46 protein-coding genes and 1 pseudogene are annotated in these 53,770 nt (G+C 55.9%); 35 read left to right on the top strand and 12 right to left on the bottom strand.

The features are described 5' to 3' along the window. The first annotated feature begins 189 nt into the window (after nucleotides 1-189). The 4 genes from metA (at nucleotide 190) to aceK (ending at nucleotide 6,130) form a co-directional block, all read left to right on the top strand. Nucleotides 190-1,119 carry a homoserine O-succinyltransferase gene (metA, locus tag INF61_RS16045; RefSeq protein ID WP_017382604.1) on the top strand — a complete coding sequence of 310 codons (930 nt, stop codon included), beginning with the start codon at nucleotides 190-192 and terminating at the stop codon, nucleotides 1,117-1,119. Between the two features lie 270 nt (nucleotides 1,120-1,389). Further along, nucleotides 1,390-2,991, top strand: coding sequence for a malate synthase A (gene aceB, locus INF61_RS16040; RefSeq protein ID WP_193547908.1), 1,602 nt, complete (start codon nucleotides 1,390-1,392; stop codon nucleotides 2,989-2,991). 31 nt (nucleotides 2,992-3,022) lie between these two features. Continuing rightward, the gene (gene aceA, locus INF61_RS16035; protein WP_023295753.1) at nucleotides 3,023-4,327 is read left to right on the top strand and encodes an isocitrate lyase; all 1,305 of its coding nucleotides are present in this window, start codon (nucleotides 3,023-3,025) and stop codon (nucleotides 4,325-4,327) included. Between the two features lie 51 nt (nucleotides 4,328-4,378). After that, a complete protein-coding gene (gene aceK / locus INF61_RS16030) occupies nucleotides 4,379-6,130 on the top strand; it encodes a bifunctional isocitrate dehydrogenase kinase/phosphatase (RefSeq protein ID WP_193547907.1) in 1,752 nt (583 codons plus the stop codon). A gap of 23 nt (nucleotides 6,131-6,153) precedes the next feature. Here aceK and iclR read toward each other — a convergent pair whose 3' ends face one another. Continuing rightward, the gene (iclR, locus tag INF61_RS16025; protein WP_022646720.1) at nucleotides 6,154-6,981 is read right to left on the bottom strand and encodes a glyoxylate bypass operon transcriptional repressor IclR; all 828 of its coding nucleotides are present in this window, start codon (nucleotides 6,979-6,981) and stop codon (nucleotides 6,154-6,156) included. A gap of 193 nt (nucleotides 6,982-7,174) precedes the next feature. On the opposite strand from iclR, the gene metH reads away from it, so the two are divergent. From metH to rluF, 5 genes and pseudogenes are all read left to right on the top strand, one after another. Then, nucleotides 7,175-10,858 carry a methionine synthase gene (gene metH, locus INF61_RS16020; protein ID WP_193547906.1) on the top strand — a complete coding sequence of 1,228 codons (3,684 nt, stop codon included), beginning with the start codon at nucleotides 7,175-7,177 and terminating at the stop codon, nucleotides 10,856-10,858. Between the two features lie 116 nt (nucleotides 10,859-10,974). Further along, complete coding sequence (locus INF61_RS16015; RefSeq protein ID WP_003860350.1) at nucleotides 10,975-12,606, top strand: Na/Pi cotransporter family protein; 1,632 nt, start codon at nucleotides 10,975-10,977, stop codon at nucleotides 12,604-12,606. 95 nt (nucleotides 12,607-12,701) lie between these two features. Beyond that, nucleotides 12,702-12,996, top strand: a pseudogene (locus INF61_RS16010) (type II toxin-antitoxin system CcdA family antitoxin). Then, on the top strand, nucleotides 12,996-13,313 hold the full coding sequence (locus tag INF61_RS16005; RefSeq protein ID WP_017382610.1) for a CcdB family protein: 318 nt from the start codon (nucleotides 12,996-12,998) through the stop codon (nucleotides 13,311-13,313). Before INF61_RS16010 ends, INF61_RS16005 begins: the two are co-directional and overlap by 1 nt. A gap of 54 nt (nucleotides 13,314-13,367) precedes the next feature. Next, a complete protein-coding gene (gene rluF, locus INF61_RS16000) occupies nucleotides 13,368-14,240 on the top strand; it encodes a 23S rRNA pseudouridine(2604) synthase RluF (protein ID WP_003860347.1) in 873 nt (290 codons plus the stop codon). Here the strand turns inward: rluF and INF61_RS15995 are convergent, their stop codons facing one another. The 3 genes from INF61_RS15995 to lysC all read right to left on the bottom strand — a co-directional run bounded on the left by INF61_RS15995 (nucleotide 14,241) and on the right by lysC (nucleotide 16,951). Next, a complete protein-coding gene (locus INF61_RS15995) occupies nucleotides 14,241-14,513 on the bottom strand; it encodes a DUF3811 domain-containing protein (RefSeq protein WP_017382612.1) in 273 nt (90 codons plus the stop codon). 50 nt (nucleotides 14,514-14,563) lie between these two features. After that, nucleotides 14,564-15,508 carry a ketopantoate/pantoate/pantothenate transporter PanS gene (panS, locus tag INF61_RS15990; RefSeq protein WP_015570166.1) on the bottom strand — a complete coding sequence of 315 codons (945 nt, stop codon included), beginning with the start codon at nucleotides 15,506-15,508 and terminating at the stop codon, nucleotides 14,564-14,566. 93 nt (nucleotides 15,509-15,601) lie between these two features. Further along, nucleotides 15,602-16,951: a lysine-sensitive aspartokinase 3 gene (gene lysC / locus INF61_RS15985; RefSeq protein WP_006810501.1), complete on the bottom strand. Its 1,350-nt coding sequence runs from the start codon at nucleotides 16,949-16,951 to the stop codon at nucleotides 15,602-15,604. A 374-nt stretch (nucleotides 16,952-17,325) separates the two neighbouring features. Here lysC and pgi point away from each other — a divergent pair, with 374 nt between their 5' ends. The 6 genes from pgi to psiE all read left to right on the top strand — a co-directional run bounded on the left by pgi (nucleotide 17,326) and on the right by psiE (nucleotide 23,705). Continuing rightward, a complete protein-coding gene (gene pgi, locus INF61_RS15980; RefSeq protein ID WP_003860343.1) occupies nucleotides 17,326-18,975 on the top strand; it encodes a glucose-6-phosphate isomerase in 1,650 nt (549 codons plus the stop codon). Between the two features lie 366 nt (nucleotides 18,976-19,341). Beyond that, complete coding sequence (gene yjbE, locus INF61_RS15975; RefSeq protein ID WP_003860341.1) at nucleotides 19,342-19,584, top strand: exopolysaccharide production protein YjbE; 243 nt, start codon at nucleotides 19,342-19,344, stop codon at nucleotides 19,582-19,584. 63 nt (nucleotides 19,585-19,647) lie between these two features. After that, entirely contained in the window at nucleotides 19,648-20,286 is a 639-nt protein-coding gene (locus tag INF61_RS15970) for a YjbF family lipoprotein (protein WP_064489317.1), read from the top strand. Beyond that, nucleotides 20,283-21,020: a capsule biosynthesis GfcC D2 domain-containing protein gene (locus INF61_RS15965; protein ID WP_015570167.1), complete on the top strand. Its 738-nt coding sequence runs from the start codon at nucleotides 20,283-20,285 to the stop codon at nucleotides 21,018-21,020. The genes INF61_RS15970 and INF61_RS15965 overlap by 4 nt, the downstream gene beginning before the upstream one ends. Then, nucleotides 21,020-23,116: a YjbH domain-containing protein gene (locus INF61_RS15960; protein ID WP_015570168.1), complete on the top strand. Its 2,097-nt coding sequence runs from the start codon at nucleotides 21,020-21,022 to the stop codon at nucleotides 23,114-23,116. The genes INF61_RS15965 and INF61_RS15960 overlap by 1 nt, the downstream gene beginning before the upstream one ends. A gap of 178 nt (nucleotides 23,117-23,294) precedes the next feature. Next, a complete protein-coding gene (gene psiE, locus INF61_RS15955) occupies nucleotides 23,295-23,705 on the top strand; it encodes a phosphate-starvation-inducible protein PsiE (protein WP_000202963.1) in 411 nt (136 codons plus the stop codon). Between the two features lie 98 nt (nucleotides 23,706-23,803). Here psiE and malG read toward each other — a convergent pair whose 3' ends face one another. The 3 genes from malG to malE form a co-directional block, all read right to left on the bottom strand. Beyond that, nucleotides 23,804-24,694, bottom strand: a complete 891-nt coding sequence (gene malG, locus INF61_RS15950; protein ID WP_003860332.1) for a maltose ABC transporter permease MalG — start codon at nucleotides 24,692-24,694, stop codon at nucleotides 23,804-23,806. A gap of 14 nt (nucleotides 24,695-24,708) precedes the next feature. Then, complete coding sequence (gene malF / locus INF61_RS15945; protein WP_015570169.1) at nucleotides 24,709-26,253, bottom strand: maltose ABC transporter permease MalF; 1,545 nt, start codon at nucleotides 26,251-26,253, stop codon at nucleotides 24,709-24,711. Nucleotides 26,254-26,374: 121 nt separating this feature from the next. Continuing rightward, nucleotides 26,375-27,565 (bottom strand): maltose/maltodextrin ABC transporter substrate-binding protein MalE, encoded by a 1,191-nt coding sequence (gene malE, locus INF61_RS15940; RefSeq protein WP_017382618.1) that lies wholly within the window; start codon nucleotides 27,563-27,565, stop codon nucleotides 26,375-26,377. Nucleotides 27,566-27,936: 371 nt separating this feature from the next. Here malE and malK point away from each other — a divergent pair, with 371 nt between their 5' ends. The 5 genes from malK (at nucleotide 27,937) to ubiA (ending at nucleotide 32,998) form a co-directional block, all read left to right on the top strand. Continuing rightward, nucleotides 27,937-29,046 carry a maltose/maltodextrin ABC transporter ATP-binding protein MalK gene (gene malK / locus INF61_RS15935; protein ID WP_003860329.1) on the top strand — a complete coding sequence of 370 codons (1,110 nt, stop codon included), beginning with the start codon at nucleotides 27,937-27,939 and terminating at the stop codon, nucleotides 29,044-29,046. 42 nt (nucleotides 29,047-29,088) lie between these two features. Beyond that, entirely contained in the window at nucleotides 29,089-30,396 is a 1,308-nt protein-coding gene (locus INF61_RS15930) for a maltoporin (RefSeq protein WP_026094413.1), read from the top strand. Nucleotides 30,397-30,510: 114 nt separating this feature from the next. Then, the gene (gene malM / locus INF61_RS15925) at nucleotides 30,511-31,449 is read left to right on the top strand and encodes a maltose operon protein MalM (RefSeq protein WP_015570172.1); all 939 of its coding nucleotides are present in this window, start codon (nucleotides 30,511-30,513) and stop codon (nucleotides 31,447-31,449) included. A 172-nt stretch (nucleotides 31,450-31,621) separates the two neighbouring features. After that, nucleotides 31,622-32,119, top strand: coding sequence for a chorismate lyase (gene ubiC, locus INF61_RS15920; protein WP_015570175.1), 498 nt, complete (start codon nucleotides 31,622-31,624; stop codon nucleotides 32,117-32,119). A 12-nt stretch (nucleotides 32,120-32,131) separates the two neighbouring features. Then, nucleotides 32,132-32,998 carry a 4-hydroxybenzoate octaprenyltransferase gene (gene ubiA / locus INF61_RS15915; RefSeq protein ID WP_015570176.1) on the top strand — a complete coding sequence of 289 codons (867 nt, stop codon included), beginning with the start codon at nucleotides 32,132-32,134 and terminating at the stop codon, nucleotides 32,996-32,998. 92 nt (nucleotides 32,999-33,090) lie between these two features. Here the strand turns inward: ubiA and plsB are convergent, their stop codons facing one another. Beyond that, nucleotides 33,091-35,511 carry a glycerol-3-phosphate 1-O-acyltransferase PlsB gene (gene plsB / locus INF61_RS15910; RefSeq protein ID WP_003860322.1) on the bottom strand — a complete coding sequence of 807 codons (2,421 nt, stop codon included), beginning with the start codon at nucleotides 35,509-35,511 and terminating at the stop codon, nucleotides 33,091-33,093. Between the two features lie 154 nt (nucleotides 35,512-35,665). On the opposite strand from plsB, the gene INF61_RS15905 reads away from it, so the two are divergent. The 4 genes from INF61_RS15905 (at nucleotide 35,666) to INF61_RS15890 (ending at nucleotide 38,481) form a co-directional block, all read left to right on the top strand. Beyond that, on the top strand, nucleotides 35,666-36,034 hold the full coding sequence (locus tag INF61_RS15905; RefSeq protein ID WP_017382619.1) for a diacylglycerol kinase: 369 nt from the start codon (nucleotides 35,666-35,668) through the stop codon (nucleotides 36,032-36,034). A 108-nt stretch (nucleotides 36,035-36,142) separates the two neighbouring features. Continuing rightward, a complete protein-coding gene (gene lexA / locus INF61_RS15900; RefSeq protein ID WP_003860318.1) occupies nucleotides 36,143-36,751 on the top strand; it encodes a transcriptional repressor LexA in 609 nt (202 codons plus the stop codon). A 63-nt stretch (nucleotides 36,752-36,814) separates the two neighbouring features. Next, nucleotides 36,815-38,152 (top strand): MATE family efflux transporter DinF, encoded by a 1,338-nt coding sequence (gene dinF / locus INF61_RS15895; protein ID WP_032668818.1) that lies wholly within the window; start codon nucleotides 36,815-36,817, stop codon nucleotides 38,150-38,152. A gap of 119 nt (nucleotides 38,153-38,271) precedes the next feature. Next, entirely contained in the window at nucleotides 38,272-38,481 is a 210-nt protein-coding gene (locus tag INF61_RS15890) for a CsbD family protein (RefSeq protein WP_003860314.1), read from the top strand. A 47-nt stretch (nucleotides 38,482-38,528) separates the two neighbouring features. Here INF61_RS15890 and zur read toward each other — a convergent pair whose 3' ends face one another. Beyond that, nucleotides 38,529-39,041, bottom strand: a complete 513-nt coding sequence (gene zur, locus INF61_RS15885) for a zinc uptake transcriptional repressor Zur (protein WP_006810484.1) — start codon at nucleotides 39,039-39,041, stop codon at nucleotides 38,529-38,531. 117 nt (nucleotides 39,042-39,158) lie between these two features. Here zur and INF61_RS15880 point away from each other — a divergent pair, with 117 nt between their 5' ends. The 4 genes from INF61_RS15880 to pspG all read left to right on the top strand — a co-directional run bounded on the left by INF61_RS15880 (nucleotide 39,159) and on the right by pspG (nucleotide 42,583). Further along, nucleotides 39,159-39,647, top strand: a complete 489-nt coding sequence (locus tag INF61_RS15880; RefSeq protein WP_017382621.1) for a cupin domain-containing protein — start codon at nucleotides 39,159-39,161, stop codon at nucleotides 39,645-39,647. Nucleotides 39,648-39,839: 192 nt separating this feature from the next. Continuing rightward, a complete protein-coding gene (traF, locus tag INF61_RS15875; RefSeq protein ID WP_176601513.1) occupies nucleotides 39,840-41,126 on the top strand; it encodes a conjugal transfer protein TraF in 1,287 nt (428 codons plus the stop codon). Nucleotides 41,127-41,208: 82 nt separating this feature from the next. Then, nucleotides 41,209-42,204 carry a tRNA dihydrouridine(20/20a) synthase DusA gene (gene dusA / locus INF61_RS15870; RefSeq protein ID WP_193547905.1) on the top strand — a complete coding sequence of 332 codons (996 nt, stop codon included), beginning with the start codon at nucleotides 41,209-41,211 and terminating at the stop codon, nucleotides 42,202-42,204. Between the two features lie 136 nt (nucleotides 42,205-42,340). Continuing rightward, nucleotides 42,341-42,583, top strand: a complete 243-nt coding sequence (gene pspG, locus INF61_RS15865; RefSeq protein ID WP_017382623.1) for an envelope stress response protein PspG — start codon at nucleotides 42,341-42,343, stop codon at nucleotides 42,581-42,583. A 185-nt stretch (nucleotides 42,584-42,768) separates the two neighbouring features. On the opposite strand, the gene INF61_RS15860 is transcribed toward pspG, so the two are convergent. Beyond that, nucleotides 42,769-43,752 (bottom strand): quinone oxidoreductase, encoded by a 984-nt coding sequence (locus INF61_RS15860; RefSeq protein ID WP_003860300.1) that lies wholly within the window; start codon nucleotides 43,750-43,752, stop codon nucleotides 42,769-42,771. A gap of 60 nt (nucleotides 43,753-43,812) precedes the next feature. On the opposite strand from INF61_RS15860, the gene dnaB reads away from it, so the two are divergent. The 6 genes from dnaB to INF61_RS15830 all read left to right on the top strand — a co-directional run bounded on the left by dnaB (nucleotide 43,813) and on the right by INF61_RS15830 (nucleotide 49,491). Beyond that, entirely contained in the window at nucleotides 43,813-45,225 is a 1,413-nt protein-coding gene (gene dnaB / locus INF61_RS15855; RefSeq protein WP_003860298.1) for a replicative DNA helicase, read from the top strand. A 16-nt stretch (nucleotides 45,226-45,241) separates the two neighbouring features. Then, nucleotides 45,242-46,321 carry an alanine racemase gene (gene alr / locus INF61_RS15850; protein ID WP_023295763.1) on the top strand — a complete coding sequence of 360 codons (1,080 nt, stop codon included), beginning with the start codon at nucleotides 45,242-45,244 and terminating at the stop codon, nucleotides 46,319-46,321. Nucleotides 46,322-46,430: 109 nt separating this feature from the next. Next, a complete protein-coding gene (gene tyrB, locus INF61_RS15845) occupies nucleotides 46,431-47,624 on the top strand; it encodes an aromatic amino acid transaminase (RefSeq protein ID WP_193547904.1) in 1,194 nt (397 codons plus the stop codon). A 268-nt stretch (nucleotides 47,625-47,892) separates the two neighbouring features. Further along, entirely contained in the window at nucleotides 47,893-48,606 is a 714-nt protein-coding gene (aphA, locus tag INF61_RS15840) for an acid phosphatase AphA (protein WP_017382626.1), read from the top strand. 112 nt (nucleotides 48,607-48,718) lie between these two features. Next, nucleotides 48,719-49,135 carry a secondary thiamine-phosphate synthase enzyme YjbQ gene (locus INF61_RS15835; RefSeq protein WP_163294013.1) on the top strand — a complete coding sequence of 139 codons (417 nt, stop codon included), beginning with the start codon at nucleotides 48,719-48,721 and terminating at the stop codon, nucleotides 49,133-49,135. 2 nt (nucleotides 49,136-49,137) lie between these two features. Then, the gene (locus INF61_RS15830) at nucleotides 49,138-49,491 is read left to right on the top strand and encodes an MmcQ/YjbR family DNA-binding protein (RefSeq protein WP_017382628.1); all 354 of its coding nucleotides are present in this window, start codon (nucleotides 49,138-49,140) and stop codon (nucleotides 49,489-49,491) included. A 3-nt stretch (nucleotides 49,492-49,494) separates the two neighbouring features. Here INF61_RS15830 and uvrA read toward each other — a convergent pair whose 3' ends face one another. Continuing rightward, entirely contained in the window at nucleotides 49,495-52,317 is a 2,823-nt protein-coding gene (gene uvrA, locus INF61_RS15825) for an excinuclease ABC subunit UvrA (RefSeq protein ID WP_015570187.1), read from the bottom strand. A 251-nt stretch (nucleotides 52,318-52,568) separates the two neighbouring features. Between uvrA and ssb1 the strand changes: the two genes are divergently transcribed. Beyond that, nucleotides 52,569-53,099: a single-stranded DNA-binding protein SSB1 gene (gene ssb1, locus INF61_RS15820; protein ID WP_193547903.1), complete on the top strand. Its 531-nt coding sequence runs from the start codon at nucleotides 52,569-52,571 to the stop codon at nucleotides 53,097-53,099. Nucleotides 53,100-53,160: 61 nt separating this feature from the next. Here the strand turns inward: ssb1 and INF61_RS15815 are convergent, their stop codons facing one another. Next, entirely contained in the window at nucleotides 53,161-53,442 is a 282-nt protein-coding gene (locus INF61_RS15815) for a YjcB family protein (RefSeq protein ID WP_003860282.1), read from the bottom strand. Nucleotides 53,443-53,770: the final 328 nt, after the last annotated feature.

Here is a 53,770-nt window from a genome sequence, read left to right as displayed (position 1 = left end):
GTGCGGGGTTTTTTGCTTTGCACGTTCTGAAAAGTTGGGTGGTGGCCCAGCCTTACCCGCCCTACATGCTTTTCCTCCTTGAAACTTTCTCACCTTTCGTTTGCAGACTCGACATTAACCCCGTTTCTGGGTATCGTTAGCTGTCTGGATGTCTAAACGTTTATACGTATGCTGTGAGGATTTAAGGTTATGCCGATTCGGGTGCAGGACGAGCTACCAGCCGTCAATTTCTTGCGTGAAGAGAATGTCTTCGTAATGACAACTTCGCGTGCTTCTGGTCAGGAAATTCGCCCGCTGAAGGTGCTGATCCTTAATCTGATGCCAAAGAAGATCGAAACGGAGAACCAGTTCCTGCGTTTGCTCTCCAACTCTCCGCTTCAGGTTGATATCCAGCTGCTGCGCATTGACGCGCGTGAGTCACGCAACACGCCTGCTGAGCATCTGAATAACTTCTACTGTAATTTTGAAGATATTCGCGATGAGAATTTCGATGGACTGATCGTCACCGGCGCCCCGCTGGGTCTGGTGGAATTTAATGACGTTGCCTACTGGCCACAGATCAGGCAGGTGCTGGAGTGGGCAAAAGATCACGTCACGTCCACCTTGTTTGTCTGTTGGGCGGTACAGGCCGCGCTGAATATCCTCTATGGCATTCCCAAGCAAACCCGCAGCGACAAACTTTCTGGCGTATACGAACACCACATTCTTCATCCGCATGCGCTGCTGACGCGTGGTTTCGATGACACTTTCCTGGCCCCGCATTCTCGCTACGCCGATTTTCCGGCACAGCTGATCCGCGATTACACCGACCTGGAAATCCTGGCCGAAACGGAAGACGGCGATGCCTACCTGTTCGCCAGTAAAGACAAACGCATCGCGTTCGTTACCGGCCATCCTGAGTACGATCCGCATACCCTCGCGTCAGAGTATTTTCGTGACGTTGAAGCGGGTCTGAATCCGGATGTCCCGTACAACTATTTCCCGAAAAATGATCCGCAAAACACGCCTCGGGCAACCTGGCGTAGCCACGGAAATTTGCTGTTTACCAACTGGCTCAACTATTACGTCTACCAGATTACGCCGTACGATCTGCGACACATGAATCCGACGCTGGAGTAATCGTCTGCATTAAACGATCCTAAAGCGTTTCAGCTATTCAGATCAGGCACCTTCGGGTGCCTTTTTTATTTCCGAAATCCAACTCAACCTCGAAGAAAACTTTAATTCCATATTAATCATGCAGTTGCAATCAGATATAAATTAAAATGGAAATAGTTTTTGATTTTGGAAAAATTATAGATAGTCTTAATTCTGCTGAGCGAAAACTACACAACGATCTTTCGCTCGCATCGGGGGCGTGATTTTGGATCTTTGATGAGGAGCAGAACGATGACTCAACAGGCGACAACGGTCGATGAACTGACCTTTACCCAGCCGAATGGTGAGCAAGAACAGCAAGTTTTGACGGCAGAAGCGGTAGAGTTTCTGACTGAACTGGTGACGCGCTTTACGCCACAGCGTAATAAACTGCTGGCGGCAAGCATTCATCAACAGCAGGAGATCGATAACGGCACGTTGCCAGGATTTATTTCGGAAACCGCTTCCATTCGTCATGGTGAATGGAAAATTCGCGGAATCCCTGAAGATTTACAGGATCGTCGCGTAGAGATCACCGGTCCGGTAGAGCGCAAAATGGTGATCAACGCCATGAATGCCAACGTCAAAGTATTTATGGCGGACTTTGAAGATTCCCTCGCGCCGGACTGGCAGAAAGTTATCGACGGGCAGATCAACCTGCGCGACGCCGTCAACGGCACCATCAGCTATACCAACGAAGCCGGTAAAATTTACCAGCTCAAACCGAATCCGGCGGTGCTGATCTGTCGCGTACGCGGTCTGCATTTGCCAGAAAAACACGTTACCTGGCGCGGAGAAGCGATTCCGGGCAGCCTGTTCGACTTTGCGCTGTACTTCTTCCACAACCATAAAAACCTGCTGGCGAAAGGCAGCGGCCCCTATTTCTATCTGCCGAAAACCCAGTCCTGGCAGGAAGCGGCGTGGTGGAGTGAAGTTTTCAGCTACGCAGAAGACCGCTTTGGCCTGCCGCGCGGCACCATTAAGGCCACGCTGCTGATTGAAACCCTGCCTGCCGTATTCCAGATGCATGAGATCCTCCATGCGCTGCGTGACCATATTGTGGGCCTGAACTGCGGACGCTGGGATTACATCTTCAGCTATATCAAGACGCTGAAAAACCATGCCGACCGGGTATTGCCGGATCGTCAGGTTGTCACCATGGATAAACCGTTCCTCAGCGCCTACTCGCGCCTGCTGATTAAGACCTGCCACAAACGCGGCGCCTTTGCGATGGGAGGTATGGCGGCGTTTATCCCGAGCAAAGATGCAGAGCGTAACAATCAGGTGCTCAACAAGGTGAAAGCCGATAAAGAGCTGGAAGCCCGTAATGGCCACGACGGGACGTGGATTGCCCACCCTGGTCTGGCCGATACGGCGATGGAGGTCTTTAACCGCGTACTCGGCGACAACAAAAACCAGCTGTTTGTCACCCGTGAAGACGATGCGCCAATCGCAGAAGAACAATTGCTGGCGCCGTGTGCGGGCGAACGCACGGAAGAGGGGATGCGCGCCAACATTCGCGTCGCCGTGCAGTACATAGAGGCATGGATCTCAGGCAATGGCTGCGTGCCGATCTACGGCCTGATGGAAGATGCCGCCACGGCGGAAATTTCACGTACCTCCATCTGGCAGTGGATCCATCATCAAAAAACGCTCAGCAACGGCAAACCGGTAACCAAAGCCCTGTTTCGTCAGATGCTGGCCGAAGAGATGCGGGTCATCCAGGACGAACTGGGCGAACACCGCTTCAGCAGCGGGCGTTTTGACGATGCAGCACGTCTGATGGAGCAAATCACCACCTCTGATGACTTAATCGACTTCCTGACCCTGCCGGGCTACCGCTTCCTGGCGTAATTCACCACATAACAATATGGAGCATCTGCACATGAAAACCCGTACCCAACAGATCGAAGAGTTACAAAAAGAGTGGACCCAACCGCGCTGGGAAGGCATTCGCCGTCCGTACAGCGCAGAGGAAGTGGTGAAGTTACGCGGCTCGGTTAACCCGGAATGTACGCTGGCGCAGAACGGCGCGGCGAAAATGTGGGATCTGCTGCATGGGGGGTCCAAAAAAGGCTATATCAACAGCCTCGGCGCACTGACTGGCGGTCAGGCATTGCAGCAGGCGAAGGCTGGCATTGAGGCTATCTATCTTTCCGGCTGGCAGGTCGCGGCGGATGCTAACCTTGCCTCCAGCATGTATCCGGATCAATCTCTTTATCCGGCGAACTCGGTGCCGTCAGTAGTAGATCGGATCAACAATACCTTCCGCCGTGCGGATCAGATCCAGTGGGCTGCGGGTATCGAACCCCACGATCCGCGTTTTATCGACTATTTCCTGCCGATCGTCGCCGATGCGGAAGCCGGTTTCGGCGGCGTGCTGAACGCCTTTGAGCTGATGAAATCCATGATTGAGGCCGGTGCAGCGGCCGTTCACTTTGAAGATCAGCTGGCGTCGGTGAAGAAGTGCGGGCATATGGGCGGGAAAGTGCTGGTGCCAACCCAGGAAGCGATCCAGAAGCTGGTTGCCGCGCGTCTGGCTGCTGACGTGCTCGGCGTGCCGACGCTGGTGATTGCCCGTACCGATGCTGACGCGGCGGACCTGATCACCTCTGACTGCGACCCGTATGACAGCGAATTCATTACCGGCGAACGTACCAGCGAAGGGTTCTATCGCACACATGCCGGTATTGAACAGGCGATCAGCCGCGGCCTGGCGTATGCCCCTTACGCCGACCTGGTCTGGTGTGAAACCTCCACGCCGGATCTGGCGCTGGCGAAGCGCTTTGCCGATGCGATTCATGCGAAGTATCCGGGCAAGCTGCTGGCCTATAACTGTTCGCCGTCCTTCAACTGGCAAAAGAATCTGGACGATACGACCATCGCCAGCTTCCAGCAGCAATTGTCAGATATGGGCTACAAGTACCAGTTCATCACTCTGGCGGGTATCCACAGCATGTGGTTCAACATGTTCGACCTGGCGCACGCCTACGCGCAGGGCGAAGGCATGAAACACTATGTTGAGAAGGTACAGCAGCCAGAATTTGCGGCGGGCAAAGAAGGATATACCTTCGTTTCGCACCAGCAGGAAGTGGGAACCGGCTACTTCGATAATGTGACCACGATTATTCAGGGCGGGGCCTCCTCCGTCACGGCATTAACGGGCTCGACGGAAGAAGCACAGTTCTAATCTTTTCCCCCTCTCCCCCCTCGGGGAGAGGGTTGGGGTGAGGGGGAATATATGTCGCGTGGTCTGGAATTACTGATTGCCCAAACTATTTTGCAGGGCTTCGATGCCCAGTATGGCCGCTTTCTGGAAGTCACCTCCGGCGCGCAACAGCGTTTCGAACACGCCGACTGGCATGCGGTTCAGCAGGCCATGAAGCAGCGTATCCATCTTTATGATCACCACGTAGGTCTGGTGGTGGAACAGCTGCGCTGTATTACCGACGGTAAAAACCCGGATGCGGAATTTTTACTGCGCGTGAAAGAGCACTACACCCATCTGTTACCCGACTACCCGCGCTTCGAGATTGCGGAGAGCTTTTTTAACTCCGTCTATTGCCGGTTATTTGACCACCGCTCATTATCTCCTGAGCGGTTATTTATCTTCAGCTCCCAGCCGGAGCGCCGCTTCCGTACCATTCCGCGTCCGCTGGCGAAAGACTTCTTTCCCGATCGCGGCTGGGAAAAGCTCCTGCACCGCGTCTTAACGGATTTGCCGCTGCGCCTGCCGTGGGAGAATAAACCCCGGGATATCGGCTATATCCACGCATATCTCAGTGAAACCTTCGGCGAGGAGGTGCTCAGCCGCAGCCATTTGCAGGTTGCCAACGAGCTTTTCTACCGGAATAAGGCCGCCTGGCTGGTGGGCAAACTGGTTACGCCGACAGCCATCGTGCCGTTTCTGCTGCCCATTCACCGTACCGACGACGGCGAACTGTTTGTCGATACCTGCCTGACTACCAGCGCTGAGGCCAGTATCGTATTTGGCTTCGCCCGCTCCTATTTCATGGTCTATGCCCCACTGCCTGCCGCCCTGGTGGAGTGGCTGCGCGAGATCCTGCCGGGCAAAACCACCGCCGAGCTGTATATGGCGATTGGCTGTCAGAAGCATGCCAAAACGGAAAGCTATCGGGAATATCTGCGTTATGTCACCACGGCTGATGAGCAGTTTATCGAAGCGCCAGGCATTCGCGGCATGGTGATGCTGGTTTTCACACTGCCGGGCTTCGACCGCGTGTTTAAGGTGATTAAGGATAAATTCGCCCCGCAGAAGGAGATGAGCGCCGCGCACGTTCGTGCCTGCTATCAGCTGGTTAAAGAGCACGATCGCGTCGGGCGCATGGCGGATACCCAGGAATTTGAAAACTTTGTGCTGGATAAGCAGCAGATCGATCCGGCGCTGATGTCACTGCTAATGCAGGAAGCGCCGACGAAAATTACCGATCTTGGCGATAAGATTGCGATTAGCCATCTCTATATCGAGCGCCGGATGGTGCCGCTAAATATCTGGCTGGAGCAGTCCGAAGGCCAGGCTTTACGAGACGCCATTGAAGAGTACGGCAATGCGATTCGCCAGCTCGCCGCCGCCAATATTTTCCCCGGCGACATGCTGTTTAAAAACTTCGGCGTCACCCGTCACGGGCGGGTGGTGTTCTACGATTACGATGAAATTTGCTACATGACCGAGGTGAACTTCCGCGATATCCCGCCGCCGCGCTACCCGGAAGATGAACTGTCCAGCGAGCCGTGGTACAGCGTATCGCCGGGCGATGTGTTTCCGGAGGAGTTTCGCCACTGGCTTTGTGCTGACCCGCGTATCGGGCCGTTATTTGAAGAGATGCATGCCGATCTGTTCCGCGCCAGCTACTGGCGCGGGCTGCAAACGCGGATCAAAAATGGGCACGTGGAAGATGTCTACGCTTACCGCCGTAAGCAGCGGTTTTGCATCCGCTTTTCTCCCTCTCCCTGTGGGAGTGGGCCGGGGTGAGGGCATCAGGCGGCAATGCACGTTTAACGAATCCCACCATACGCCAGCGTGACCTCTTTCGCGGCCTTAATCACCAGCGCGCCCAGCTCGGTGACGCGATCGTCGGTCATGCGTGAAATAGGCCCGGAAATGGAAATGGCCGCAAACGGCTCGCGATGCTCGTCGAATATACAGGACGCGAGGCAGCGCAGGCCCAGGGCATGTTCTTCGTCATCAAACGAATAGCCGCGCTTGCGGGTCAGGGCCAGATCTTCTTTCAGATGCACCGGCGACACCAGCGTGGCGTGGGTGTAGGCGTGCAGACCTTTACGGTGCAGCAGACCCGTTACCTGCTCTTCGCTCAGCTGCGAGAGAAACGCTTTCCCTGCGCCAGAGGCGTGCATCGGCAGCTTGCCGCCAATCGGCGCGGACATGCGCATCAGCTGCGTGCACTGCACCTGGTCGATGATAATCGCCTGGTGATCGCTCTGATCCAGCACGGCCAGGTTTACCGTCTCGCCGGACTCCTCCATCAGTTTGCGCAAAATCGGGTGGACAATCGCCAGCAGGTTACGGCTTTGCAGGAAGCTGCTGCCGACAATAAACGCATGCGCCCCCACCGCCCAGTGTCCCAGCTCGCCCACCTGACGCACGAAGCCCAGCTGCTGCATGGTGGTCAGCAGACGGTGCGTGGTGGAGTTCGGCAGGCCAGCCTGCTGCGCCAGCTCCGTCAGGGCCACGCTACCATGCGATTCGGCTATCCATTCCAGCAGCTTCAGGCCGCGCGTCAGGGATTGAACCTGTCCGCCAGGTTGTGCAGCGGTGGTTGCAGCAGGTTTTCTGCCGCGTTTAGCGGGAACGGTCGTAACCATGACGAACTCCTTTTTCTGTATCGTGGAAATCATTTTCGTTTTATTTGGTGGTTTTGCAACCGCTTTCCTGACTGATCGGAGGAGTGATAGTGAACATGTCTCATGTTACCGCTGTGTGACTTTTCGACCCTGCGAGATTATGCCAGTATGGAACGCAGCCTTTTGGCCTTGTTGAGCGTTGTCGGGAGCAAGTGTGAGCAGCAAAGTAGAGCAACTGCGTGCGCAGTTAAATGAACGAATTCTGGTGCTGGACGGCGGCATGGGCACCATGATCCAGGGCTATCGTCTGAGTGAAGACGATTTCCGCGGCGAGCGCTTTGCCGACTGGCCTTGTGACCTGAAAGGGAACAATGACCTGCTGGTGTTAAGCAAACCGTCTGTTATCAGGGATATCCACAACGCTTACTTCGAAGCGGGTGCGGATATTGTTGAAACCAACACCTTCAACTCGACAACCATCGCCATGGCGGATTACCAGATGGAATCCCTGTCGGCGGAGATCAACTTTGAAGCGGCGAAGCTGGCGCGCGCCTGCGCCGACGAATGGACGGCCCGTACGCCGGACAAGCCGCGCTACGTAGCCGGGGTGCTGGGCCCAACCAACCGCACCGCGTCGATTTCTCCGGACGTCAACGACCCGGCGTTTCGGAACATCACCTTTGACCAGCTGGTGGCCGCGTATCGTGAGTCCACTAAAGCGCTGGTGGAAGGCGGCTCCGACCTGATCCTGATTGAAACCGTATTCGACACCCTCAACGCCAAAGCGGCAATTTACGCGGTGAAAGAGGAGTTCGAGGCGCTGGGCGTCGACCTGCCGATCATGATTTCCGGCACCATCACCGACGCCTCGGGGCGCACGCTTTCCGGCCAGACAACCGAAGCGTTTTATAACTCCCTGCGCCACGCCGAAGCGCTCTCCTTCGGCCTGAACTGCGCGCTGGGGCCGGACGAGCTACGCCAGTACGTGCAGGAGCTTTCGCGCATCGCAGAGTGCTACGTCACCGCCCACCCGAACGCCGGTCTGCCGAACGCGTTTGGTGAGTACGATCTGGATGCCGACACCATGGCGGCGCAAATCCGCGAATGGGCCGAATCTGGTTTCCTCAACATCGTCGGCGGCTGCTGCGGCACCACGCCTGAGCATATCGCCGCCATGAGCCGCGCCGTCGCCGGGCTTCCACCGCGCAAGCTACCCGAGCTTCCGGTAGCCTGTCGTCTGTCCGGCCTGGAGCCGTTGACCATCGGCGACGACAGCCTGTTTGTGAACGTGGGTGAACGTACTAACGTTACCGGTTCTGCGAAGTTCAAGCGCCTGATCAAAGAAGAGAAGTACAGCGAAGCGCTGGACGTTGCTCGCCAGCAGGTGGAAAGCGGCGCGCAGATTATCGATATCAACATGGACGAGGGGATGCTTGATGCCGAAGCGGCAATGGTGCGTTTCCTCAACCTGATTGCCGGTGAGCCGGATATCGCCCGCGTGCCGATCATGATTGACTCTTCCAAATGGGAAGTCATCGAAAAAGGGCTGAAGTGCATTCAGGGCAAAGGCATCGTTAACTCCATCTCGATGAAAGAGGGCGTCGATACCTTTATCCACCACGCGAAGCTGGTCCGTCGCTACGGAGCCGCCGTGGTGGTGATGGCCTTCGATGAAGTGGGCCAGGCCGATACCCACGAGCGCAAGATTGAGATTTGCCGCCGCGCGTACAAAATTTTGACCGAAGAGGTGGGCTTCCCGCCGGAAGACATCATCTTCGACCCGAACATCTTCGCCGTCGCGACCGGCATCGAAGAGCACAACAACTACGCCCAGGACTTTATCGGCGCGTGTGAAGACATTAAACGCGAGCTACCGCATGCGCTGATCTCCGGCGGCGTGTCAAACGTGTCGTTCTCGTTCCGCGGCAACGACCCGGTGCGTGAGGCGATCCACGCCGTATTCCTCTACTACGCCATCCGCAACGGGATGGACATGGGGATCGTCAACGCCGGCCAGCTGGCAATTTACGACGATCTGCCAGCCGAGCTGCGCGACGCCGTAGAAGACGTGATCCTCAATCGTCGTGACGACGCCACCGAACGCATGCTGGATCTGGCGGAAAAATACCGCGGCAGTAAATCTGACGAATCAGCCAACGTTCAACAGGCCGAATGGCGCTCCTGGGATGTGAATAAGCGTCTGGAATACTCGCTGGTAAAAGGCATTACCGAGTTTATCGAGCAGGATACCGAGGAAGCGCGTCAGCAGGCCGCCCGTCCGATTGAAGTGATCGAAGGGCCGCTGATGGACGGCATGAACGTGGTCGGCGATCTGTTCGGCGAGGGCAAAATGTTCCTGCCGCAGGTGGTGAAATCCGCCCGCGTCATGAAGCAGGCAGTGGCGTATCTGGAACCCTTTATCGAAGCCAGCAAAGAGAAGGGCTCCAGTAACGGTAAAATGGTCATCGCCACCGTGAAGGGCGACGTACACGACATCGGCAAAAACATCGTTGGCGTGGTGTTGCAGTGTAATAACTACGAAATTATCGATCTTGGCGTGATGGTCCCGGCGGATAAAATCCTCAGGACCGCGCGTGAGGTGAATGCGGATCTGATTGGTCTTTCCGGGCTGATTACGCCTTCGCTGGACGAAATGGTCAACGTGGCAAAAGAGATGGAGCGCCAGGGCTTTACCATTCCGCTGCTGATTGGCGGGGCAACCACCTCGAAAGCCCACACGGCGGTGAAAATCGAGCAGAACTACAGTGGGCCGACGGTGTATGTCCAAAACGCCTCGCGCACCGTGGGCGTGGTCTCCGCGCTGCTGTCCGACACCCAGCGCGATGACTTTGTCGCCCGCACCCGCAAAGAGTATGAAACCGTCCGCATTCAGCATGGACGTAAGAAACCGCGCACGCCGCCGGTTTCGCTTCAGGCGGCGCGCGATAACGATCTGGCGTTCGACTGGTCCAGCTATACGCCGCCGGTCGCACACCGTCTGGGCGTGCAGGACGTGACGGCCAGCATCGAAACGCTGCGTAACTACATCGACTGGACGCCGTTCTTCATGACCTGGTCGCTGGCGGGCAAATATCCGCGCATTCTTGAAGATGAGGTGGTGGGCGAAGAGGCGAAGCGCCTGTTTAAAGATGCTAACGACATGCTCGACAGGCTGAGCGCAGAGAAAGCCCTCAACCCGCGCGGCGTGGTGGGGCTGTTCCCGGCGAACCGCGTGGGCGACGACGTGGAAATCTACCGCGATGAAACCCGCACCCACGTGCTGGCCGTGAGCCACCACCTGCGCCAGCAAACCGAGAAAGTGGGCTTTGCCAACTACTGCCTGGCGGATTTCGTCGCACCGAAACTCTCCGGTAAAGCCGACTATATCGGCGCCTTTGCCGTAACCGGTGGTCTGGAAGAAGACGCGCTGGCGGATGCGTACGACGCGCAGCACGATGATTACAACAAAATCATGGTGAAAGCGATCGCCGACCGTCTGGCGGAAGCCTTCGCTGAATATCTGCATGAACGCGTACGTAAGGTGCACTGGGGCTACGCGGCGAATGAGAACCTCAGCAACGAGGAGCTAATCCGCGAAAACTACCAGGGCATTCGTCCGGCGCCGGGGTATCCGGCCTGCCCGGAACACACCGAGAAGGGCACTATCTGGAAGTTGCTGGACGTCGAAGCGCATACCGGCATGAAGCTCACCGAGTCGTTCGCCATGTGGCCGGGCGCGTCCGTTTCTGGCTGGTACTTCAGCCATCCGGACAGCAAGTACTTCGCCGTGGCACAGCTTCAGCGCGATCAGATTGAGGATTACGCCCTGCGTAAAGGCATGAGCGTGTCAGAGGTGGAACGCTGGCTGGCGCCGAATTTGGGCTACGACGCAGACTAACGTCACTTTTCCTTACAACAAACAGGGCACCGCTATGGTGCCTTGTCTCTTTCTTACGTTTAAACCCTTATACTGAACCTCAGGAAAACGAATAACGATAAGGAGGAATGCCTACCGTGTTGACGTTGTTACACCTGCTCTCCGCAGTCGCACTGCTGGTATGGGGCACCCATATCGTTCGTACCGGCGTGATGCGTGTGTTTGGCGCACGTTTACGTACCGTTCTCAGCGGCAGCGTTGAGAAGAAGCCGCTCGCCTTCTGCGCGGGTATTGGCGTCACGGCGCTGGTGCAAAGCAGCAACGCCACCACCATGCTCGTCACCTCGTTCGTGGCGCAGGATCTGGTGGCGCTCGCCCCGGCGCTGGTGATTGTCCTTGGCGCCGACGTCGGTACCGCGCTGATGGCGCGTATCCTGACGTTCGATCTCTCCTGGCTGTCGCCACTGCTGATTTTTATCGGCGTCATTTTTTTCCTCGGCCGTAAGCAAAGCCGTGCCGGGCAGCTTGGCCGCGTCGGTATTGGCCTCGGGCTGATCCTGCTGGCACTGGAGCTGATTGTGCAGGCTGTCACGCCGATCACCCAGGCCAACGGTGTGCAGGTTATCTTCGCCTCGTTAACCGGCGACATTATGCTGGATGCGCTGATCGGCGCGGTATTTGCCATCGTCAGCTACTCCAGCCTGGCAGCGGTCCTCCTGACGGCGACCTTAACCGCCGCAGGGGTAATTTCCTTCCCGGTGGCGCTGTGCCTGGTGATCGGTGCCAACCTCGGCTCTGGCCTGCTGGCGATGCTCAACAACAGCGCCGCCAACGCTGCCGCCCGCCGGGTGGCGCTGGGGAGTTTACTGTTTAAGCTGGTGGGTAGCCTGATCATTCTGCCGTTTGTGCACCCGCTGGCGAACCTGATGGATAATCTCTCTCTGCCGAAAGCGGAGCTGGTGATCTACTTCCACGTCTTCTACAACCTGGTGCGCTGTCTGGCGATGGTGCCGTTTGCCGCGCCGATGGCCCGCTTCTGCGAGCGGCTTATTCGTGATGAACCGGAGCTGGACGCGCGCCTTAAACCGAAGCATCTGGACACCTCGGTGCTGGATACTCCTGCGCTGGCAATCGCCAATGCCGCCCGCGAAACGCTGCGCATGGGCGACGCGATGGAAACCATGCTGGAAGGGCTGCAAAAGGTGATGCACGGCGAGCCGCGCGAAGAGAAAGAGCTGCGCAGGCTGGCGGACGATATCAACGTGCTCTATACCGCCATCAAGCTCTATCTGGCGAGGATCCCCCAGGACGAGCTGGCGGAAGAGGAGTCGCGCCGCTGGGCGGAAATCATCGAGATGTCGCTTAACCTGGAGCAGGCTTCGGATATTGTCGAGCGTATGGGCAGTGAAATCGCAGACAAATCCCTGGCCGCACGCCGGGCGTTTTCTGTTGAAGGGCTGAAAGAGCTGGAAGCGCTGCACGAACAGCTGGTCAGCAACCTGAAGTTGGCGATGTCGGTCTTCTTCTCCAGCGACGTGCCGAGCGCGCGCCGCCTGCGCCGCAATAAGCATCGTTTCCGCATCCTTAATCGCCGCTACTCACACGCCCACGTTGAGCGTCTGCACCAGCAGAACGTGCAGAGTATCGAGACCAGCTCCCTGCACCTGGGGCTGCTGGGGGATATGAAGCGCCTCAACTCGTTGTTCTGTGCGGTGGCGTACAGCGTGATGGAGCAGCCGGATGAAGACGATGAGCGGGATGAGTATTAATATCTGAAAGCGCCTCGCAAAACCCTTTTGTGAGGCGTGACACCTTCTAAAGAGCAATTCATTCTTAAGGCCTTACATTTTTAAGGGAATAGAAAATGCTCGTTTATTACGCTACACTTCGCCAATTCATGCGCATTCCAATGGGGGGGTATCATGCGCACTACTAATGGCATTAAAAAATCAGTCAATGTTTCGTTAGCACCAGAAATTCTTGAAGAAGCGCGACGTCTTAAGCTCAATCTCTCTGCTGTACTCACGGCCGCTCTACAGGAGCAGTTTCGTGCGCATCAGCGCGCAGAGTGGTTAGCAGAAAATAAAGCGTCTATAGAGGCCATTAACCAGTGGGTTGATGAAAACGGCTCCTTTAGTGACTTTCAGAGGTCATTCTGATGGAGCAATATTTTGCTTATGCGAATGAAGGTAATGGGAAAAAAGCATATCCATGGCTTATTAATATGCAGCACCCTGTTGCTAATGTGATGAAACATGTACTGGTTGCTCCCGCCGTTGAATTAAGCCAGTTGGGCGGCATTCGTCCGCCTGCGAAAGTGTGCCCTGTCGTTGAAATCGCGGGTAAGTCCTGCGTTGTCATGATGCATATGCTGTCAGGCATCTCTTCAAAAGAGTTAGGTGAACGCGTTGCCGATCTTACTAACAGCAGTGCTTCATTGCGGGATGCACTCGATTTTCTGATCAGCGGTTACTAGGACTTTTTTGTCAGGCGCAAGGTAAGGTATATTTCGCCCTTCACAGGAGAAACTATGCTGCCAACTCAATCAACCCGATTAAACAAATACATTAGCGAGAGCGGGATCTGCTCACGTCGCGAGGCTGACCGTTACATTGAACAAGGTAACGTGTTTCTTAACGGCAAGCGCGCCACCATCGGTGACCAGGTGGTGCCTGGCGATGTGGTGAAAGTGAATGGTCAGGTCATCGAACCGCGTGATGCTGAAGACCTGGTGTTTATCGCGTTGAATAAACCGGTTGGGATTGTCAGCACCACGGAAGACGGTGAACGGGACAACATCGTTGATTTCGTGAACCACAGCAGCCGTATTTTCCCGATTGGTCGCCTGGATAAGGACTCTCAGGGGTTAATTTTCCTGACTAATCACGGCGATCTGGTGAACAAAATTCTGCGTGCCGGTAACGACCACGAGAAAGAGTACATTGTTACGGTGAACAAGCCGGTCACGGACGAGTTCATCCGGGGAATGGGCGCAGGCGTGCCGATTCTGGGCACCGTGACGAAGAAGTGTAAAGTCAGAAAAGAGGCGCCGTTTGCGTTTCGTATCACGCTGGTGCAGGGCCTGAACCGCCAGATCCGCCGCATGTGCGAGTACTTCGGTTATGAAGTGACGAAGCTGGAACGCACGCGCATCATGAACGTCAGCCTGTCCGGGATCCCGCTGGGCGAGTGGCGTGACTTAACGGATGACGAGCTGATCGAGCTGTTCAAACTTATCGAGAACTCCTCGTCCGAAGCGAAGCCGAAAGCTAAAGCCAAACCGAAAACGCAGGCGATTAAGCGTCCGGTGGTGAAGGCACCGCAGGCGGAAGAGAAAGGGCGGGGCAAGCCGGGCAACGGAAAACGCTTTACCCAGCCGGGGCGCAAAAAGAAAGGGCGCTGATTAGCGCCTTCCACGGGTTGATGTGCTGGCGGACCAGGAAAAAGTCGCCTCTGCATCGGGTTTATAAGCCTGCTCTTTTTTCAGCTTGCGGGCTTTTTTCGCCGCGGCATCACGTTGCGCCATCAGTTTATCGATGTACTCTTTTTTAACCTGATTGGTTTCGGCGTTCGTCAGCGTGCGGCCATGCGCGATACGGGCGCGGTCGAGTAGCGTTTTCAGTTCGCGCTGCTCGGCTTCGGTCATGTCTTTCTGGGTCAAACGTGGTGTAGCCATTGCTGAAGCCTCCTGATGGGGAGGCTTCAGTGTAAAGCAAGCCGGGTCAATTAACCCTGTTTCACCGCATCTTTTTTCGGTTGGTCATCAATCGGCTTACCGGACCAGTATCCAGCTAACAGCGAACCGGACAGGTTGTGCCAGACAGAGAACAGCGCCCCCGGTAGCGCTGCCAGCGGTGAGAAGTAAATTTTACCCAGCGCCGCTGCCAGGCCGGAGTTCTGCATCCCCACTTCGATCGCCAGCGTGCGGCAGGTGGATTCGTCAAAGCCAAACAGCTTTCCGCCCCAGTAACCGCCCAGCAGACCAATAGTGTTATGCAGCACAACCGCGACGATCACCACAAAGCCCACCGAAGCAATGTGCGATGCGGAACCGGCTACCACGGCGCTGATAATGGCCAGAATGCAGACCATCGAAAACGCGGGCAGATACGGCTCAACCGCTTTCACCACCCGCGGGAAGAGATGGTGGATCACCAGCCCCAGCGCAATCGGGATCACCACGATTTGCAGGATGCTGAGCAGCATGCCCATCACGTCCACCTGGATATGCGCGTCGACGTACAGGCGGGTTAACAGAGGCGTGGCAATCACGCCCACCAGCGTGGAAACGGACGAGATGGTGACGGAAAGCGCCACGTCGCCTTTCGCCAGATAGATCATGACGTTAGATGCCGTACCGCTGGCGACGCTCCCCACCAGCACCATCCCGGCGGAAAGGTCGGGCGGCATCTTAAAGGCCATCGCCAGCAGCCATGCCGCGAGCGGCATCACCAGGTAGTGCAGGAAAATCCCTGCGGCAACCGGCGCCGGGCGAGACAGCACGCGTTTGAAATCGTCAATTTTCAGATGCACGCCCATGCCGAACATAATCAGCATCAGCAGCGTGGTGACCCACGGACCAATGCCCGTGAACGTGGCAGGAGTGTAATACGCGAGTACAGAGAGCAGCAGCGCCCATAACGGGAACAGCCGGGTGATAGCGGAGAGCATAGTGAATTCCTTGCAGTATTGTCGTGTTGTTTTGTTATAAAAAAGCCGGGTCTGTGCCCGGCTTATTGATATTGTTTATCGTGCTAACGAATTTTATTCAAACAAATTCTGATGAAGTTTCTGCACGACCTGCTCGGCCTGATCGGCAGGGACCAGGAAGCAGAGGTTGTAGCTGGACGCGCCGTAGCAAATCATGCGGATATTGAACGGGTCGAGCACGCCGAACACCTCTTTGCCCACGCCACAGGCGCGCGACAGCTTATTACCGATGATGGCAACCAGCGCCAGATCTTCTTCCACCTCCACGCGGCACAACTCGGAAAGCTCAATCAGCAGCGACTGCGTCAGCAGGGTGTCGCCGGTAGAGGTGGAGCCGGTGGTGTCGAGCGTCAGCGCGATGCTGACTTCTGACGTGGTGATCAGGTCCACGGAGATATTGTGGCGCGCCAGGATGCCAAACACTTCCGCCAGAAATCCACGGGAGTGCAGCATATTATGGCTGTGCAGGGTAACCAGCGTCTGCTTACGACGCAGGGCCAGCGCGCGGAACAGCGGTGGGTTCTCGGTTTTCTTGCAGACCAGCGTCCCGCCCGCCTTTGGATCTTTACTGGAGCCAACGAAGACCGGAATGTCGCTGCGCACGGCGGGCAGCAGCGTGGCCGGGTGCAGCACTTTCGCGCCGAAAGTCGCCATTTCAGCCGCTTCTTCAAAGGCGATCACGTCAATACGTTTTGCCGCAGAGACCACGCGCGGGTCGGTGGTGTAGATACCCGGCACGTCCGTCCAGATATCCACGCGGGTGGCGTGCAGGGCTTCACCCAGCAGGGCGGCGGTGTAGTCGCTACCGCCACGGCCCAGCGTGGTTGTGCGCCCTTTGGCTTCGCTGCCGATAAAGCCCTGGGTGATCACTATGCCTTCATCCAGGCGCGGGGCAAGCTGCTGGTTAGTCAGCTCAGCCAGGGCTTCCACGTCCGGCTCGGCGCGGCCAAAGCGGTCGCTGGTGCGCATCACTTTACGCACGTCGAACCACTGCGCCTGAATATTGCGCTCGCGCATGATCTCAACGAACAGCAGGGTGGACATCAGTTCGCCGTGGCTGACCAGTTCATCGGTCAGTGCGCTGGAGGTGGCCAGCGACGCGGCTTCAGCCAGGGTGGTGATATTTTCCAGCAGGCGTTCCACTTCCTCACGAATGACGTTCGGGTTTTGCAGACGCTCGAGAATGTCGAACTGAATTTTGCGCAGTGCATCCAGCTTCACGAAACGCTCGGTCGCTTCCAGTCCTTCAGACAGGGAAACCAGCAGGTTCGTCACGCCGGCTGAGGCGGAAAGTACCACCAGGCGGGTATTCGGATCGGCCAGCACCACATCGGCGCTGCGGTTCATGGCATCGTAGTCTGCCACACTGGTGCCGCCAAACTTGGCGACCACAAAACTCGTCATAACAACCTCGTGTCAGGGAATGAATAGAGCGACCTTGGCACAAGAATGAAGCGAGAACAGGTGCAGGCGCAAAATACGGCCCTATAAATAAAATGCGGGGGAGGTCCTGTCAATGCTGGGATTATGCGGATTTTTCATGGGGGGGTACCCCTCAGAAACAGGACTTATAACAGGCCCATATTTTATGCTCCTTTTTCCCCCTTTTTGACCAACATTTCGCCACGCCGGAAGGGCGCGACAGCAGCTATACTTTTCGGGTCTTTTCACCTGCGTTTGATGCAGACCAGGGCAATGGCATAAAAACCATCACAATTTTTATTTGCAGGCGCTACAATCGACCGCAGTCACAATTCTCAAATCAGAAGAGTATTGCTATGAAAAACATCAACCCAACGCAGACCGCTGCATGGCAGGCACTACAGAAACATTTTGATGAAATGAAAGACGTCACTATCGCGGATCTGTTCGCGAAAGATGCCGATCGTTTCAGCAAGTTTTCCGCCACCTTCGATGACCTGATGCTGGTGGATTTCTCCAAGAACCGTATCACCGAAGAGACGCTGGCGAAGCTGCAAGATCTGGCGAAAGAGACTGAGCTGGCAGATGCCATCAAATCCATGTTCTCTGGTGAGAAAATCAACCGCACCGAAGACCGTGCCGTCCTGCACGTGGCCCTGCGTAACCGTAGCAATACGCCAATTATCGTTGACGGCAAAGATGTGATGCCGGAAGTGAACGCGGTGCTGGAAAAGATGAAAACCTTCTCTGAAGCGATCATCTCAGGTAGCTGGAAAGGCTACACCGGCAAAGCGATCACCGACGTCGTAAACATCGGTATCGGCGGCTCTGACCTCGGCCCGTTCATGGTGACCGAGGCGCTGCGCCCGTACAAAAACCACCTCAACATGCACTTCGTGTCCAACGTCGATGGGACTCACATCGCTGAAGTGCTGAAAAAGGTGAACCCGGAAACCACGCTGTTCCTGGTGGCGTCTAAAACCTTCACCACTCAGGAAACCATGACCAACGCCCACAGCGCGCGCGACTGGTTCCTGAAAACCGCGGGCGACGAAAAGCACGTGGCGAAACACTTTGCGGCGCTGTCCACCAACGGTAAAGCGGTGGGTGAGTTCGGTATTGATACCGCGAACATGTTTGAGTTCTGGGACTGGGTGGGCGGCCGCTACTCACTGTGGTCTGCGATCGGTCTGTCCATCATCCTGTCCGTGGGCTTTGACAACTTCGTTGAACTGCTCTCCGGCGCGCACGCGATGGACAAACACTTCTCCACCACCGCGCCTGAGAAAAACCTGCCGGTGCTGCTGGCGCTGATCGGGATCTGGTACAACAACTTCTTCGGCGCTGAAACCGAAGCGATTCTGCCGTACGACCAGTACATGCACCGCTTTGCGGCCTACTTCCAGCAGGGCAACATGGAATCCAACGGCAAGTACGTTGACCGTAACGGCAACGCGGTGGATTACCAGACTGGCCCAATCATCTGGGGCGAGCCGGGCACCAACGGTCAGCACGCGTTCTACCAGCTGATCCACCAGGGCACCAAAATGGTACCGTGCGATTTCATCGCCCCGGCGATCACGCACAACCCGCTGTCCGACCACCATCCGAAGCTGCTGTCTAACTTCTTCGCCCAGACCGAAGCGCTGGCGTTCGGTAAATCCCGCGAGGTGGTTGAGCAGGAATACCGTGACCAGGGTAAAGATCCGGCTACGCTGGAGCACGTTGTGCCGTTTAAAGTGTTCGAAGGCAACCGTCCAACTAACTCCATTCTGCTGCGCGAAATCACGCCGTTCAGCCTGGGTGCGCTGATTGCCCTCTACGAGCACAAAATCTTCACTCAGGGCGCTATTCTGAACATCTTCACCTTTGACCAGTGGGGCGTTGAGCTGGGCAAACAGCTGGCAAACCGCATTCTGCCAGAGCTGGGTGACGATAAAGCGATCGACAGCCACGACAGCTCCACCAATGGTCTGATTAACCGTTATAAAGCCTGGCGTGCGTAATAAATATGTCATGAACAATGCCGGCGATATGCCGGCATTTTTTTATCGGATAATTCCTGATGTCTGTTAGTTATCTCAAATTCTGAAGCTGAGTTTAATCCGAAAAAGACGGTAACCCCGTTAATTGCTGAGGTTTATTTTAAGAAAATACGGAGTGATATTTTAATGTTCTTATATTATAACTTGTTGATTTATAGTGATTATATATTTCCTTTATTCTTTTTTTCTTCCATTTTTAACCATTAGTCTGAAAACCTCATCCCTATTTACCCCCACGGTAAACCCACTGCTTTAGTTGTGTATACTCGAATCCGCCTGAATTTCTTTTCGGGCAAATCTCCATTCATTCATTGAAGGGAAATTGTTATGAAGAAAGTACTGTATGGCATTTTTGCCATATCTGCGCTTGCGGCGACGTCTGTCTATGCAGCTCCGGTCCAGGTCGGGGAAGCAGCAGGGTCGGCAGCGACGTCTGCGTCTGCGGGGAGTTCTACCGCAGCCAGCACCAGCGCCGTAAGTTCAGCCGTGGGTGTCGCGCTGGCGGCAACCGGTGGCGGTGATGGCTCCAATACCGGAACCACGACCACTACGACGACCAGCACCCAGTAATAACGGGTGTTTTAATCATAACCACACTTCGGTGTGGTTATTTCGCCCCTTCGGAGAAGAGTCGTGAAGCGACCTGCAATCATCCTGATTTGCCTGCTGTTGCAGGCGTGCTCAGCTACCACCAAAGGGCTGGGCCACTCACTGTGGGACAGCATGTTCGGCACGCCGGGCGTGCATCTGACCGATGACGAACTTCAGAACATGCCGTATGCCAGCCAGTACATGCAGCTAAACGATGGTCCGCAACTGTTTGTGGTGCTCGCTTTCGATGAAAACGGGCAGCAGAAATGGGTGACGCAGGATCAGGCCACCATCGTGACGCAGCATTCCCGCATCGTGAAAACGTTGCTCGGCGGCGACAACCTGCTTGAGGTGAACAACCTGGCTGAAGATCCGCTCATCAAGCCGAATCAGATCGTCGATGGCGCAAGCTGGACGCGCACGATGGGCTGGACCGAGCATAAACAGGTGCGCTACGCCACGGCCCGTTCCACCTTCCGCTGGGACGGTACGGACAGTATCAAAGTGGGCAGCGACGAAACGCAGGTGCGCGTGCTGGATGAAGAAGTGACAACCGATCAGGCCACCTGGCATAACCGCTTCTGGGTGGACGAAGAGGGGCAAATCCGCCAGTCCTTACAGTATCTCGGTGCCGGTTTCTTCCCGGTGAAGGCCACCCTGATCAAGGCGGCGAAATCATGAAAATGTTCATCCACATTGCGCTTCTCGCCAGCCTGACCTCGCCGCTGGCGTGGTCTGCGGGAACGGTACAGGTCTACACCCCGGACAGCGAAAAACCTAAAACCTTAACCAATGCCGGGCATCTGCTCGATCTGGTGGGGCAGCCGAGGCTGGCGAAAAGCTGGTGGACCGGGGCGGTGATCAGCGAGCGTCAGGCGACGATCGTAGCGGAACAAAAACATCAGGCGCTGCTCGCCCGACTGAGCGGGCTGGCACAACAGGAAGATACCGACGATGCCGCGGCCATTACTAGCCTGCGTCAACAGCTTCAGGCGGTTAAGGTGACGGGGCGCCAGAAGGTGAATCTGGATCCGGATGAGGTGCGCGTTGCGGAAAACGGCAATCCGTCGCTGGAAGGGGACTATACCCTGTGGCTTCCGGCTCAGCCTTCCACCGTCACCGTGATGGGGCTTCTCAGCAGCCCTGGCAAAAAGCCGTTTACGCCGGGCCGGGACGTGGCGAGCTATCTCGACGAGCAAAGTCTGCTCAGCGGAGCGGATAACAGCTATGCCTGGGTGGTCTATCCGGACGGGCATACGCAGAAAGCGCCGGTGGCTTACTGGAATAAACGCCATATCGAACCTATGCCAGGCAGCATCATTTTTGTCGGTTTTGCCGACCATTTCTGGACGAAAGCGTATGACGGGCTTAATGCCGATATCCTTCGCTCCCTGATACAGCGGATACCGGAATAATGAAAAAAACCTATCTCTACAGCATGCTTGCACTGTGCGTGAGTGCCGCCTGTCATGCAGAAACGTATCCGGCACCCATCGGCCCGTCGCAGTCCGATTTTGGCGGCGTGGGCTTACTGCAAACCCCAACCGCGCGTATGGCCCGCGAGGGGGAAATCAGCCTTAACTATCGTGATAACGATCAGTACCGTTACTACTCTGCGTCCGTGCAGCTGTTCCCCTGGCTGGAGACCACGCTGCGCTACACCGACGTGCGTACAAAACAGTACAGCAGCGTGGATGCCTTCTCCGGCGACCAGACTTATAAAGACAAAGCTTTCGACGTGAAGCTGCGCCTGTGGGAAGAGAGCTACTGGATGCCGCAGGTCTCCGTTGGTGCGAAGGATATCGGCGGGACCGGCCTGTTTGACGCGGAATACATCGTGGCCAGCAAAGCCTGGGGACCGTTTGATTTCTCACTCGGTCTGGGATGGGGCTATCTCGGCACCAGCGGCAACGTCAAAAATCCGTTCTGTACCTACAGCGATAAATACTGCTACCGCGATAACAGCTACCAGAAAGCGGGCTCCATCAACGGGGACCAGATGTTCCACGGCCCGGCCTCGCTGTTTGGCGGCGTGGAGTATCAAACACCGTGGCAGCCGTTACGTCTGAAGCTGGAGTACGAAGGAAACGACTACTCGCAGGACTTCGCCGGGAAAATTGAGCAAAAGAGCAAGTTTAACGTCGGCGCCATTTACCGCGTCACCGACTGGGCCGACGTTAACCTCAGCTATGAGCGCGGTAATACCCTAATGTTTGGCTTTACCCTGCGCACTAACTTTAACGACATGCGGCCGCACTACAATGACAACCCGCGGCCAAAATATCAGCCGGAGCCGCAGGATGCGATCATTCAGCACTCCGTGGTAGCGAATCAGCTGACGCTGCTGAAATATAACGCGGGCCTGGCGGATCCAAAGATCCAGACCAAAGGCGATACGCTGTACGTCACCGGCGAGCAGGTAAAATACCGCGACTCCCGCGAAGGGATCGAGCGCGCCAACCGGATCGTCATGAACGATCTGCCGGAGGGGATCCGCACGATCCGCGTGACGGAGAACCGCCTCAACCTGCCGCAGGTCACAACCGAAACCGATGTTGCCAGCCTTAAGCGTCATCTTGAAGGCGAACCGCTGGGACATGAAACCGAGCTGGTACAAAAACGCGTTGAGCCGGTGGTGCCAGAGAGCACCGAGCAGGGCTGGTATATCGATAAATCCCGCTTCGATTTCCATATCGATCCGGTGCTGAACCAGTCCGTGGGTGGGCCGGAAAACTTCTACATGTATCAGCTGGGGGCGATGGCGACGGCGGATCTGTGGGTGACCGACCACCTGTTGACCACCGGTAGTCTGTTCGGCAACATTGCTAACAACTACGACAAATTTAACTACACCAACCCGCCGAACGATTCAAAACTGCCGCGCGTGCGTACCCGCGTTCGCGAATATGTGCAGAACGATATCTACGTGAATAACCTCCAGGCCAACTACTTCCAGTACTTCGGCAACGGCTTCTACGGCCAGGTTTACGGTGGCTATCTGGAAACCATGTTCGGCGGCGCCGGGGCAGAAGTGCTTTATCGTCCTGTCGACAGCAACTGGGCGTTTGGGGTTGATGCCAACTACGTGAAACAGCGTGACTGGCGCAGCGCGCAGGACATGATGAAGTTCACCGACTACAGCGTCAAAACCGGCCACCTGACCGCCTACTGGACGCCGTCGTTCGCGCAGGACGTGCTGGTGAAAGCCAGCGTCGGCCAGTATCTGGCGGGTGATAAGGGCGGCACGCTGGATATCTCCAGACACTTCGACAGCGGCGTGGTGGTGGGCGGCTATGCCACCATCACCAACGTTTCGCCAGACGAGTACGGGGAAGGGGACTTCACCAAAGGGGTGTACGTGTCGATTCCGCTGGATCTGTTCTCATCAGGCCCAACCCGCAGCCGTGCGGCAGTGGGCTGGACGCCGCTGACGCGCGACGGCGGTCAGCAGCTTGGACGTAAATTCCAGCTGTATGATATGACCAGCGATAAGAACATTAACTTCCGCTGATGCTTATTTGCCCGGTGGCGCTGCGCTTACCGGGCCTACGAGAGTGTTTTTGTAGGCCGGGCAAATGCAGTGCCGCCCGGCAAGAATGTTCATCTGGACAAAACATAAACAAAAAATATAGATCCCCGTCACATTTTTGCGTTATACAGGAACCTCGCCCTGGAGAATGAGGTGCTGTATGACATCCCTGACTCGTCCGCGCGTTGAGTTTATCTCAACGATACTCCAGACCGTGCTGAACCTCGGTCTGCTGAGCCTTGGCCTGATCCTGGTCGTTTTTCTGGGTAAAGAGACGGTGCATCTGGCGGATGTGCTGTTCGCCCCTGAGCAAACCAGCAAATACGCGCTGGTGGAAGGCCTGGTGGTCTACTTTCTCTACTTTGAATTTATCGCCCTGATTGTGAAGTACTTTCAGTCCGGCTTTCACTTCCCGCTGCGCTATTTTGTCTACATTGGCATCACCGCCATTGTGCGGCTGATCATCGTCGATCATAAATCCCCGCTCGACGTGCTGATCTACTCGGCGGCGATCCTGCTGCTGGTGATCACCCTCTGGCTGTGCAACTCGAAGCGGCTGAAACGCGAATAAAAAAAAATGGCGGCCCGGAGGCCGCCGAATAACAGTCACAAGTTGGTTCAATACAATACGTCTAAAGTTGAGGGTTGCAGTGGCATAACAAATGAAACTTAACCTTTCACACCGCCCGCCGTCAGGCCGTTGACCAGCCAGCGCTGGGCCAGCAGGAACACCACGGTAATCGGGATGGCAGAGAGGACGGCCGCCGCGGCAAAGTCGCCCCACAGGTAGTTTTGCGGGTTGAGGTACTGCTGCATACCGACGGCAAGGGTGTAGCTGTTCACATCGCGCAGTAGCAGTGAGGCGACCGGGACTTCGGTGATGGCGGCGATAAACGACAGGATAAACACCACCGCCAGAATCGGCACCGACAGCGGCAGCAGCACCAGACGGAACGCCTGCCACGGTGTCGCCCCATCCAGCGCCGCCGCTTCTTCCAGCGAACCGTCGATGGTTTCGAAATAGCCTTTGATGGTCCACACGTGCAGGGCGATGCCGCCAAGATAGGCGAAGATCACGCCGCCGTGAGTGTTCAGGCCGATGAACGGCACGTACTGGCCCAGGCGGTCAAACAGGGCATACAACGCCACCAGCGACAGTACGGCCGGGAACATCTGGAAAATCAGCATCCCTTTCAGCAGCGTCGCTTTGCCCGGGAAGCGCATGCGGGCGAATGCGTAAGCGCAGGTGGTGGAGAGCGTCACGATGCCGATCGCAGTGATGGTCGCCACCTTCACCGAGTTCCACAGCCAGAGCAGCACCGGGAACGGCGGCGGCGTGACGCGGCCATCCGCATGTTCCACGCTGAAGCCCAGCGCGAGCTTCCAGTGCTCCCAGGAGATTTCGTCCGGGATCAGGCTCCCGGTGGCGAAGTTCCCCGAACGCAGGGAGATGGCGATAACCATCAGCAGCGGGAACATGATCGCCGCGATGAAAATCAGCAGGCCTAAGTGCGTCGCGAGGAGGCGCAGTTTCTGAGATTTGGGTTGTACCATTGCCATGTTCAGTGCCCTCCTTAGTCAAATTTCATACGTGTGGCTTTCAGGTTCACAATCGCCAGGGCGCCCACCAGCAGGAAGATCAGGGTGGCAATCGCCGCCGCCAGGCCGAAGTCCTGACCGCCGCCGCCCTCGAAGGCGATGCGGTAGGTGTAGCTCACGAGCAGGTCGGTATAGCCTGCCGGCGTGGTGGTGCCGAGACGGTCCGGGCCACCGTTGGTCAACAGCTGAATCAGCACAAAGTTGTTAAAGTTAAAGGCGAAGCTGGCGATCATCAGCGGCGTCAGCGGCTTAATGAGCAGCGGCAGGGTAATTTTGAAGAAGTTCTGGAACGGACCCGCGCCGTCCATCGCCGAGGCTTCGTACAGATCGTCCGGGATAGCCTTCAGCAGCCCCATGCACAGGATCATCATGTACGGATAACCGAGCCAGGTGTTCACGATGATAATCATCGAGCGAGCGGTGGTTGGGTCGCTGAACCAGGCCGGTTTGATACCGAACAGCGCGCTCAGCATCATGTTGATTTCACCGAAGCTCTGGTTAAATAGCCCTTTGAAAATCAGAATCGAGATAAACGACGGCACGGCGTAGGGCAGAATCAGCAGCACGCGGTAAATCGCTTTGCCTTTCAGGGACTCCCACTGCACGAGGCAGGCCAGCACCATGCCCACGGCCACGGTCAGGATCACGGTTAGCACCGAGAAGACCACCGTCCAGACGAAGATGGCGAAGAACGGTTTCTGGATGCCTTCGTCGGTAAATACGCGGGTGAAGTTGTCCCAGCCGATGGTGACGGTATAGCCCGGGCTGAGTTTGTCGTCGCCCCAGCTGCCGTCGGCATTCACCGACTGATAGAAACCGATATCGTTGTTCGGACGGTACTTCACGCCGCTCTGGTTGTTGGTCAGCGTGCCGTCATCCGCCAGAGTATAAAGCGGCTGCGTGCCGGAGAACTGGCGCAGCGAGCTCATGGTTACTTTGCTGTCATCGGGCAGCACGGCGGTGAGCTGGGTCAGCGCCTGACGATTCTGGGTAATGATACGCAGGTTCGCACGTTCACCTTCCGGCAGGGCCGCAGCCTCTTTTAAGGCCAGCTTCTGCTCGCCGCCAAATTTGAACGCGTCGGAAAGATAGGTTTTGCCGCTCTCACCGTCAGTGAGCGCTAACTTCCACTCGTCACCCGTGGGATACAGGCCGAAGTTAAAGGTTTTACCCGCCTGGTAAGAACGATCCAGAAGCACCTGGGTGGCACGCTCCTGCGCGAGCTGGTTGGTGCTGCTGTAGTTGGTAAAGGCAATCGCGATGGTGCAGATCAGCGGAAAGAGGACAAACAGCCCCATCCCGGCAACGCCCGGGTAGACATAGCGCCAGGCGTACGCTTTACGGTTGGCGAAAATATACAGGCCAACCGAGCTTAAAATCAGCGTCATGATGGCAAACAGGTATTCCCCTTGCACGTACATTAAAACAACAAGGTAACCCACCAGCAGACACAGCAGACCTATCACTGACCACTTCAGTGCGTCGCTTTGCCACCAGTGTTTCTTTTTAATGACATCCATGGGGTTCTTCCTCTACAACGGTGGAAACTTATCGTCAGGTGGCGCTGCGCTTACCTGACCTACGGATCGTGCCGTAGTCGTAGGGCGGGTAAGCGCACGCGCCACCCGCCGTTTTTCAGACTTACTTAGTAATACGACCCTGAGCATCTTTCAGTGCGGCATCGACAGTCTGGCGACCGCTTGCAGCGTTGATGACCGCGGTACGGGTGGCGTACCAGAACGCAGCCATCTGTGGGATGTTCGGCATGATTTCGCCTTTCTGGGCGTTATCCATGGTGGCCGCAATACGCGGATCTTTCGCCAGCTGATCCTGGAAGGATTTCAGCGCAACGGCGCCCAGCGGCTTGTCCTTGTTCACTTCATCCAGACCCTGATCGGTCAGCAGGTAGTTTTCGAGGAACTCTTTCGCCAGCTCTTTGTTCGGGCTGGCGGCGTTGATGCCTGCGCTCAGCACGCCCACGAACGGTTTAGACGGTTTGCCGTTGAAGGTTGGTAGCAGGGTCACGCCGTAGTTGATTTTGCTCTTGTCGATGTTGGTCCAGGCCCACGGACCGTTGATAGTCATCGCGGTTTCGCCTTTGTTGAACGCCGCTTCCGCGATGGAGTAGTCAGTATCCGCGTTCATGTGTTTGTTCTTGATGAGGTCAACCAGGAAGGTCAGACCCGCTTTCGCACCTGCGTTGTCCACGCCCACGTCTTTCACGTCATATTTGCCGTTTTCAAACTTGAACGCGTAACCGCCGTCGGCAGCAATCAGCGGCCAGGTGAAGTACGGCTCTTGCAGGTTGAACATCAGAGCGGATTTACCTTTCGCCTTCAGCTCTTTATCCAGAGCAGGGATCTCTTCCCAGGTCTTCGGCGGGTTTGGCACCAGGTCTTTGTTGTAAATCAGTGACAGCGCTTCAACCGCGATTGGGTAAGCGATCAGCTTGCCGTTATAGCGAACGGCGTCCCAGGTGAACGGGAACAGTTTGTCCTGGAAGGCTTTGTCTGGCGTAACTTCTGCCAGCAGGCCAGACTGCGCGTAGCCCCCGAAACGGTCATGCGCCCAGAAGATAATGTCCGGACCATCGCCAGTTGCCGCAACCTGCGGGAACTTCTCTTCCAGTTTGTCCGGGTGTTCTACGGTGACTTTGATACCGGTGTCTTTCTCGAATTTTTTGCCCACTTCGGCCAGACCGTTATAGCCCTTGTCGCCGTTAATCCAGATAACCAGCTTACCTTCTTCAATTTTGGCGAGAGCCGGTGCGGAAATCATCATTGCTGCGAGGGCGGACAATGCGAAAACGCGTGCGCCAGTCTTGATCTTCATATCTGCCATCCTTTATTGGTGATGTGCTCGTGGATACATAAGGTGGTTCAACGTGACTCAGTCTCCTTATTTGACATCCTCTTTCCATCCTCCCAGTCCCTACGCCCCACCCCCTGTTTGTGTGATCCCTGTAACATAAATTTAAGTTATGAGTGCTGGCGCACATAAAAACCCACTGAATTTTGCAGGCCGCTTCACGATTTTCGCCTCAGCCCCTCCGCTGCGGTCGCAGAGCCTGCTCTCTCATCCTCCCGCCTCCTCCCCCATAAAAAAGCCGGGGGGTGGAGGATTCACGAAAGTAATGGAACACGCATAGTGAACTTATCTTGAATGTTTCTGTCGGTGACAGGTTGTAACGAAGGGAGAAGGGCATGGCGAGCGTACAGCTGCGTAATGTAACGAAAGCCTGGGGCGACGTAGTGGTGTCAAAAGACATCAATCTGGACATCCACGAAGGTGAGTTTGTGGTGTTCGTGGGTCCATCAGGCTGTGGTAAATCGACTCTGCTGCGTATGATTGCCGGTCTTGAAACCATCACCAGTGGCGATTTATTTATTGGTGATACCCGAATGAACGACATCCCGCCAGCCGAACGCGGCGTGGGCATGGTGTTCCAGTCTTATGCCCTTTATCCGCATCTTTCCGTTGCCGAGAACATGTCCTTTGGCCTGAAGCTGGCCGGCGCGAAAAAAGAGACCATTAACCAGCGCGTCACCCAGGTGGCGGAAGTGCTCCAGCTGGCACATCTGCTGGAGCGTAAACCGAAGGCGCTCTCCGGTGGTCAGCGTCAGCGTGTGGCGATCGGCCGTACGCTGGTGGCCGAGCCGCGCGTGTTCCTGCTCGATGAACCGCTTTCTAACCTGGATGCCGCCCTGCGCGTCCAGATGCGTATCGAAATCTCCCGTCTGCACAAACGCCTTGGACGCACGATGATTTACGTCACCCACGATCAGGTCGAAGCGATGACGCTGGCCGACAAAATCGTGGTGCTGGACGCCGGTCGCGTGGCGCAGGTGGGCAAACCGCTGGAGCTGTATCACTACCCGGCAGACCGCTTTGTTGCGGGCTTCATTGGCTCGCCAAAGATGAACTTCCTGCCCGTAAAAGTGACCGCGACGGCAATCGAACAGGTACAGGTGGAGCTGCCAAACCGTCAGCAAGTCTGGCTGCCGGTCGACAGCGCCAACGTACAGGTGGGGGCCAATATGTCCCTCGGTATCCGCCCTGAGCATTTACTGCCGAGCCACATCGCTGATGTGACGCTGGAAGGTGAAGTTCAGGTCGTCGAACAGCTTGGTCACGAAACACAGATTCATATCCAGATCCCCGCCATCCGTCAGAACCTGGTCTACCGCCAGAATGACGTGGTGTTGGTAGAAGAGGGTGCCACATTCGCTATCGGTTTGCCGCCAGAGCGTTGCCATCTGTTCCGTGAGGATGGCACTGCATGTCGTCGGTTGCACAAAGAGCCAGGCGTTTAAGCATTCCAATTACAAAGAAAAGCAATGATCTCAGGAGATAGAATAATGATTACTCTGCGCAAAGTCCCTCTGGCTGTCGCCATTGCGGCAGGCATCCTGTCTGCCCAGGCGGGCGCCGTAGACTTTAAAGGTTATGCTCGTTCCGGCATTGGCTGGACCGGAAGTGGCGGTGAACAACAATGTTTCCAGGCAACAGGCGCACAAAGTAAATACCGTCTCGGTAACGAATGTGAAACCTACGCCGAACTGAAACTGGGCCAGGAAGTGTGGAAAGAAGGCGACAAGAGCTTCTATTTCGACACCAACGTAGCGTACTCCGTTTCTCAACAGAATGACTGGGAATCCACCAGCCCGGCCTTCCGTGAAGCTAACGTGCAGGGTAAAAACCTGATTGAATGGCTGCCAGGCTCTACCATCTGGGCCGGTAAGCGCTTCTATCAGCGTCATGACGTACACATGATCGACTTCTACTACTGGGATATCTCTGGTCCTGGTGCCGGTATTGAAAACATCGATCTGGGCTTTGGTAAACTCTCTCTGGCAGCGACCCGTTCTTCTGAGTCCGGCGGTTCTGCAACCTTCGCCGATCGTGATGCGAACGGCGACCGTATTTATGACAACGTGGTACCAAACGATGTCTTCGACGTCCGTTTAGCCGGTCTGGAAACCAACCCGGGCGGTACGCTGGAGCTGGGCGTTGACTACGGTCATACCAACATTCCTGACGACTACTACCTGCAACCTGGCGCCTCTAAAGATGGCTGGCTGTTCACCGCTGAACACACCCAGAGCATGATGAAAGGCTTCAACAAGTTCGTACTGCAATACGGTACGGATTCCATGACCTCTAACGGTAAAGGTATTCCACAGGGCGGCAGCATCGATAACGACGGCTCTATGTGGCGCGTGCTGGATCACGGTGCAATCACCCTGGCAGACCGTTGGGACCTGATGTACGTCGGTATGTACCAGAACATCGATCGTGACAACAACAACGGTACCGAGTGGTGGACCGTGGGTGTTCGTCCAATGTTCAAATGGACGCCGATCATGAGCACCTTGCTGGAAGTGGGCTACGACAACGTCAAATCTCAGAAAACTGACGACAAAAACAGCCAGTACAAAATCACTCTGGCACAGCAATGGCAGGCAGGCGACAGCATCTGGTCCCGTCCGGCTATCCGCGTCTTCGCAACCTACGCGAAGTGGGATGAGAAATGGGGCTACGCGAACAACGGCGATACGGGCTACACCTCTGGCGTAGCGTATAGCGACACCTCCGCGAAAACCTTCAGCCGTGGCGACAACGATGAGTGGACCTTCGGCGCCCAGATGGAAATCTGGTGGTAATTCGTCAAGCCTGACGTAATGACCTGAAAAGAGGGGCGCAAGCCCCTCTCTCCTTAGGGTGCTGCGCGCTATTGCCTGGCCACCGCAGTGCTCACGCTATCAGAGGTAATAACAATGAAAATGAAGAAAAGTCTCGTCGCGCTGTGCCTCTCTGCGGGGCTGTTGGCCTGTGCGCCTGCGGTCACCTTTGCAGATGTGAATTTTGTTCCTCAAAATACCAGCGCTGCGCCAGCTATTCCGGCTGCGGCACTACAGCAACTGGTGTGGACGCCAGTTGATCAATCGAAAACACAAACTACCCAGCTTTCAGCGGGGGGCCAGTCACTGAACGTGCCGGGTATCAGCGGTCCGGTCGCGGCTTTCAGCGTGCCGGCGAATATCGGCGAGCTGACCCTGACGTTGACCAGTGAAGTCAATAAACAGACCAGCGTCTTCGCGCCTAACGTGCTGATCCTCGATCAGAACATGACGCCATCCGCGTTCTTCCCAAGTGACTATTTCAGCTATCAGGAGCCTGGCGTCATGAGTGCCGATCGGCTGGAAGGCGTTATGCGCCTGACGCCAGCCCTGGGTCAGCAGAAGATTTATGTCCTGGTGTTCACGACTGAAAAAGATCTGCAACAGACAACGAAGCTTGTTGACCCGGCAAAAGCCTATGCGAAAGGCACGGGGAACTCTGTCCCGGATATTCCGGACCCGCTTGCCCGTCATACCACCGATGGTCTGATCAAGCTGAAAGTCTCCACCAACAGTGCCTCCAGCGTACTCGTAGGCCCGCTGTTTGGCTCATCTGGCCCGGGTCCGGTAACGGTGGGTAATACTGCCGCGCCTGTATATGCCGCGCCTGCCGCAGCACCAGCCGCAGCCCCGGCCCCGGCGAAAAAAGCCGAGCCGGTGCTTAACGATACTGAAACTTACTTTAACAACGCCATCAAGCAGGCGGTTAAAAACGGCGATGTCGATAAAGCGCTGAAACTGCTTGATGAAGCCGAGCGTTTAGGTTCCACCACTGCCCGTTCCACCTTTATCAGCAGTGTAAAAGGCAAGGGGTAACCGTCTCCCCACAGTGCTGATTTTGTTAGTCGTTTAGTGCGCCTTCACGGGCGCACTTTTTTTGGCTAAGTTGCACCATTGTTGCGATAGTGATCGCTAAATTTGGTTTGTCCGTCCTCATTTTGCCAATCTGCGATACAATGCCTTTACGTTATGTATCGGAGAGTCTGGCATGTCACACCCCGCGCTCACGCAGCTGCGTGCGCTACGCTATTTCGACCAAATACCCGCGCTTGACCCGGAGCAACTGGACTGGCTGCTGCTGGAAGATTCCATGACAAAACGTTTTGAGCAACAGGGTAAAACGGTCACGGTGACGATGATTCAGGAAGGGTTTGTCTCGCCTGCGGAGATTGCCAGCGAGCTGCCGCTGCTGCCGCAGGAAGAACGCTACTGGCTGCGTGAAATTTTACTGTGTGCCGATGGCGAGCCGTGGCTTGCCGGGCGGACGGTGGTTCCTGAGTCTACACTTTCCGGGCCGGAGCTGGCATTGCAACGCCTCGGCAAAACGCCCCTGGGGCGCTATCTGTTCACCTCGTCTGAACTGACCCGTGATTTTATTGAAATTGGTTGCGATGCCGATTTGTGGGGGCGCCGTTCCCGCCTTCGTTTGAGTGGCAAGCCGTTAATACTGACGGAACTCTTTTTGCCTGCATCGCCGTTGTACTAAGAGGGAGAAAAAATGGAGTGGAGTCTGACGCAGAATAAGCTGCTGGCCTATCACCGCCTGATGCGTACTGATAAACCCATTGGCGCGCTGCTGCTGCTGTGGCCGACCTTATGGGCGCTGTGGGTTGCCACGCCGGGCGTGCCGCCGCTGTGGATCCTGGCGGTGTTTGTGGCGGGCGTCTGGCTGATGCGCGCTGCGGGCTGTGTGGTTAACGACTATGCTGACCGGAAATTTGATGGACATGTTAAGCGCACCGCGAATCGTCCTCTGCCGAGCGGTCAGGTGACCGGGAAAGAGGCGCGCATTCTGTTTGTGGTGCTGGTGCTTCTCTCTTTTATGCTGGTGTTAACCCTTAACACCATGACCATTCTGCTGTCCGTTGCTGCTCTGGCGCTGGCCTGGGTTTACCCGTTCATGAAGCGATACACCCATCTGCCGCAGGTGGTATTGGGTGCGGCATTTGGCTGGTCGATTCCCATGGCGTTTGCCGCGGTCAGCGAGTCCGTTCCGCTCAGCTGCTGGCTGATGTTCCTGGCGAATATTCTCTGGGCCGTTGCGTACGATACCCAATACGCGATGGTCGATCGCGATGACGATCTCAAGATTGGCATCAAATCGACGGCGATCCTGTTTGGTCGTCACGACAAACTTATCATCGGCATATTGCAGGTGGCGGTGCTGGCGCTGATGGTGGCGATTGGTCGCCTGAACGGGCTGAACTGGGAGTTTTACTGGTCCGTACTGGTGGCGGGGCTGCTGTTTGCGTATCAGCAGAAGCTGATCGCGAAGCGCGAGCGTGAAGCCTGCTTTAAAGCGTTTCTGAATAATAACTACGTCGGGCTGGTGCTGTTTCTGGGCCTGGCGATGAGTTACTGGTGATAAAAAAGCCGGGTGGCGGCTTCGCCTTACCCGGCCTACGATTTAGCGGAACATATAGGCCGGGTAAGCGTTAGCGCCACCCGGCTTTAGCATCATTCGCCCTGCGTCGAACTCTCAATCGTCAAACGCACATCCGCGGTAATCAGCTCTGCCAGCATCTGGTAAACCTTCATCGTCTCTTCCGGCTCGGCATCGCCCGTATCGCTAATGTACCCTTCGTCGCGCAGCGTCAGCACCAGGGAGCTGAATACCGCTTTGTCGAAGAATTCCGGGGCGTTAATGCCATGCAGAACGGAAAGGCGCTGGGCCAGCGTCCGGCTCTCTTTTTCCAGCGTACCGCGGTTGATGGACGGATTTGCACTCAGCAACCAGAAGGTAATGGCGTAGCGCTGCAACGTCTCACGCGCACCGGAAGCCAGAAGCTGCAAGGTACGGGAACGTGACGGATTGATATGCAGTTCATCATCACTGATGGTAATCAGCCCCTGACGATGCATCTCTGCCGTCATTTTATCGAGCTCTGCCGCCAGTTCATCCTTACTCCAGCGCAGGAACAGCTCCGCTTTCAGCATTGGGTAGATGGCCTGAATATGGCGCAGCAGCTCCTGACGCGAAATACGGCGGTGCTGGGTAATAATGGCCGCCATCAGCGACGGCAGCATCAGCATGTGCGTGATGTTATTGCGGTAGTAGGTCATCAGCACGGCCTGCTCGCGCGGCAGAATGATGATGTCACCAATCGTATCTTTCTCGACTTCGAACTTGTTCATCTGCAACGCGTGATCGATCAGCTCGCTGGCGGTGGCAGACGGCACGGTCGAATCAACGGAATACGGCACGTTGCGCATGATATCCAGGTAGCAGTCAATCTGCTCGGTCAGCTGTTCGCGGGTCAGTGAACGCTGGCGGGAGGCCAGAAGCGCAGTACAACACAGGTTCATGGCGTTTGCCGCACCAGCATTGTTGATGCGTACCATCAGCTCGGATGCAATGCCGTTGACCGTTGGCGTCAGCCAGGCCGGACGTACCGCTTCGATAGGATCGATAGACTCGCGCCACTCCGGAACATGATGGTTCAGATATGTCATCAGCGGCAGGGGCTCACCAAAGTTCACGTAGCCCTGGCCGAGGTTGCGCAGTTTACTCAGCCCACGCAGCATCTGCGGCAGACTCTCTTTCTCTTTGGTCGCACCGCGCAGCTCTTTCGCGTAGGTGCCCACTTCCATCACGTGTTCATAACCGATGTAAATAGGCACCAGCGTGATAGGACGCGTACCGCCACGCAGCATGGCCTGAATGGTCATCGACAGCGTGCCGGTCTTCGGATCGAGCAGACGACCGGTACGCGAGCGACCGCCTTCAACAAAGTACTCCACGGAATAACCGCGGCTGAACAGCTCGCCCAGATACTCCCTGAAGACGGTGGAGTAAAGCTTGTTACCCTTGAAGGTACGACGAATAAAGAACGCACCCAGACGGCGGAAAATCGGGCCTGCTGGCCAGAAGTTCAGGTTGATACCGGCAGCAATATGCGGCGGCACCAGACCCTGGTGATAGAGCACGTAAGAGAGCAACAGATAGTCCATGTGGCTGCGGTGGCAGGGCACATAGACAATCTCGTGGCCGTCGTGCGCTAACTGACGTACGCGCTCGGCGTTGTGGACGTTAATCCCCTGATAGAGGCGGTTCCACGTGAAGCCAAGGATACGGTCAGAGAGGCGAATCATCTCGTAGGAGAAATTCGCGGCGATCTCTTCCATCAGCGCTATCGCGTTCTGCTGCGCTTTCTCGTGCGAAATTTTCTTGCTGCGCGCTTCGTCTTCTACGGCACGGGCAATCGCTTTGGAAGCCAGCAGCTTGTTGAACAGATCCTGACGTGCCGGGAGACGTGGTCCAACGGCCGCCAGACGCTGACGTGCAAAGTGCATACGCGCAACGCGCGCCAGCTTTTGCGCAATGATTTTGTCAGTGCCGTGTTCATCCGCCATGCGGCGCAGTGAAACGGAAGGTGAGAAGCGGACAAAGCTGTCGCGTCCCAGCCAGGAGACGGCGAAGAACTTCTGAATGCCGTTGAGCATACGCAGCGGCGGGTTCTCTTCCCCTTTTTCGCGCCCCGGACGACGGCCAAACATCACCGACACCGGCACCATCTGCACGTCCAGATCGGGGTTGCTGCGGTGCAGATCGAGGTAATCATGGAACAGCTTAATGGACTCTTCTTTCGGCGTGTAATAGGTGAACACGCGCGGCCCGCCATGGATGAACACGTAGCGCGGCAGCAGCGTACCGTCGACTTCCAGCGGTTCAAGCGGGTCAGGTAAATCGTGCGCCAGACATTGAGCGCGAAGCGTCAGCAGGTCTGCCTTCGAGTTATAAGGCAAAACGTACATAATAGGGCGCGACGTATCGAGCCCTAATTCCAGCGCAGGTTCTGCTGGGATAGACTTACTTTTTACCAGTACGCTTAATGGTAAATTAAGTAATTTGTAGTAAATTCGTGGCCAGCCGGACATAAACGATGTAAAGCCTCTGGTTAATAATGCAATTGCGGCGCAAGGATAACAGAAAGCGCGCAAAATTTCTGTTGTTACCCGTCATACTTCAGGTTGCAGCAAAACGCGCTGCGGCTTTAGTTACAGACGCTATTTATCATAAAAGGTTCTTTTAATGGCCAATAATACCACTGGGTTAACTCGAATCATTAAAGCTGCCGGTTATTCATGGAAAGGTTTCCGCGCGGCATGGGTTAATGAAGCCGCTTTCCGCCAGGAAGCGGTTGCCGCAATCGTTGCCGTTGTCATCGCCTGCTTCCTTGATGTTGATGCTATCACCCGCGTACTGCTCATCGGATCTGTCCTTCTGGTGATGATAGTGGAAATTCTGAATAGCGCTATTGAGGCCGTTGTTGACCGAATCGGGTCGGAATTCCATGAACTGTCTGGCCGGGCGAAAGACATGGGTTCCGCTGCCGTACTGCTGGCGATTATCACTGCGGCGATCACCTGGGTCACGCTGCTTTGGTCGCATTTCCGATGAGCCTCGAGGAATAATTAAGTCCCTGGTTTTTTGTGCAGTTTTTGGTTCCAAAATCGCCTTTGACTGTATATACTCACAGCATAACTGTATATACACCCAGGGGGCGGTATGAAAGCGTTAACGACCAGGCAGCAAGAGGTGTTTGATCTCATTCGGGATCATATCGGCCAGACGGGTATGCCACCCACGCGTGCAGAAATTGCGCAGCGTCTGGGCTTCCGTTCTCCTAATGCTGCCGAAGAGCACCTTAAAGCGCTGGCGCGTAAGGGCGTGATTGAGATTGTTTCCGGCGCCTCACGCGGCATTCGTCTGCTTGTGGAAGAAGAGAGCGGTATTCCACTGGTGGGCCGCGTTGCCGCAGGTGAACCTCTGCTGGCGCAGCAGCACATCGAAGGGCACTATCAGGTTGACCCAGGCATGTTCAAGCCGAGCGCCGATTTCCTGCTGCGCGTTAGCGGAATGTCCATGAAAGATATCGGTATTCTGGATGGCGATCTGCTGGCGGTACACAAAACGCAGGATGTGCGTAACGGGCAAGTCGTGGTGGCGCGCATTGATGATGAAGTGACGGTTAAGCGCCTGAAAAAACAAGGCAATACCGTGCAGCTTCTGCCTGAAAATAATGAATTCTCCCCGATTGTGGTGGATCTCCGCGAGCAGAGCTTCTCTATTGAAGGACTGGCGGTCGGCGTTATCCGCAACGGTGAATGGCTGTAATCTCTTCCTGACAGGCTGTAGTTCCTCTACAGCCTGGCCTGTTTTCTGATTCCGGTAATTTCCATGGCATTGCTAACTTCTGCCGATAAGGCGTTGTGGCGTCTTGCGCTACCAATGATTTTTTCCAATATTACCGTTCCTCTGCTGGGGCTGGTGGATACGGCGGTTATCGGGCATCTCGATTCGCCGATTTATCTCGGCGGCGTCGCGATCGGCGCAACGGCGACCAGCTTCCTCTTTATGCTGCTGCTTTTTCTGCGCATGAGTACGACAGGCCTGACGGCCCAGGCGTATGGTGCAAAAGATCCCCTGCGTCTGGCGCGTGCGCTGGTTCAGCCGCTCATTCTGGCATTCGGTGCCGGCGCGTTAATCGTTCTGTTGCGTACGCCGCTGATTGATCTTGCGCTCCATATTGTAGGCGGCAGCGATGCCGTACTGGAACAGGCCCGGCGGTTCCTCGAAATTCGCTGGCTCAGCGCGCCCGCTTCACTGGCAAACCTGGTCCTGCTGGGCTGGCTGCTGGGCGTGCAGTACGCCCGCGCGCCGGTGATCCTGCTGGTGGTGGGCAACCTGCTTAACATTGTGCTCGATCTCTGGCTGGTGATGGGGCTGCACATGAACGTCCGGGGCGCGGCGCTGGCCACGGCGATTGCCGAGTACGGTACGCTGCTGATCGGTTTGGGGATGGTCTGGCGCGTGCTGGCGATGCGCGGTATCACCCTGGTTCTGCTGAAATCGGCCTGGCGCGGCAACATTCGTAAGCTGCTGGCGCTTAATCGCGACATCATGCTCCGTTCGCTTCTGCTGCAACTCTGCTTTGGTGCATTAACCGTTTTTGGTGCGCGTCTTGGGCCTGAGATCGTTGCCGTCAACGCAGTGCTTATGACATTACTGACCTTTACCGCTTACGCGCTGGATGGTTTTGCTTACGCCGTGGAGGCGCATTCAGGGCAGGCCTATGGCGCGCGTGAAAGCGGCCAGTTACGCGAAGTCTGGCGTGCTGCCTGTCGTCAGGCGGGCCTGGTGGCGCTGGTCTTTGCTCTGGTATACGCCTGTTTTGGTGGGCATATTGTCGCGTTACTCACCTCGTTGCCCGCGCTACGTGAGCTGGCCGATCGCTACATCCTCTGGCAGGTAGTATTACCGGTGGTGGGCGTGTGGTGCTATTTGCTGGACGGCATGTTTATTGGTGCGACGCGAGGGGCGGAGATGCGCAACAGCATGGCCGTCGCGGCGGCGGGGTTCGGCCTGACGCTGCTAACCCTGCCGTATCTCGGCAATCATGGTCTGTGGCTGGCGCTGGCGGTGTTTCTCTCACTGCGTGGCCTTTCGCTGGCCGTTATCTGGCATCGTCACTGGCGAAACAATACCTGGTTTCCAGCCCCGCACGATATATCGTAACGGTTAAAGATTCCGAATATAAAAACAACTGCCGAATCCTTAACTACAATAATAATCACGTCCAGCAGAAAAGAACGAAGCGGACGATACTCATAGACGCTTAACACGAGGACACGATTATGAATAAAGACGAAATCGGCGGCAACTGGAAGCAATTCAAAGGTAAAGCGAAAGAACAGTGGGGTAAGCTGACAGATGACGATATGACCGTCATTGAAGGTAAGCGCGATCAGCTGGTAGGTAAAATCCAGGAGCGCTACGGTTACGAAAAAGATCAGGCGGAAAACGAAGTCAAAGACTGGGAAACCCGTAACGACTACCGCTGGTAACCGGCACTATCCCCAAGGGCGGCCCTGAGCCGCCTTTTTCTTTGGCTTTAACGCGGCTTTTTCTTCACCAGGATAGAGTGATCGTGCTGACAGGCATCCTGATGGCGGCATGACTCCACCTCCACGCAGGCAGAACATAAGCCGTGGGCTTCAATCACATTATGGCGCAGCGCAAAGCCCATTCTGGCTGCCAGCGTATGCATAATATCTTCCACACCTTCCGCACACTCTTCCTTCACCACACCACAGCGATCGCAGATAAACATGGCGGACGTGTGAGTTGGCTGGTCAAAAAGATGGCACAGCACATAGCTGTTTGTTGATTCCACTTTATGCACAAACCCTTGCTCCAGCAGAAAATCCAGCGCCCGATAAACGGTCGGCGGTTTTGCCTGCGGCTCGCTTTCACGCAGCAGATCGAGCAGATCGTAGGCGCTGATGGCGCCCTGTTGCAGGCTCATCAGACGCAGTACCTCAAGGCGCTGCGGGGTCAGGCGCACATTGCGTTGCGCGCACAGCTTTTCAGCTTGCGCTAACAGCTCTTTTGTGGACTTGTCCATCGGGCACCTCGGATATGGTAAGGGGTGAAAACATTCACTTTATCATGTTCTGCTAAAAACACCGAGATCCGCCAGGCTGTGCTATACCTGACGCATCGCAAATCAGGAGATCGCAAAATGAAAAGACCTGACTGTATTCGGCACTGGCGGGACGTGGAAGGTGCCGATGACGCAACGTATCCTGACAGTAACGAACGTTTTTCTGTTGGCGCGCCGCTGGCCCGCAGGCTGGGTCTCGGCCGCATTGGTATTCACCATGAACGGCTGCCACCCGGACGCCGTACGTCTTATCCGCATGCGGAAAGCGACGAAGAGGAGTTTGTTTACGTTCTGGAGGGTTACCCTGAGGCCTGGATCAATGGCTATTTATGGAAGCTCGAACCCGGAGACAGCGTGGGATTTCCAGCCGGGACGGGCGTGTGTCACACCTTTATCAACAATACCGATGAAGAGGTGCGCTTACTGGTGGTGGGTGAGGCCAATAAAAAACATAACCGCATCTACTATCCGCTCAATCCGGTGTATGCCGCGACGCGCGAAGACCGCTGGGTCGACCATCCGCCTCAGTTTTTTGGGCCGCACGATGGAAAACCTGGGCGAAAATAATTTCCTCTTCTATAAATATTGATGGTCGTCACATATTACAACAGGCCGGGATGGAATTTAACTTAAGGAAATAGCGGGTCTTTTTGCACTTATTCACAGCAATAGTTCGTTCCTGTTTGGGTGATAACAGACAGGGTTAACTAATAACAAACTATTTACGAGCACACTGTGAAAAAACATTTTAAATTTTCGATGGTTAGCATCGCTGTCTCCTTTTTTATGGCAAATCAGGCGGGAGCAGCCAATACCTGGACGGAAGCGCGTAGCGACGCAATGGGCGGAACGGGTGTCGCGGCAGGGAGCTATGGCAGCGGGGCGTTAATCAACCCCGCGTTACTGGCAAAATCTAAGCCAGAGGATGATGTGACGGTCATTTTGCCGTCCGTTGGCGTGCAGGTGACCGATGAAGACAATCTTCAGGACGAGATTGATACCATTAACGACAAAATCAATCATTACAAGGATGTGGTTGATAGTCTGACCCCCATTGAAGTTATCACCAATCCATTAGGTTCGATCAATCAGTTCCAGGGCGCAGCGAAAGATCTCGCTGATGAACTGGACTACCTGAAAGGCAAGACCGCACACGCCACCGCAGGGGCGGGGATTGCCGTCAGTATCCCTAACGATGTTCTTTCCGTGGCCTTTATGGCAAAAGGCTATGCCCATGGCCGGGTCAGCTCTTCAATCGATCAGCAGGACATTGATTATCTGCGCGGTATACAACGAAGCGATGCGGTGGCTGCCGGTGTGGCGCTGGATGCCGCGCTAAACGGTACCGATCAGATCACCAAAAACCTTAACTCTACGGCGTCTGGTCGGGCGGCGATTGTGTCCGACTACGGTATTGCGGTGGCCCGTCAGTTCGATCTTGGCGGCGTTCCGGTTTCCGTTGGCGTCACGCCGAAGCTGCAAAAAACCTGGCTCTATAACTACACCACTTCAATCTACGATTACGACAGTAATAAGTGGAACGACAGCCGCTACCGTACCGACGACACTGGCTTCAACGTCGATGCCGGTATTGCTGCTGATTTCGGTGAAAACTGGACGGTCGGCGTGAGCGGGCAAAACCTGATGTCGCGCGATATCGATACCAAAGATATCCGCATCCGCAACGGGCGTACGGGAGAGGTGGTGAGTTATAAAGACACTTATCAGATCCGTCCGCTGGTCACTGCCGGGGCCGCCTGGCACAACGATCTGGTCACGCTGACCGCAGATGGCGATCTGACCGAAACCAAGGGCTTTAAAAGCGAAGACACCTCCCAGTACGTTGGCGTCGGTGCCGAAGTCACGCCACTGAGCTGGCTGGCAGTACGCGCCGGTTATCGTGCGGATATGAAAGGGAACGACAGCAACGTCTTTACCGGCGGTGTCGGTTTCGCGCCGTTCAACTCCGTCCACGTTGACCTGATGGGGCTTTATGGCGAAGACGAGACCTGGGGTGCAGGGGCACAGTTGAGCATGACGTTCTAAAGTACACCGGAGGCGCTGCGCCTCCGGCTTTTCTTTGTGCTATAGTAGCGCCCCTTTTCCACCAGATGCTTAAAACTTCGCCATGTCGTCAGAATTCCAGACCGCTTTCCCTGCACACCGTTTCTCCATTGCGCCAATGCTCGACTGGACGGACAGACACTGCCGCTATTTCCTGCGTCAGCTCTCCCGCCATACGCTGCTGTACACCGAAATGGTCACTACCGGCGCAATTATTCACGGCAAGGGCGATTATCTGGCGTACAGCGAAGAGGAGCATCCGGTTGCGCTGCAACTGGGTGGCAGCGATCCGGCTGCGCTGGCGCAGTGCGCGAAGCTGGCTGAAGAACGCGGCTATGACGAGATTAACCTCAACGTCGGTTGCCCGTCCGACCGTGTGCAAAACGGTATGTTCGGCGCGTGTCTGATGGGTAATGCACATCTGGTGGCGGACTGTATCAAAGCGATGCGCGACGTCGTCTCTATCCCGGTTACGGTCAAAACCCGTATCGGCATAGACGACCAGGACAGCTACGAGTTCCTGTGTGATTTCATCAACACCGTATCAGGGAAGGGTGAATGCGAGATGTTTATCATCCACGCCCGTAAAGCCTGGCTCTCTGGCCTCAGCCCGAAAGAAAACCGCGAGATCCCGCCGCTGGACTACCCGCGCGTGTACCAGCTAAAACGCGACTTCCCGCACCTGACCATGTCGATCAACGGCGGTATTACGTCGCTGGACGAGGCCAAAGCGCATCTCGAACATATGGATGGCGTGATGGTCGGACGCGAGGCGTATCAGAATCCGGGCATTCTGGCGACGGTTGACCGGGAAATCTTTGGCGTTGACGGTGCTGACACCGATCCCGTGGCGGTAGTGCGCGCCATGTATCCGTACATTGAGCGCGAGCTGAGTAATGGTACCTATCTGGGCCACATTACCCGCCATATGCTTGGCCTGTTCCAGGGTATTCCTGGCGCGCGCCAGTGGCGTCGTTATCTCAGCGAGAACGCGCATAAAGCCGGTGCGGATATTGAGGTCCTGGAACACGCGCTGCGTCTGGTTGCGGATAAACGTTAAATTTCGCTAAAAGATGGTCAAATACGCCACGCCCTGCAACACATTGCGGGGCGTTTTGCTTTCAGAACAACGACTTATTTTTGGCATGTTTCTTGTAACGATCGCAGCATCATTCGGGAACTCGTGGGAGAGCACCATGCTGGAACTACTTTTTGTGATTGGCTTCTTTATCATGCTGATGGTCACGGGCGTGTCGCTGCTTGGTATCCTGGCCGCGCTCGTCGTGGCCACGGTGGTGATGTTTGTCGGCGGTTTATTTGCCCTGACGATTAAACTCTTGCCGTGGTTACTTCTGGCGATTGCGGTTGTATGGGCGATACGGGCGATTAAATCGCCAAAACTGCCCACTTATCAGCGTAATAACCGCTTCCGTTACTAAGGTATTGAGGGGTACGTCACATACCTGCAACTTTTCCGGCAGCAATCCTTAGAACAGAATAGGATTTACTTATCGAATCTGTCACTATGGCTGCCGCTAAAGAATTCATCGAGCTGTACCCTACATACAGCCGAACTAAAAAAAAGAAAGGGCTTCCCACGGGAAGCCCAATTTCTTTTTATGGCTCAGGGAATTAACAGACTTGATCCCTGCGTTGCCCGGCTCTCCAGCACCTCATGCGCGCGCTGCGCATCGGTCAGCGGATATTTCTGCGCCTCTGCCACATCCACTTTAATCACCCCGCTGGCGATCAGCGAGAACAGCTCGTTGCTGGCTTCCTCAAGTTCTTCCCGGTTGGTGATGTAACCTTGCAGGGAAGGGCGAGTGACGTACAGCGACCCTTTCTGATTCAGAATGCCCAGGTTGACGCCGGTGACTGCCCCGGAGGCATTTCCGAAGCTCACCATTAGCCCGCGACGTTGCAGGCAGTCCAGCGAAGATTCCCAGGTGTCTTTCCCCACCGAGTCATACACCACGCGGACCTTTTTGCCGCCAGTGATCTCTTTCAGCCGCTCAACGATGCTCTCTTCCCGGTAGTTGATCACCTGCCATGCGCCCGCGTCCAGCGCGCGCTGCGCTTTTTGCGCGCTGCCTGTGGTGCCGATCAGCTTCGCGCCCAGGGCTTTCGCCCACTGGCAGGCAATCAGCCCCACGCCACCTGCGGCTGCGTGAAAAAGGAATTGCTCGTCAGGCTTAATTTCGTAGGTTTTGCGCAGCAGATAATAGACCGTCAGCCCTTTCAGGAATGAGGCGGCAGCCTGCTCGAAGCCGATCGCATTTGGCAGAAGCGCCGCTTTCTCGGCCGGAACGTTATGGATGGAGCTGTAAGCGCCCAGCGCCGACTGCGCGTACACCACGCGATCGCCTTCCTTAATGTGCTTAACCGCGCTGCCCACTTTGCTGACGATACCGGCCGCCTCGGTGCCCAGTCCGCTCGGCATCGACGGAGGCGGATAGAGGCCGCCGCGAATATAGGTATCGATGTAGTTAATGCCGATCGCTTTGTTTTCCACCTGGATTTCGTTCTCGCCAGGCGCAGCGGGGGTAAATTCCACCGCTTTGAGTACGTCAGGGCCACCATGCTTGTGAAATTCAATACGTGTTGCCATGCTTCCTCCAGAATGTGGTAATCTTTCGACCCACTCTTTATCTCGGTAACTCCATTCACTATGGCAGGAAACAAACCCTTCAACAAACAGACTGAACCTCGTGAGCGTGATTATCAGGTCGCCGGGTTAAAAGTCCCGCCGCACTCGATTGAAGCGGAACAGTCGGTGTTGGGCGGTTTAATGCTGGATAACGAACGCTGGGACGACGTCGCCGAGCGTGTTGTCGCGGAAGACTTCTATACCCGCCCGCACCGCCATATTTTTACGGAAATGGCGCGTTTGCAGGAGTCGGGCAGCCCTATCGACCTGATTACGCTCGCAGAATCGCTGGAGCGTCTGGGACAGCTCGACAGCGTCGGCGGATTTGCCTATCTGGCAGAACTGTCAAAAAACACGCCAAGTGCCGCGAACATCAGCGCTTACGCTGATATCGTTCGTGAACGTGCCGTTGTCCGCGAGATGATCTCGGTGGCGAATGAGATCGCCGAGGCTGGTTTCGATCCCCAGGGGCGTACCAGCGAAGATCTGCTCGACCTGGCGGAATCCCGCGTCTTTAAAATCGCCGAAAGCCGTGCGAACAAAGACGAAGGCCCGAAAAATATCGCCGATGTGCTCGACGCCACGGTTGCGCGTATTGAGCAGCTTTTCCAGCAGCCGCACGATGGCGTGACGGGGGTGAACACCGGTTATGACGATCTCAACAAGAAAACGGCAGGTCTTCAGCCATCGGATTTGATTATCGTCGCGGCGCGTCCGTCGATGGGTAAAACGACATTTGCGATGAACCTCGTCGAAAACGCGGCGATGTTGCAGGATAAGCCGGTGCTTATCTTCAGTCTTGAGATGCCCTCTGAACAGATCATGATGCGTTCTCTGGCGTCCCTGTCGCGTGTGGATCAGACCCGCATCCGTACCGGTCAGCTGGACGATGAGGACTGGGCGCGCATCTCGGGCACCATGGGGATTTTGCTGGAAAAACGGAACATCTATATCGATGACTCCTCCGGCCTGACGCCGACGGAAGTGCGCTCCCGCGCGCGCCGTATCGCCCGTGAACACGGTGGTATCGGCCTCATCATGATCGACTACCTTCAGCTGATGCGCGTTCCGTCGCTTTCCGACAATCGTACGCTGGAGATTGCCGAGATTTCCCGCTCGCTCAAGGCGTTAGCCAAAGAGCTGCACGTGCCGGTGGTGGCGCTATCGCAGCTTAACCGCTCTCTGGAACAACGTGCAGACAAGCGCCCGGTCAACTCCGACCTGCGTGAATCCGGCTCCATCGAGCAGGATGCCGACTTAATCATGTTCATCTACCGTGATGAGGTTTATCACGAGAACAGCGATCTGAAAGGGATCGCCGAAATTATTATTGGTAAGCAACGTAACGGCCCCATCGGTACGGTACGTCTGACCTTTAACGGCCAGTGGTCGCGTTTCGACAACTATGCCGGTCCTCAATATGATGATGAGTAATTTCTAAGGAATTCAAATGCAAGCGGCAACTGTTGTTATTAACCGCCGCGCTCTGCGACACAACCTGCAACGTCTGCGAGAACTGGCGCCCGCCAGTCAGCTCGTTGCAGTCGTGAAAGCGAACGCTTACGGACACGGTCTTCTTGAGACCGCGCGAACGCTCCCCGATGCCGACGCTTTTGGCGTCGCCCGTCTCGAAGAAGCTCTCCGCCTGCGCGCAGGTGGAATTACGCAACCGATACTGCTCCTGGAAGGCTTTTTTGAAGCCTCGGACCTGCCGACCATTGCCGATCAGCACCTGCACACGGCGGTGCATAACGAAGAACAGCTGGCCGCGCTGGAAACGGCTGAACTGAGCGAGCCGGTCACCGTCTGGATGAAGCTCGACACGGGCATGCACCGTCTGGGCGTGCGGCCGGAAAGCGCGGAGGCGTTTTATCAGCGTCTGAGTCAGTGCAAAAATGTGCGTCAGCCGGTGAACATCGTCAGCCACTTTGCCCGCGCCGATGAGCCTGAATGCGGCGCAACGGAACAGCAGCTTGATATCTTCAACACCTTCTGCGAAGGCAAACCGGGGATGCGCTCCATTGCGGCGTCCGGCGGGATCCTGCTATGGCCGCAGTCGCACTTCGACTGGGCGCGTCCGGGCATCATTCTTTATGGCGTTTCGCCGCTGGAGAACAAACCCTGGGGGCCGGACTTTGGCTTTAAGCCGGTTATGTCGCTGGTTTCAAAGCTGATTGCCGTGCGTGAGCACAAAGCGGGAGAGCCGGTGGGTTACGGCGGCACCTGGACCAGCGAGCACGACACGCGTCTTGGCGTGGTGGCGATGGGCTACGGCGACGGCTATCCCCGCGCCGCGCCAACGGGGACGCCGGTGCTGGTCAATGGACGCGAAGTCAAGATTGTCGGTCGCGTGGCGATGGACATGATTTGTGTTGATCTTGGGCCCGACGCGCAGGATAAAGCGGGGGACGATGCGGTGATGTGGGGTGAAGGCCTGCCGGTAGAGCGTATTGCTGAAATAACAAAAGTGAGTGCTTACGAACTTATCACGCGCCTTACCTCAAGGGTCGCAATGAAATACGTCGACTAAGCATGAGCGGGATGCGATGCATCCCGCTTCTGTTAACATCCCCTCGATCTTCTTCCGCTTCCGGTTTATTGTTGAATGCCCTGCCTCATAATAATCCGGAGAACATCGCGTGTTTCAGAAAGTAGACGCCTACGCCGGCGACCCTATCCTCTCCTTGATGGAGCGTTTCAAAGAAGATCCTCGCAGCGACAAAGTGAACCTCAGCATTGGTCTTTACTACAACGAAGACGGCATCATTCCTCAGTTGAAAGCCGTTGCCGAAGCTGAAGCGCGTCTGAACGCAACCCCGCACGGTGCTTCGCTTTATCTGCCGATGGAAGGATTAAACACCTATCGCAACACTATCGCGCCGCTGCTGTTTGGTGCGGACCACGCGGTGCTCGCGCAAAAGCGCGTGGCGACTATCCAGACGCTGGGTGGCTCGGGTGCGCTGAAGGTAGGCGCAGATTTCCTGAAAAAGTACTTCCCGGATTCCGGCGTGTGGGTCAGCGACCCGACGTGGGAAAACCACGTTGCGATCTTCGAGGGCGCGGGCTTTAAGGTGGCGACCTATCCGTGGTTCGACAGCGAAACCAACGGCGTGCGCGTTGATGCGCTGCTGGAAAAACTGAACACCCTGCCGGAGCGCAGTATCGTATTGCTGCATCCGTGCTGCCATAATCCGACCGGTGCGGAGCTCACCAATGCCCAGTGGGATGCGGTGATCGAGATACTGAAGGCGCGTAACCTGATCCCGTTCCTCGACATCGCCTATCAGGGCTTTGGCGCGGGCATGGAGGAAGACGCCTATGCCATTCGCGCGATTGCCAGCGCGGGGCTTCCCGCTCTGGTCAGCAACTCGTTCTCAAAAATCTTCTCCCTGTACGGCGAGCGCGTTGGCGGCCTGTCCGTGGTGTGTGAAGACGCCGAAGCCGCGGGACGCGTACTCGGTCAGCTGAAAGCGACGGTCCGCCGTATCTACTCCAGCCCGCCGAACTTTGGTGCGCAGGTGGTGGCGACAGTTCTCGGTGACGAAACGCTGAAAGCGTCCTGGCTTGCGGAAGTGGAAGCGATGCGTAAGCGCATCCTGTCGATGCGTCAGGAGCTGGTTAACGTCCTGAAAGAGGCCGTGCCTGGGCATAACTTTGATTATCTTCTCAAGCAACGCGGGATGTTCAGCTACACCGGACTGAGCGCAGCGCAGGTCGATCGCCTGCGCGAAGAGTTCGGTGTCTACCTGATCGCCAGCGGCCGTATGTGCGTGGCGGGTCTGAATGCCAGCAACGTCCAGCGCGTGGCGCAGGCGTTTGCATCCGTAATGTAAGCATTCACTTACTTGCATACTGTATGTAGGCCGGGCAAGGCGTAGCCGCCACCCGGCTTTTTTGTTCGCGCCGGTGCCAGTCATTGCCCGGTGGCGCTTCGCTTACCGGACCTACACGTTTCTTCTGCGCTTTGTGATCGTCTTCTTTTTATTCAGCTCCATAAGTAAAAACTCCTTTCCTTCCCCTACCGCTGGGGTTATGGTCGGATAGTTTTTTGACCATCCGCTCAAAATAAAAAGATAACAAACTGAATATTCAGGGGAAAATATGCGCAAGATCACACTGGCGCTCAGCGCCGCCTGCTTATTGTTCTCGCTTAATAGCGCCGTTGTTGCACGGGCTTCTGCACCCACGCCGCTTTACACCGGCACTACCGCCGCCATTCTTGCCGAACAGGCCCCCATTCACTGGGTTTCAGTGGCACAAATCGAAAATAGCCTGACGGGTCGCCCGCCGATAGCCGTGGGCTTCGATATTGACGATACCGTTCTCTTCTCCAGCCCCGGTTTCTGGCGCGGCAAAAAAACGTACTCCCCGGACAGCGAAGCCTATCTGAAAAACCCGGAATTCTGGGAAAAGATGAACAACGGCTGGGATGAGTTCAGTATCCCGAAAGAGGTTGCCCGCGCGCTGATCGCCATGCACGTAAAGCGCGGCGACAGCATTTACTTCGTGACCGGACGTAGCCAGACCAAAACCGAAACCGTCTCGAAAACGCTACAGGATGATTTCCTGATCCCGGCGGCCAGCATGAACCCGGTCATTTTTGCCGGGGACCAGGAAGGGCAAAACACCAAAACCCAGTGGCTGGAAAAGAAAAATATCAAAGTGTTCTACGGGGATTCAGATAACGACATCACCGCGGCGCAAGACGTGGGAGCCAGAGGCATCAGGGTGTTACGCGCCTCGAACTCCACCTACCGACCGCTGCCGATGGCCGGAAAATTTGGTGAAGAGGTGATTGTTAACTCTGAATACTGATGTATTAACGGCGGGGTGAATGCTTTTTTAAGCAAATCTCGCTGCGCGGGTTTTACCTTTCGCTTTCTTGCTGCACACTTAGAAAGATTCACCTTTCATAATGGAGCAGCACATGTGGTATCAACAGACCCTGACCTTAAGCGCAAAACCACGCGGATTTCACCTTGTGACGGACGAAGTCATCGGGCAAATCCGCGACCTGTCGCGCGTCAAAACGGGTTTGCTGCATCTGCTGCTTCAGCACACGTCTGCTTCTCTCACGCTCAATGAAAATTGCGATCCCACCGTCCGGTCCGACATGGAGCGGCATTTTCTTAAAACCGTCCCGGATAACGCCCCGTATGAGCATGATTACGAGGGGACGGACGATATGCCTTCGCACATCAAATCCTCTTTGCTGGGCGTCTCGCTGATGCTGCCGGTCCACAACGGACGGCTACAGCTGGGAACGTGGCAGGGGATCTGGCTGGGAGAACATCGCATTCACGGTGGTTCGCGTAAAATTATCGCAACGCTACAAGGGGAATAAAGATGACAATTTCGGAGATACTTCAGTACTGCATGAGTAAGCCGGGTGCGGAACAAAGCGTTCACAGCGACTGGAAAGCCACGCAGATCAAAGTGGGTGATGTGCTGTTCGCGATGGTGAAAGAGGTGGATGCGCGGCCTGCGGCATCACTGAAAACCAGTCCGGAACTGGCGGACTTACTGCGCCAGCAGCACGATGATGTCAGGCCAAGTAAGCATCTGAATAAAGCGCACTGGAGTACGGTGTTTCTCGACGGCTCGCTGCCAGATTCGCAAATTTACTACCTGGTGGATGCGTCGTATCTACAGGCGGTAGAACTGCTGCCGGAAACGATCCGACAGCAGCTCTCCGTGTGACGATTACAGCAACGGTTTGAGGAAGCGCGCGGTGTGCGAGGCTTCGCACTCTGCAACGGTCTCTGGCGTACCGGAGACGAGGATTTCACCGCCGCCGCTGCCGCCTTCCGGGCCGAGATCGACAATCCAGTCAGCGGTTTTAATCACGTCCAGGTTGTGCTCAATCACCACGATGGTGTTGCCCTGATCGCGCAGCTGGTGCAGCACGTCCAGCAGCTGCTGGATATCCGCAAAGTGCAGGCCGGTGGTCGGCTCATCCAGAATATACAGCGTCTGACCGGTACCGCGTTTGGACAGCTCACGCGCCAGCTTCACGCGCTGCGCTTCACCGCCGGACAGCGTTGTCGCTGACTGCCCCAGACGAATATAGGTCAGACCCACATCCATGAGGGTTTGCAGCTTACGCGCCAGCGCAGGGACGGCGTCAAAGAACTCGCGCGCCTCTTCGATGGTCATATCCAGCACTTCGTGGATGGTCTTGCCTTTGTACTTAATCTCCAGCGTTTCGCGGTTATAACGCTTACCTTTGCACTGGTCGCACGGCACGTAGATATCCGGCAGGAAGTGCATCTCAACCTTGATTACGCCGTCGCCCTGGCACGCTTCACAGCGGCCGCCGCGCACGTTAAAGCTGAAACGGCCTGGCGTATAGCCGCGTGAACGCGCTTCCGGCACGCCGGCAAAGAGTTCACGTACGGGCGTAAAGACGCCGGTATAGGTCGCCGGGTTGGAACGCGGCGTACGGCCAATCGGGCTCTGATCGATGTCGATAACCTTGTCGAAATGCTCCAGCCCCTGAATGTCGCGGTACGGCGCAGGCTCGGCCAGCGTCGCGCCGTTCAGCGCCGTCTGCGCAATCGGGAACAGCGTATCGTTGATCAGCGTCGATTTACCGGAACCGGACACGCCGGTGATGCAGGTAAACAGCCCGACAGGCAGCGTCAGGGTCACGTCCTTCAGGTTGTTGCCGCGCGCCCCGGTCAGCTTCAGCACTTTTTCCGGGTTCGCCGCCACGCGCTGTTTCGGCACTTCAATTTTGCGCTTGCCGCTCATGTACTGGCCGGTCAGCGACTCGGGCACCGCCATGATGTCTTTCAGCGTCCCTTCCGCGACCACCTGGCCGCCGTGTACGCCTGCGCCCGGGCCGATGTCGATCACGTGGTCCGCGGCGCGGATCGCATCTTCGTCGTGCTCGACCACGATTACCGTGTTGCCGAGGTTACGCAGGTGAACCAGCGTGCCGAGCAGGCGTTCGTTGTCGCGCTGGTGCAGGCCGATAGACGGCTCATCCAGCACGTACATCACGCCGACTAAGCCCGCGCCAATCTGGCTCGCCAGACGGATACGCTGGGCTTCACCGCCGGACAGCGTTTCAGCCGAGCGGGAAAGCGTCAGGTAGTTCAGACCGACGTTCACGAGGAACTTGAGGCGATCGCCGATCTCTTTCAGCACTTTTTCAGCGATTTTCGCGCGCTGTCCGGAGAGCTTCAGGTTGTTGAAGAAGTCCATCGCGTGGCCGATGCTCATGTCTGAGATGGTCGGCAGTGCCGTGTTTTCGACAAACACGTGACGCGCTTCGCGACGCAGACGTGTACCCTCGCAGGTGGCGCAGGAGCGGTTGCTGATGAACTTCGCCAGCTCCTCACGCACCGCGCTGGATTCGGTCTCTTTGTAGCGGCGCTCCATGTTGTGCAACACCCCTTCGAACGGGTGGCGACGCACGGAAGTGTCACCGCGATCGTTCATGTACTTGAACTCAATATTCTCTTTGCCGGAACCGAACAGGATCACTTTATGTACGTTCGCGCTCAGGCTGGCCCACGGGGCTTCAACGTCGAACTTATAGTGCTCAGCCAGCGATTTCAGCATCTGGAAGTAGTAAAAATTACGCTTATCCCAGCCGCGAATAGCGCCACCCGCCAGCGACAGTTCCGGGTTTTGGATCACACGGTCCGGGTCGAAATACTGCTGAACGCCCAGGCCGTCACAGGTCGGGCACGCGCCCGCCGGGTTGTTGAACGAGAACAGGCGCGGTTCCAGCTCGCGCATGCTGTAGCCGCAAATCGGACAGGCGAAGTTGGCGGAGAAGAGCAGCTCTTCCGCTTTCGGGTCGTCCATATCGGAGACCACCGCCGTGCCGCCCGACAGTTCCAGCGCCGTTTCAAAGGATTCCGCCAGACGCGTCGCCAGATCTTCACGTACCTTAAAGCGGTCAATCACCACTTCGATGGTGTGTTTCTTTTGCAGCTCCAGCTTTGGCGGATCGGACAGGTCACACACTTCACCGTCGATACGGGCGCGGATATAGCCCTGGCTTGCCAGGTTCTCCAGCGTTTTGGTGTGCTCGCCCTTACGCTCTTTAATGATCGGCGCCAGCAGCATCAGGCGTTTGCCTTCCGGCTGCGACAGCACGTTATCCACCATCTGGCTCACGGTTTGTGCCGCCAGCGGGACATCGTGATCCGGGCAGCGCGGCTCGCCCACGCGCGCATACAGCAGACGCAGGTAGTCATGGATTTCGGTAATGGTACCGACCGTGGAGCGCGGGTTATGCGATGTGGATTTCTGCTCAATGGAGATAGCAGGGGACAACCCTTCAATGTGGTCGACATCCGGTTTTTCCATCAGCGACAGGAACTGACGCGCGTACGCCGAGAGCGATTCAACGTAACGACGCTGTCCTTCGGCATACAAAGTGTCGAAAGCCAGTGAGGATTTGCCAGACCCCGAAAGCCCGGTCACGACGATGAGTTTGTCGCGAGGGATTATGAGGTTGATATTCTTGAGATTATGGGTGCGGGCGCCCCGAACTTCGATCTTATCCATTCACCTTTCCCGGTTGGAACACGGATTGCCTGATTTGTTTGAAGGACAAACGGCTGTCAGAAACGGCTAATTATGACACAAAATGACCTGTTTGAATATACAGTATTGGAATGCATTTTCTGATTCACTGTGTAACAATGTCGAGTTCGCGGGAGAACTCTGGAACGTGCTACGCAACTATCAAAGTGCAGCATGGAAATGGTACACTCGCGCGTTTACACTATTAAGAAACGTATTCAGGAGACACGAACATGGCCAGCAGAGGCGTAAACAAGGTGATTCTCGTCGGTAATCTGGGCCAGGACCCGGAAGTACGCTACATGCCGAGTGGTGGCGCAGTTGCCAACATTACGCTGGCTACTTCCGAATCCTGGCGTGATAAAGCGACCGGAGAAATGAAAGAGCAGACCGAATGGCACCGCGTTGTGCTGTTTGGCAAACTGGCCGAAGTGGCCGGTGAGTATCTGCGTAAAGGTTCTCAGGTCTATATCGAAGGCCAGCTGCGTACCCGCAAATGGACCGACCAATCTGGCGCTGAGAAGTACACCACGGAAGTGGTGGTGAATGTGGGCGGCACCATGCAAATGCTGGGTGGCCGTCAGGGCGGTGGCGCACCAGCAGGTGGCGGTCAGAATCAGCAGCAGGGTGGTTGGGGTCAGCCTCAGCAGCCTCAGGGCGGCAACCAGTTCAGCGGCGGCGCGCAGCCCCGTCCGCAGCAGCAGTCTGCTCCGGCACCGTCTAACGAACCGCCAATGGATTTCGACGACGATATCCCGTTCTGATATCCAGACGCGTGAAAAACAAAAAACCCAGACAATGTCTGGGTTTTTTTATAACAGGCTATCAGGTAATCACCATCGGCCAGTCTGGCGGAGTGTGGCTCATGGCTTCAACCATCACCACTTTAATGTTTTCCCAGACGGCGGCAATGTCTACCAGCGTAATGCCAAGCAAACCTGTCGCGAACCAGCATGCGGCGCCCAACCCTAACAGGGTGCTAATCACAGCAAGACCTGCATAGTCGGACTTTCGAAACTGAATGTTTAACGTGCTGGCCAGGAACATCAAAACCGCGCTCAACAACGGCCAGCGCAGGAGCACCATGCTGGTGGTAATGGTTGCCATAAAACCCATCCTCGACAAAACAGACGAACTGGAATGAAACAATGTTTCTCGTTACATAAGATGTGTGAACTATATCACATTTGCTGTTTTATTCGCCAGTATCCGCGTGAGGTAAAAGTGGGATTATTGCCGGGGAAAATATATCGTCGTCGCTCAGAACGACGTCTGGTCGGAATTTTTATTTTTATTTCATCCAGATAGTAAAACCTTTGCAAAACGCCATCGGCTGTATAGCGTTTACAGCAGTATATCTATGGATTATGCTTGTGTGGAACAATAAATGTACCCGCAAAAATAATTCATCGCATTGAATTAATTGACTTTTTTG

The organism is Enterobacter cloacae complex sp. P18RS (genome assembly GCF_014982105.1).
Lineage (GTDB): Bacteria > Pseudomonadota > Gammaproteobacteria > Enterobacterales > Enterobacteriaceae > Enterobacter > Enterobacter hormaechei_C.
Note: the sequence above shows the minus strand (reverse complement) of the source record. Positions and strands in the feature narration are given on the sequence as shown.

What these genes read in the sequence shown, in the direction of transcription:
- lysC (WP_006810501.1), bottom strand. Translation starts at nt 16,951, where the DNA reads ATGACGAGTTTTGTGGTCGCCAAGTTTGGCGGCACCAGTGTGGCAGAC.
- dusA (WP_193547905.1), top strand. Translation starts at nt 41,209, where the DNA reads ATGTCGTCAGAATTCCAGACCGCTTTCCCTGCACACCGTTTCTCCATT.
- INF61_RS15830 (WP_017382628.1), top strand. Translation starts at nt 49,138, where the DNA reads ATGACAATTTCGGAGATACTTCAGTACTGCATGAGTAAGCCGGGTGCG.
- aphA (WP_017382626.1), top strand. Translation starts at nt 47,893, where the DNA reads ATGCGCAAGATCACACTGGCGCTCAGCGCCGCCTGCTTATTGTTCTCG.
- panS (WP_015570166.1), bottom strand. Translation starts at nt 15,508, where the DNA reads ATGCTCTCCGCTATCACCCGGCTGTTCCCGTTATGGGCGCTGCTGCTC.
- ubiC (WP_015570175.1), top strand. Translation starts at nt 31,622, where the DNA reads ATGTCACACCCCGCGCTCACGCAGCTGCGTGCGCTACGCTATTTCGAC.
- INF61_RS15835 (WP_163294013.1), top strand. Translation starts at nt 48,719, where the DNA reads ATGTGGTATCAACAGACCCTGACCTTAAGCGCAAAACCACGCGGATTT.
- INF61_RS15860 (WP_003860300.1), bottom strand. Translation starts at nt 43,752, where the DNA reads ATGGCAACACGTATTGAATTTCACAAGCATGGTGGCCCTGACGTACTC.
- traF (WP_176601513.1), top strand. Translation starts at nt 39,840, where the DNA reads ATGGTTAGCATCGCTGTCTCCTTTTTTATGGCAAATCAGGCGGGAGCA.
- uvrA (WP_015570187.1), bottom strand. Translation starts at nt 52,317, where the DNA reads ATGGATAAGATCGAAGTTCGGGGCGCCCGCACCCATAATCTCAAGAAT.
- pgi (WP_003860343.1), top strand. Translation starts at nt 17,326, where the DNA reads ATGAAAAACATCAACCCAACGCAGACCGCTGCATGGCAGGCACTACAG.
- alr (WP_023295763.1), top strand. Translation starts at nt 45,242, where the DNA reads ATGCAAGCGGCAACTGTTGTTATTAACCGCCGCGCTCTGCGACACAAC.
- zur (WP_006810484.1), bottom strand. Translation starts at nt 39,041, where the DNA reads ATGGACAAGTCCACAAAAGAGCTGTTAGCGCAAGCTGAAAAGCTGTGC.
- yjbE (WP_003860341.1), top strand. Translation starts at nt 19,342, where the DNA reads ATGAAGAAAGTACTGTATGGCATTTTTGCCATATCTGCGCTTGCGGCG.
- aceK (WP_193547907.1), top strand. Translation starts at nt 4,379, where the DNA reads ATGTCGCGTGGTCTGGAATTACTGATTGCCCAAACTATTTTGCAGGGC.
- ubiA (WP_015570176.1), top strand. Translation starts at nt 32,132, where the DNA reads ATGGAGTGGAGTCTGACGCAGAATAAGCTGCTGGCCTATCACCGCCTG.
- dinF (WP_032668818.1), top strand. Translation starts at nt 36,815, where the DNA reads ATGGCATTGCTAACTTCTGCCGATAAGGCGTTGTGGCGTCTTGCGCTA.
- malM (WP_015570172.1), top strand. Translation starts at nt 30,511, where the DNA reads ATGAAAATGAAGAAAAGTCTCGTCGCGCTGTGCCTCTCTGCGGGGCTG.
- ssb1 (WP_193547903.1), top strand. Translation starts at nt 52,569, where the DNA reads ATGGCCAGCAGAGGCGTAAACAAGGTGATTCTCGTCGGTAATCTGGGC.
- iclR (WP_022646720.1), bottom strand. Translation starts at nt 6,981, where the DNA reads ATGGTTACGACCGTTCCCGCTAAACGCGGCAGAAAACCTGCTGCAACC.
- malF (WP_015570169.1), bottom strand. Translation starts at nt 26,253, where the DNA reads ATGGATGTCATTAAAAAGAAACACTGGTGGCAAAGCGACGCACTGAAG.
- INF61_RS16005 (WP_017382610.1), top strand. Translation starts at nt 12,996, where the DNA reads ATGGAGCAATATTTTGCTTATGCGAATGAAGGTAATGGGAAAAAAGCA.
- rluF (WP_003860347.1), top strand. Translation starts at nt 13,368, where the DNA reads ATGCTGCCAACTCAATCAACCCGATTAAACAAATACATTAGCGAGAGC.
- INF61_RS15905 (WP_017382619.1), top strand. Translation starts at nt 35,666, where the DNA reads ATGGCCAATAATACCACTGGGTTAACTCGAATCATTAAAGCTGCCGGT.
- aceA (WP_023295753.1), top strand. Translation starts at nt 3,023, where the DNA reads ATGAAAACCCGTACCCAACAGATCGAAGAGTTACAAAAAGAGTGGACC.
- malG (WP_003860332.1), bottom strand. Translation starts at nt 24,694, where the DNA reads ATGGCAATGGTACAACCCAAATCTCAGAAACTGCGCCTCCTCGCGACG.
- plsB (WP_003860322.1), bottom strand. Translation starts at nt 35,511, where the DNA reads ATGTCCGGCTGGCCACGAATTTACTACAAATTACTTAATTTACCATTA.
- lexA (WP_003860318.1), top strand. Translation starts at nt 36,143, where the DNA reads ATGAAAGCGTTAACGACCAGGCAGCAAGAGGTGTTTGATCTCATTCGG.
- INF61_RS15965 (WP_015570167.1), top strand. Translation starts at nt 20,283, where the DNA reads ATGAAAATGTTCATCCACATTGCGCTTCTCGCCAGCCTGACCTCGCCG.
- INF61_RS15890 (WP_003860314.1), top strand. Translation starts at nt 38,272, where the DNA reads ATGAATAAAGACGAAATCGGCGGCAACTGGAAGCAATTCAAAGGTAAA.
- malE (WP_017382618.1), bottom strand. Translation starts at nt 27,565, where the DNA reads ATGAAGATCAAGACTGGCGCACGCGTTTTCGCATTGTCCGCCCTCGCA.
- INF61_RS15995 (WP_017382612.1), bottom strand. Translation starts at nt 14,513, where the DNA reads ATGGCTACACCACGTTTGACCCAGAAAGACATGACCGAAGCCGAGCAG.
- metA (WP_017382604.1), top strand. Translation starts at nt 190, where the DNA reads ATGCCGATTCGGGTGCAGGACGAGCTACCAGCCGTCAATTTCTTGCGT.
- dnaB (WP_003860298.1), top strand. Translation starts at nt 43,813, where the DNA reads ATGGCAGGAAACAAACCCTTCAACAAACAGACTGAACCTCGTGAGCGT.
- malK (WP_003860329.1), top strand. Translation starts at nt 27,937, where the DNA reads ATGGCGAGCGTACAGCTGCGTAATGTAACGAAAGCCTGGGGCGACGTA.
- pspG (WP_017382623.1), top strand. Translation starts at nt 42,341, where the DNA reads ATGCTGGAACTACTTTTTGTGATTGGCTTCTTTATCATGCTGATGGTC.
- INF61_RS15960 (WP_015570168.1), top strand. Translation starts at nt 21,020, where the DNA reads ATGAAAAAAACCTATCTCTACAGCATGCTTGCACTGTGCGTGAGTGCC.
- INF61_RS15880 (WP_017382621.1), top strand. Translation starts at nt 39,159, where the DNA reads ATGAAAAGACCTGACTGTATTCGGCACTGGCGGGACGTGGAAGGTGCC.
- INF61_RS15815 (WP_003860282.1), bottom strand. Translation starts at nt 53,442, where the DNA reads ATGGCAACCATTACCACCAGCATGGTGCTCCTGCGCTGGCCGTTGTTG.
- aceB (WP_193547908.1), top strand. Translation starts at nt 1,390, where the DNA reads ATGACTCAACAGGCGACAACGGTCGATGAACTGACCTTTACCCAGCCG.
- psiE (WP_000202963.1), top strand. Translation starts at nt 23,295, where the DNA reads ATGACATCCCTGACTCGTCCGCGCGTTGAGTTTATCTCAACGATACTC.